This window comes from Acidovorax sp. FJL06 (assembly GCF_003852545.1).
GTDB lineage: Bacteria > Pseudomonadota > Gammaproteobacteria > Burkholderiales > Burkholderiaceae_C > Acidovorax.
Window position 1 is genome coordinate 1 of sequence record NZ_QAJR01000004.1, and the last position, 57671, is coordinate 57671.

Below are 57671 nucleotides of genomic sequence, written 5' to 3' on the forward strand. Positions count from 1 at the left end.
ATTGCATCGGCACCAACACTCCAAGGCCTTTAGGGCCAGCAGGTTGTCGCCCTGGATCAATAAGTTGTCGTCAAAGGGCGTGGGCGCAGACCCGGCGGTTGCTTGCTCGACCAAATCTGGCACGGCGCGCGACACTGCGTGGTGCGACAGTGTTTTGTCTTCCAGCAGGATGCGTGGTTCGAGTCGGGGGCGCTTTTGTTTGCCGGGCCAGGTGAGTTCGAGTTTGATTTTTGAGTTCATCGGGGATTTATTCTTCTTCGCTGAACTGTGCCAGCAGGCCGTTTTTCTCGCGACTGGCGGCGTAGATGGTGAGCTTGAGTTCGGTGTGGTCGATCTGTTCGTAGAGCGGGCGGCGTAGCGACAAGCGTTCGCTGGCGGTAAGAATGGTGGGGACGCCTTCGCCGCGTCGCTCGATTAAATTTTGCCGCTTGCTGATGGGGTCGGCCGGGTAGTAGCGGGACAGCAGGTTCACCAGGGTTTCGTTGCGGGTGATGCTGTTCGCCTCCATGCTGGCGATGGTCAGGCTGTTGGGAAGACCACCTGGGGTGGAGAGTTCCAAGCGGTCGGCAAACATGTGCAGGCGGATACGGGCGCCGTGCAAGGCATAGTCCCTATGGGCGACGGCGTTGACAACGGACTCGAAGACAGCGGCCAAGTCGTATTGGGGTATGTCGATGCGGCCGGGACGTTTGACGGCTTCGACCCGCATATTGCGTTTGACGAAATTGAAGGCCAGGCGAATCTGATCATCAACCGGGCCGTCGCAGTCTTGGGCGTCCACTTGGTATTCGGCATTGCGCTCGACACCGGAATAGGCGACGCACTGGATGTAGGCGGACGAGAGAAATTCTGCCGGGCGAGTGGTGAGCAGCAACACCCCACAGACGGTCAGGCGTTGTTCGCCGCCTTCGTCTTCGGCGGTTAGGTAGAGTTTTTGTAACTGGCTACGCTCGCTGACGTCGCCTGCGGAATCGCCGCGCAGAAAACGCGCCTTGAGCTCCGGGGCGATGGCGTCCAGTGTGGCCTGGGGCACCAGTTGTTCATCAAAGCGGATCAAGCGCACCATGCTGCGCTGTTGGAACATGCGTGCCAGGAGTTCTGGCGACATTTCCCGCTTGGTTGAGCCAACACGATGAAAATAACCGTGGGGGCTGCGGTGGACGAAAACGCTCTTGTCAACGCGCACCCAGACGATGGGTTTAGGTTCACCCTGGCGATTAGGGATTTCAACCAACCGGGTTTCGATGGGCAGCGGTGGATCGATGGCCTGGGTGGCGATATTTGTCAGCCATTGGTCCACGTTGTCGAGGTCGGCTAAGGCAATGCCTTCAACTTCCCGCGTCTTGTCGGCTACGCCCAGCACCAGAATGCCGCCGCGCGCATTGGCGAAGGCGGCGAGTTCGTCGGCAACGCTATCTCTGTGTGGGGTTTCGACCTTGTTGCCCTTGAGGCTGATGCTTTTGAATTCATAGGCGGAGTCTTCACCCAGACGAATCTGGTAGAGGAGTTCGCGCACGAGGTCGGTGGTGGCAATCATGGTCTTTCTTTCAGGCGCCAGCGGATGGCAAAGAGGCGTTGGCGCTGCGGTGTGATTTGCAGGGCTGCTTCGATGGCGGTGAGCAGGCGGTCTTCTTCGGCGTCAATTTGTTTCTTCTCTTCGTGGTAGTCAAGCATCAGGCGGTCTCGGGTTTGTTCTAACTGTTTGAGTGCCCGTTTTGCACTGAGCTTTTCTTGCAACGAAGGGAGTTGTCGGGCCGCCTTGCGGGCTTCTTTGATCTGCTGATCAAGTTGTCGAATGCGGATATCGAGCGCGATGCGCCTATCCTCGGCCCAGCTTTCGAGTTTCTCCGTTTCTTTTGCAAAGTAGCCTTCATTGAGATGCTCGGCAGCTTGCATCTGTTGGGCTTCTTGCTCTGTCAACTGCTGTGCCAGAGCAGATTCTGTTAGCGGTTCGCTTTCTTCGGATTGGACATGCGCGGGAAGTGTTAGCAGGCGTTCAGCGGACGCGGTGTCCAACACTTCTCCTGCGTCGCTACGGGCAGCGACTAAGAGATGTTCGATGCTGCGGTTTGCCGTGGCGAGGGAGAGCTTTTCCACGACCAGTTCACCCGTTTGCCCGGCAAAGTGCTGTAGCCACGAGTGCTGGCCGCTGTCAGCATGGCTCAAGTCAAATTCCAGCGTGGCCATCGGTAGGCCTATCAGGGATTGCTTGGCCTTAGCGATCAGGTCGGCCCCTAGCCCTTCGTTGGGGCGTAAGAAGCGGGCTTGGGTATCTTCTGCCTCTTGCCAGCGAACGTCATACCAGTGGGATTCGTGCTGAATGCGATGCGCCTCGAACGGCGCATCGGGGAGCATCATGCGGGCGAGCATGAGCAGTCGCTCCTGGTACTCGCTGAGGTGCTGTTCGGTTTTATCCCGTCTTACGTTGAGGCGCTTAACAACGTCTACATCGAAATTTTCCAACAGAGAGCGCCGGGTCTCTTGTGTCCGCGCCTCGATCTCGGTTTTGAAGGTTGCCTGTAGCTGGTTGAACTCTTCGTCGATTTGGGCGTCGTTGCGGCAGCGCTGGTAAATGTCGTGAATACGTCGCTCGATGTCCACACCGGATTCAATGGTGCCCAGAATCTCATCGGAGGCGCCGAAGACGCCCTCGAACAATTGGAACTTCTCGCTCAGTAATTCGAAAACTCGTTCATCGGCCCGGTTGCCCTTGTTGATGAAGTTGACGACCACCACATCGTGTTTTTGACCATAACGATGTACTCGACCGATGCGTTGCTCAACCCGTTGCGGATTCCAGGGCAGGTCGTAGTTGATGAGCAACGAGCAGAACTGGAGGTTGATACCTTCGGCACCTGCTTCGGTGCAGATAAGAATTTCCGCAGACTCCCGGAAATGGTCCACCAGCGCAGCCTTCATGTCTGCCGTTTTTGCACCGGAGATGCGCCCAGAGCCCTCGTGCCGCTTGAGCCAATCCTGGAGGATGCGCCGAGAGTCAGGGTCAGCATTGCTGCCATTGAGAATGGCTATTTTGTCGGTGTAGCCGTTGCCGGCGAGCAATTGCTTGAGCTTGGATTGCGTTCGGACGGACTCGGTGAAGATGACGGCCTTGCGTTTGCCACCGAGGCGTTCGGCAAAGTCGAAAGCTTTGCCAAGCACACTCAACAATGCGTCCGCTTTGGCGTCCTGGGCAATGTGCTCCGCCAAACTGAGGAAGTTCTTCAGTTGATCGATCTCGGCTGCAAGGCTGATGGGGTCCGCATCGTCCTCCTCTTCACTGCCTTCCTCGTCGGTCAGATCGGAGAGGGCATCGTAGTCTTCCAGTGCATCAGCAAAAGAAAGTTTCTTTTCCAGTCGCTCGATCATGGTGGAGAGCGTGCCCTGGATTGCGAAGGATGAGGACGCTAGTATTTTGCGGATGACCAGCGTTACCAAATGCCGGGCGCCAGGTTTTATCGACAGTAGATCGTCGCGCTGCAAGTAATCGGAGACCTCTTTGTAAAGGGTCAGCTCGGCGTCGGAGGGGCGAAAGTCCTCGGTCATCGAATAGCGGCGGGTAAATTTGATACCCCCGGTTTCCTGTACTTGCCGCCGCAAGGTGCGCTTGCAAACGGTTTTTAGCCGCTCCCGCAAATGCTCAAATTCGGCGGCCTCAAGCTTCGGGCGGCAGTAGCGCGCCTTGAACGCATCGAGACTGCCAAAGAAATGAGGGTCAATGATGGAAATCAGGCCATAGAGTTCTTGCAGATTGTTTTGCAGCGGCGTAGCGGAGAGTAGGAGCTTCGTTCGGCCTTTGAGTGCCGCATCCAGTCGGCTGGCGATCTTGGCACTTTCCCCACGGTAAAAGTTGCGTAGTTTGTGAGCCTCGTCGAACACCACGAGATCCCAAGGTACTGCCGCAAGTTCGGCTTGTTTGCGCGAGGCGAATTCGTAGGAACAAATGACTACGGCTGATTCGCCAAAGGCAACTTCGGTCAGAAAGGGGTTGGGTACACCACCGGCCTGGGCTTCCTTGAAGTTGCGAGCTTCGAGAATTTTCGAGGGCAGCGAAAATTTCTCAACTAATTCCTGACTCCACTGCTTGCGTAAAGTAGCGGGTACGACCAGCAGCAGATGCCGTTTATGTTCCGCCCATTTCTGGGCGAGCACCAAGCTTGCTTCGATGGTTTTACCGAGGCCGACCTCGTCCGCCAGTATCACGCCACTGGAAAGTGGCGAAGCCAGTGCGAATAGCGCCGCATCCACTTGATGCGGGTTCATATCCACCTTGGCTCCGGCAATGGTTTGGGTCAGCGCATCTTCCGCCACGCCATCGAGTGACAGCGAGTGGGCGAGGTAGCCACACTGGTAGCGTGTGTACATCAGCCTTTTGCCTTTTCGGTGGATGTAAGGGGGTGAAACTGCCCACGCTTTTCCGTGCGGTCAAGAAATTCGTTGACGGCTTGGCGAACGATCCACGCTAAGGAGAGGCCGTACTGGTCAGCCATTTCTTGTAACCGTTGAAGTTGTTCAGGTGGAAGAGATATGGTGGTGCGAATGGCCTTCATTTTTAATCTCTTTGAATCACTCTTCATCATTCTATTCGGTGTCTTTTGCCTCAAGCGCGCCATCATCGCCGCCGGCAGCCAGACCGTGCGCCTGCCCTTCATGCCCGACGAGCCACTACCGCGTGGCCAAGATACGCCAGCAGGATCTGGTGCTGAAAGAAAACAGTGCGGAGTACAAGCTGGTGCCCGGCGAAGGTCTGGGCACAGCCAAGCCGCAGGACAAGAAGGAAGAGTTTCTGTCGCAGATCATCCAACGCTTGAACGAGGTGTTTGTGACCGACCAACTCACCGACAAGGACATGGTGAACTACGCCTACACCATCCGCGACAAGGTGGGCGAGAACGCCAAGGTGATGAAGCAGATCGAGAACAACTTGCCAGAACAGGCCATGCCGGGCGACTTCTCCAGGGCGATTGACGACGCCATCATGGACAGCAGTGAAGCCCACCAGAACCAGATGATGCAGTTGCTGGCCGACCCAGGCAAAGCCGCCAACTTTGCGCGGATTGTGTTTGACCTGCTGGCGCAGGGGCAGGCCAAGAACTATTGATGCCAGAGATTGACGCCAGAGGGCTACGGCCCATCAGCATGGCGGCGGAGATTGCGCATGGCAGCTGCACGGACGTACCGCCGCGGAAGAGGTGAGTTTGAACTGACCCTCCTTCGATTTTGCTACTGATTCAGTAGCTGGCCGCGCAGATTCCGAAAGGGCTGCGCGGCTTTTCTTTGGCTATGCCGCGTTGTTTTGATGGGGTGCGTGGCGGTAATTCTAGTTGGCTTAAATGTTGGCCAAATTCTTGGCATAAATTGAGAAATATTTAATCAAATCAAATATTTGCAATTGTCGAAAAGTTGGCAAAATAAGGTCATGTATGCCTCGCCCCATCAGTTCGAGCCCTTGCTTCCATCCGATGCGCGGATGGAGCCTTTGCTGACCAAGGCGCACGACCTGTCCCGCTCCGCCACATTGCTCGCAGGCACCCGGGTGCCGCCCGAGTTGCGCACCTTGCTGCGCAGCATGAACTCCTACTACACCAACCGCATCGAGGGCCAGCACACCCGCCCGCACGAGATTGAGCAGGCGCTGCGCCAAGATTTTTCGCAAGATGCCGTGCTCGCTGCCAAGCAGCGGCTGGCCGTGGCGCACATTGAGGCAGAGCAGGCGCTGGAGCAGCGCTATGCCGGACTGGAGGGCGCGCGGGCCTTGTATTCAGTGGACGCGGTGCAGGTGCTGCATGGCGCGTTGTTTGGCCGCTTGCCGGGCGCGGATCTGGTGACGGCGGAGAACGAGCCCATTGTCCCCGGCGTCTTACGCCAGCGTGAAGTGCAGGTGGGTCAGCATGTGGCGCCTGCGTGGTCCAGCGTGCCGCAGTTTCTTGCGCGATGGGCATCTTGCTACAGCAGCGTGCGCCGCGGCGAAGCCGCGCTGGTGGCCATGGCGTGCGCGCACCAGCGCCTGGGCTGGGTGCACCCGTTTGTGGATGGCAATGGGCGTGTCATGCGGCTGCACACGCACACGCTGCTGAGTGCGCTGGGCTACACCGGGGGGCTGTGGTCGCCGCTGCGGGGCTTTGCACGCAGCACCGAGCAGTATTACGCGCTGCTGGCTGATGCCGACAGCGCGCGCCGGGGCGACCTGGATGGGCGCGGCAACCTGAGTGAGCAGGCTCTGGTCGCCTGGGCCGACTATGTGCTCGGTGTGTGCCAGGACCAGGTGGGCTTCATGGCCGACATGCTGGACTTCAAAACCTTGAAGGCCCGCATCGAAGCCTGCCTGGTGTTTGAAGCCACGGTAGAAAAATCGGGCGTGCGGCAAGAGTCGCTGCGCGGGTTGCACTACCTGTTTTTAAGCGGCGAAGAGATGGCGCGCGGCGACTTCAAGTCCATGCTGGGCATGAGCGACCGGGGCGCCACCGATGCGCTGGGTGCCCTGGTGCGGCGCGGACTGCTCATGTCCGATTCGCCGCAGGGCAAGGTGCGGTTTGGACTGCCGCAGCACGCGCTGCGCTTTTTGTTTCCCAGGTTGTGGCCGGAGGCCGAGGCAGACGTAATGGCCCGGTAAACCGCGTGGGCCTTCGAACCTGTTCATGCTGAGGCGCTGTCCTTCAGGCCCGCGTCAAAGTGCCCCGACAGAAGTAGTGGAAAATACCGGGTTTGCTGCCGCGCGCTCTGGGGCAGCACTTCCGCCCGGCTTATCCACTTGTTTGCTCCCCTGAGCCTGTCAGTCCATGCAAGACGTTCAAAACTCCAAGATCTCTGTCGAGAAGATCGGCGGCACTTCCATGACCGCCTTTGGCGATGTGCTGCGCCACATCATGCTGCACGATCCCAAGCGCATTTATGGCCGCATTTACGTGGTGTCGGCCTACTCGGGCGTGACGAACCAGCTGCTGGAGCACAAGAAGACGGGCGAGCGCGGCATCTATGCCCTGTTCGCGGAAGGCAAGGGGTACCAGGATGCCTTGACGGGCTTGGCCACCAGCCTGAAAAAGCTCAACGCAGGCTACGCCGACCTGGGCCTGCCGCTGGATGTGGCCGATGCCTTCATCGACCAGCGCATTGGCCAGGCGCGCGAGTACCTGGGCGCCATGCAGCATGTGCTCGCCAGCGGTTACCTGAGCCGCCACGATGTGTTGCTGGCCGCGCGTGAGGTGCTGGCCTCCATCGGCGAATCGCACAGCGCGTTCAACTCGGTGGAAATCCTCAAGGCCAATGGCGTGAAGGCCGTGCTGATGGATCTGGCCGGGTTTGATGACAACGAAGCCTGGACGATTGACGAGCGCATTGCACAGAGCTTCAAGGACCTGGACCTGGTCAACAGCGTGATCGTGGCCACGGGCTACACCAAGGGCACCGAAGGCATCATGCGCGAGTTTGACCGGGGCTATTCCGAAGTCACGTTCAGCAAGATCGCCGTGGAAGTGCGCCCCGCCGAGGCCGTGATCCACAAGGAATTCCACCTGTCGTCTGCCGACCCCAACCTGGTGGGCCTGGAAAACGCCATCGTGGTGGGCGCCACCAACTACGACGTGGCCGACCAGCTGGCCGACGTGGGCATGGAAGCCATCCACCCCAAGGCCGCCAAGCCGATGGAGCTGGCCGGCATCCCGATCCGCCTGAAGAACACGTTTGAGCCCGACCACCCTGGCACGCTCATCACCAAGGACTTCGTGGGCGAGCGCGCGCGCGTGGAGATCGTGACCGGCACCGACAAGGTCACGCTGATCGAGATCCACGACCCCAGCATGGTGGGAACCGTGGGGTTCGATGCGGGCCTGATGAATGTGTTCTGCAAGCACGATGTGAGCTACATCCTGAAGGCGACCAACGCCAACTCGATCGCGCACCTGGTGTGGGACAGCCAGGTCACGCCCGAGCTGGTGGCACAGCTGCAGGAGGACTACCAGGTCGTGACGATCAAGCCCAGCGCGATCGTGTGCACCATCGGCTCCAACATCGGCATTCCCGGCGTGCTGGCCAAGGCCGCGCAGGCACTGGCCGATGCCCAGGTCAACGTGAACTGCGTCTCGCAGACGCTGCGCCAGGTGAACATGCAGTTCGTGATCGAGCGCGAGGACTACAAGACCGCGATCAAGGCACTGAACATGGCGCTGTGCGTGAACTCCGGCGCACCCGTTCCGCGCGCCTGAGCAAAAGGGTCTCGCGTCCGGCCTGCAGAGCCCGCCCTGTGCGGGCTTTTTTGCGCCCCTGCTGCGTGCCAGAGGTGGGTTGAACGGGCGATGGGGATGATTGGGCAGGGGCCGGATGGAAGATTTGCTACTTTTTGTATAGCAATAAAGTCTTGTCCATCAGGCGCAAGAAGCCTGCCTGAATGCTGATTTTGCTGATCAGCAGGACCCCCGCGAGCACCAGGGCGGCACCCCCCAGTTGCCAGGCGGACAACGGCTCGCCCAGCAGCCAGGCACCAAAAAAGATGGTGAGGATGGGGCCGAGCGTGCCGATGAGTGCCGTCTTGGAGGCGCCGATGCGGCGGATGGCAGCCGACGTCATGAACACCGGCAGCACGGTCGAGAAGATGGCCATGCCCAGGGCATGCAGGTAGACCGGGGCGGGTTGCACCAGCGCCCCCACAGGCTGCGACACCGCAAAGTGCAGCAGCGTGGCGCCGGTCGAGACCAGCATCGCCAGTGCCGTGAAGCGGGCTGCGCCCATGCGCCGGATGGCGGGCTCGCTGCCCGCCTGGTAGAACGCATACGAGATGGCCGAGCCAAACACAAAGCCTGCGCCCATCAGCACCGCCCGCGTGTCGCCCGCCACATGCAGATCGTGCGCAAAGGCCAGGCCAATGCCGGCGTAGGACAGCAGCAGAGCGCCCAGCTCGCGCCGCGAGGCGCGTTTGCCCATGAACAGCACGCCAATCAGGATGGTGAGCGTGGGGTAGGTGAACAAGATCAGCCGCTCCAGGCTGGCGGTGATGTACTGCAGGCCGATGAAGTCGAGGATGCTCGCGCCGTAGTAGCCCAGGAGGCCCAGGGCTGTGATGGCCAGCCAGTCGCGGCCGGTCAGCGGGGCCAGATTGCGGCTGGCGCGCCAGCCCACCCAGGCGAATACGGGCACAGAAAACGCCATGCGCAGGCACAGCAGGGTGACGGAATCCACCGGCACAGCCTGGGGCACGGCATAGGCCAGCTTCACAAAGATGGCTTTGAAGGAGAAGCCCAGCGCCGCCAGGACGGCGAGGGCAAGACCAAGGCGTTCGGAGGACCAGTTTTTCCAGGGCATGTGTCAGGTCACAGCATCTCGTACGGCAGCACCGAACGATTTGCATGCTTTTTATCGGGATGGCTGGCATCCTGCCTTTGTATGTTGCAAGGCACAATTGCTGATCCAGCAACCATGCATTCGGTTTTGACGAACGCAAGGAACCCGCCTTGAACTACGACCTCACCGACCTGCGCCTTTTTGTCGCCATTGCCGAAGAGCGCAACCTCACACGCGGCGCTGCGCGTGCCTACCTGGCGCCGTCGTCGGCCAGCCACCGGCTGCGGCGGCTGGAGGAGGCACTGAACACCACGCTGTTCGAGCGCCAGACCCGGGGCCTGGCACTCACGCGCGCGGGCGAGGCCCTGCTGCGCAACGCCCGCCAGGTGCTGGCCAGCATCGAGCAGATGCACGCCAACCTCTCGCCGTTTGCCACCGGCATTCGCGGCCATGTGAGCCTGTGGGCCAATACGCATGCCACCCACACCTTTTTGCCCGACGACCTGGCGGGGTTTCTCAAGCAGCATCCCCAGGTCAGCGTGAGCCTGGAAGAGCGCACCAGCGCGGAGATCGTGGTGGCCGTGGCGAGTGGCGAGATCGAGGTCGGCGTGCTGGCAGACAGCGGCACCGGCGCGGGGGTGGAACTGGCGCCATACCGGCAGGACCGCCTGGTGCTCATCGTGCCCGCAGGCCATCGGCTCGCGGGACTTGGGCGTGTGGGCTTTGCCGAGGTGCTGGACCATGCCTTTGTGATGCTGCACGCCGGTTCGGCCATCCACACCTTCACGATGAATGCCGCCGCCGCATTGGGGCGGCACCTGGACGTGCGCATCCAGGTGCGCAGCTTTGAGGCCGTGTGCCGCATGGTGGGTGCGGGCGTGGGCATTGGCCTGGTGCCGCGCGGGGCGGCCCTGCAGGTGGCGGGGTTGAGCGAACCGCCCGAGGTGGTCGAGCTGGACGAGCCCTGGGCGCAGCGCGACCTGCAGATCTGTGTGCGCAAGGGGGCGGTGCTGTCGGGTTTTGCGGTGGCGCTGGTGGCGCATCTGCGCCAGGGCGCGGGGCCTGCAGGCTGATCAGAACTGGGCACCCCGGTGGCAGCAGGGTGATTCAGGCGGCGGCGATGCGCACCTGGACGCCGCCCGCCTGCAGCTTTTTGCGCATGGCGTTGGGTGTGGCAGCAGGCACCACCAGTGCAGACAACTCTCGCAGAGGGGCCACACTGAACGGCGAGACAGCGCCCAGCTTGTCGAGCGAGGCCAGCACCACCGTCTCGGCCGCGCGCTGGTGCAGGGCGCGCTTGACGGCGGCTTCCTCGAAATCCCCCGTGGTCAGGCCGGCCTCGGCATGCACGCCGGTCACGCCCATCAGGTACAGGTCGGCCCGCAACTGGGCGGCAGCCTCGACCACACCCGCGCCCACATTCACCATGGAATGGCGGAACAACCGGCCGCCCAGCACCAGCACCTCGATCTGCAGGTGCCCGGCCAGCGCCACGGCCACAGCCGGGCTGTGGGTGACCACGGTGGCGCGCAAGTCCAGCGGCAGGTGCTGCACCACCTGCAGCGACGTGGTGCCCCCGTCCAGGATCACCACCTGGCCGGGCAGCACCAGGGCGGCCCCGGCGCGGCCCAGGGCGCGCTTGTCTTCGGGGGCCAGCTGTTCGCGCGCCTGCAGGTTGCCCACAGCGGCCGAAGCGGGCAGGGCGCCGCCATGCACGCGCAGCAGCAGCCCCTCGGCAGCCAGCTCGCGCAGGTCGCGCCGCACGGTGTCTTCCGAGATGCCCAGTTCCTCACTGAAGGCCTTGGCCACGATCTGGCCGTCCTGCCGCAGGCGGTCGAGCAGGAGCTGTTTGCGTTGGGTGGTCAGCATGAGGGGCTATAAAGCGTGATTGCACGAATTTGCATGTTTGTGCATGATATTGCGTAAATTCTATTTATCAAAACCATGCACTTACCACCAGACCACACTGCCTTAGCGCTGGCGCCGGCCGTGCGTTGCCACCCAAGCCAGTCCGAAGGGGGCATTGCATGACCCGCACCGTGCCCGATGTCCCCATCGCCGAGCTGAATGCCCGCACCGAGCACGTGAAGCTGCTGGATGTGCAGGTGCTCTCCGACAACTGGTATGTGCTGCGCAAAGTCACCTGCTCGCTGCGCAGGCGCGACGGCCAATGGCAGACGCTGAGCCGCGAGGCCTATGACCGGGGCAACGGCGCCGCGCTGCTGCTGTTCGACCCGCGCCGCGGCACCGTGGTGCTCACCCGCCAGTTCCGGCTGCCCGCCTTCCTCAACGGCTGCACCGACGGTCTGCTGATCGAGACCTGCGCGGGCCTGCTCGACGGCGACGACCCCGAAACCTGCATCCGCCGCGAGGCCGAGGAAGAAACCGGCTACCGCGTGCGCCAGCCGCGCAAGGTATTCGAAGCCTACATGAGCCCGGGCTCGGTGACGGAGAAGCTGCACTTCTTCATCGCCGAATACGAGCCCAGCGACCGCATCCGCAGCGGCGGTGGCCTGGTGGGGGAGGGCGAGGACATCGAGGTGATCGAAATGCCACTGGCCGAGGCCCTGGCAGGCATTGCCAGCGGCATGATCCAGGACGGCAAGACCATCATGCTGCTGCAGCATGTGGCGCTGGGGTGGGGCTGGGCGCCGTAGCCAGTCACCCGGCTACCGCATCACTGCCCCTCAGCCTCTGCGCGAGGAGCTGCAAGATCCCGCAAGGCACCGGGCAGGTCCGGGTGCACAAACTGGTAGCCCAGGGCCAGTGCCGCCCGGGACACCACGTTCTGGCCGTCCAGCAGCAGGGTGGACATCTCGCCCAGCGCCCAGCGCAAAGGGGGCGGCGGGCATGGCCAGCCACACGCGCTGCCCAAACGATGCGGCCAGGGCCTGCACAAAGCCGCGCTGCGACACGGCATAGATGGGGCCTTGTACTTCGTTGAGTGTCACGGTCGGCCGGATCAGCCCCATCGTGCATCAGCCTGCGGACTCTGCCGCGGATTGCGCGCCAGCGCAGTCGCCCGCTGGCTATCTCGTGCAAACGACGAAGTCATCTTGAGATTGAGGTGCTGTCATAAGAATTTGAGGTCACCATATATCTGGGCTGGTGCGGCCTGTTGTTTTTGAGGGAAAGGAGATGATTTGTTACTTTTCCAAAATTTGGAAAAAGCTAAGCTGCGGAAGTTTTTTGAAAATTTTATATGAAATCCAAAAAATATATTGTATTTGGCATTGCAATTATTTTGCCATTCTCCGCAAGTGCTCTGACAAGTTGTGGAGTTTTGCTACCAGGGGGCATACTGAAAGTTTTGGAAGACTGGCGTTAATATTGGCTCATTATGTGAATGCAAGTTCCGCCGAGGATGTTCCCTTTGACTATTCTGAGGAGGGGTGTCCTAGCTATTTGAGCATAACAGGCAAGGTTGGTTCTTATAAATGGCAATCCCTAGCAGTGGATATATACGGAGCAGATTATAAAAAATATCGAAAAAATGACAGAGGAGTTTGCCAAAAAAAGGCCGACGATGCCAATCAGCCTCCTGTTGTTGATCCGGTGGCGGGCACTTTTACGGGGGATGTTATATATTGTGTATCGCCGCTCTCTGCAGGGGCGGGGCCCCTGGTTCTAAAAAATAAAACTCCCTCGCCACCTCAAAGCTGCCCAAGAAATGAGGCATCCACTCCCAATCCTGTTTTTCTGCCAACCGGCGAGAAATATTTGAAAAGAATAGATTGGGTCGATCATGCGCCGCACCCATTGACAGTTAAGCGTACTTACTTGAGCAGCAGGCGCCCAAGTGAAAGAACATGGGGATCATGGACGCATAATTTTGAGGAGAGACTCAATATCATTGGGCGGACCGCCGAGGGTCCAAATTACGTTAGAGTTTTCAATGAAAATGGAAAAGGACTTTTCTTTGAAAAATCAGGCGGTGTGTGGCATCACACAAATGGATACGACAAGCTATTGGAAACCGCCAACGGCTGGCAGCGCATTGACGAGAAAACACAAGAAACATCAAACTACAACAGTGTCGGGATCATTCGGGAGCGCGTACTGCCAAATGGATGGAAATATGTTTATACGCACAGTAGCGATGGATACCTTCAGAGTGTAACAAATGCCTTCGGAAAGACGCTCACATTCGATTATTTAAGCAGCCCAGGATCAGTTTCAATAAAGACTAATGGAGTAGAGGTTGTAAACTATCGAAGCAATGGCGAGCAAATTGACTTTGTGACCTATCCTGATGGGACTGGGGAAGGCTATTCGTACACCAATGTTAGCTTGATCTCGTCCGTTACTGATGCATCTGGAAATCTTCTGGATTCTTTCTTCTATGATTCTGAAGGCCGGGCCACAACTACAAGCAAACCATTGAACGTCGAGAAATACGTTATTTCTTACAATGGTGATGGCTCAGTCAAGGTTAGAAATCCGATTGGAAGTGAATCGATTTACTCTTTTCTTGCGAAAAATGGCGAGGCTACCCTTGTTAGTTCAAATCGTCCGAGAACTGATACGTATCAACGCGTTTCGACGCGCTCTATGAATGCGGAAGGACTGCTCAACGTAGAAACTGACTTTTTGGGTACTAGTACCGCCTATCAATGGGACACGACTCGTCGTCTCCCAGTTACGGTCACTGACGCAGTTGGTAAAGCCGAAGCCAGAACGGCTCAGGTAGATTGGCACCCTCAATGGCGTCTGCCAGTCAAGGTCACTGAACAGGGTCTGGTTGTCAGCTATACCTACGATACTCTGGGTAATCCCCTGACTCAGACCATTGTGGATACCACATCCGGTGGTAGCTCTCGCACCACCAGCTGGACCTACCACCCCTCGGGCCTGGTCGCTACCGAGAAAGCCCCCAACGGCGCAGTCACCAGCTACCAGTACGACAGCGCAGGCAACCTCACCACCGTCACCAATGCCCTGGGCCATGTAGACACCTACACCCACGACGCAGCCGGCCGCGTGCTCACCCACACCGCCCCCACCGGCCTCGTCACCACCTACACCTACGACGCCCGGGGCCGCATGCTCACCACCAACCGGGGAGGGCAGCTCACCACGCTCACCTACCGCCCCTCGGGCCAGGTGGCCACCGCCACCCTGTCGCACGGCCATGCCATCACCTACACCTACGACACCGCCCAGCGCCTGACCGGCTGGAGCGACAACCGGGGCCACACCGGCAGCTACACCCTGGACGCCATGGGCAACCGCACCCGCGAAGAGGTGCGCAACGCCCAGGGCCAACTGGCCTGGCTGCTGGCTCGAAGCATCAACGGACTGAATCTGGTAGAGAGCACTACGGTAGGCGGTCAGCAGACCACCACCTGGGGTTTCGACGCCAACGCTGACACCGTGCGTGGCACCAACGGCGCCAACGAATCCACCCAGCTGGGCCTGGACGCCCTGCGCCGCGTCAAGACCATCACCAACGCAGCCAACGCCACGGCCTCCCTGAGCTACAACGCCCTGGACGCCGTCACCCAGGCCAGCGACTTCAAAGGCGTGGCCACCACCTACGCCCGCGACGCCCTGGGCAACGTCACCAGCGAGACCAGCCCCGACACTGGTCTGCAAAGTGCTCAGTACGACGTCCTGGGCCTGCCCAGCACCGTGACCGATGCCCTGGGCCAGGCCACCCACATCGAACGCGACCTGCTGGGCCGCCCCACGCTCGTCACCCAGCCGGGCGGCACCAGTATCACCTTGCGTTACGACCTGCGTGGAGGGGCGTACAACGTCAGCGGCCAGCCCAACGCCAGCAAAGGCTCCTTGAGTGAAATTGTGGACGCCAGCGGCACCACGGCCTACAGGCGCGACCCCTGGGGCCGGGTCACCCTCAAAACCCAGACCCTGGCCAATGGTGATGTGCGCAGGGTGCGCTATAGCTACACCGCAAGCGGGCAACTGGACGTTCTGGGCTACCCCAGCGGCAATCTGGGGCACCACTATGACGCCAGCGGCCTACTGGTCAGCCTGAGCTGGAATGACAAACCCTTGGTGAGCAACCTCACTTGGACTCCTTTGGGTCAGCCGACGAACTGGAGCTGGAGCTTTGCCGATGACAACGACGCCACCACCGTCCCGGCCAGCCGCAGCTACGACAGTGCAGGCCAACTCATCACCACCGAGTTCAGCAGCTACCAATACAACAGTGCAGGGCGCATGAGCGGCCTGAGCCAGAAGCTCTGGGAGCCTGCCAACACCAATCCCGCAGGCACAGCCATCCGGGAAGGAACCCGCAACTGGACCGTGCAGTACGACCCCGTGGGCCGCGTCACCCAGATGGGCGACAGCGTGCGCACTGCCACCTATCAGTACGACAGCAATGGCAACCGCACTGCGAGTGTGCAGACGAGTACCCCTGGGGGGACGGTTCCCACAAGCACCGTAAGCCGCACCTACGATACCGCCGCAGGCCATAACCGCCTGCTGGGCTTTGAGCAAACCGCACAAAGTGGCGGCAACAGCGCCGCCACCAGCATCAACTACCAATACAACGCCGCTGGCGACCTTACCCACGACGGCCTGCGCAGCTATGCCTACGACAGCCAGGGCCGCATGGAGAGCGCCACCACGGGCGAAGGGGCCGATGCCCCCAAAACCAAGTACGCCCACAACGCCCTGGGCCAGCGCGTGTTCAAGACCGAGCCGCTGTACAGCGCCGCAGGCAAACCCGCCAGCACCAAGAACCTGAACAACCTGCTGGCTGACGACGACGAGCCCGCAGGCAGCCATGCCGAGCAGGGCTTCATGCAGCAACTGGTGAACTTCTTCAGCAAACTCTGGAGCCCATCCACCAGCGACGCCGAGAAACTGGGCTGGGCCTATGTATACGCCGAAGACGGCAGCCTGTTGGGTGAGTACGGCGAAGGCAGTGCAGCAACTTCAGGCTCGTCGCAATACATCTACCTGCCCACGGCCAGTGGGCCAATGCCGATCGCTGCGATAGTCAACGGGCGCCGGTATGCCGTGCACAGCGACCACCTGAACACACCCAGAAGGCTCACACAGTCCAATGGCCGGGTCGCCTGGCAGTGGGCCTACAGTGCGTTTGGGGATGAGCAGCCGACCACAGCGGCCAAGCGGTTCACGAGCGAGACGACCAACCCGACGACGGGCACGACCAGCATTCCGGATGTGATGTTCAACCTGCGCTACCCCGGCCAATACTTCGACAAGGAGACGAATCTCCACTACAACTACTTCAGGACGTATGCGCCGAGCACGGGGCGATATACGCAGGGGGATCCTATTGGGTTGGATGGGGGATTCAACAGATTTGCCTATGTGGGGGGGAATCCGCTGCGCTACATCGATCCTTGGGGTCTTACGCGGCAGGACGTCTTGAACGCTATCGATCTCATGCAGAAGGCCTTTCCCGATTTGAAATTTCCCTCTGACATTGGCTTTGACGAACTAATGCGCATCCCGCTGATTGCACCGAATCCTCGTGCTCACACCTCGAAATTCACCAGAAGGATCACAATGGATAACCAGTTCCTCAAGTGCCTCAGTCCCGGTGATGCGCAAGGGATGTTGATCACGCTGCTGCACGAAATTCTTCATTACAACCAGAGCACTGCGGACATTTGGACAACAGGACCCGATCACTCTCGATTCGATGATGCAGCGCTGTCGCGCTTGATGAATCATCCCACGCTCCTCAAAGCGTTCGAGAAGATGCGTGAGGAGTGCATGTGCCGACGATAAATATTTTCTTGGGCCGCAGGACGACGCTTGTTGCAACACTTGCCCTGCTTTTGGTGGGCGGCGCGGCTCTGTGGTTTCTCGTCTTCAAGCCGGATGGACCTCCGCCTGATCACATGATGGACCTCTTAGCAACTAGCGTAGACGTGAACGAGGCGAGACAGCTTGTGGAAAAGCACTTCAAGGGGACACGCCGCCTCGACGATGCCGACAAGCTTCCGTTGCCACCTCGATCAGCCAAGCCGGAAACACTGGAATCTCTTGAGATAAAGCCGGGCGGCAACGTGGTGGCCAAAGTATGGGTTCGAGCAACGAGATCAGACCCAAGTGCTGTCGGCGGACGTGTACCGGTCACGCTCACGTGGACACCCGTGGCGTCGTCTTCGGTTGACGAGGTGCAATGGAAGTGCGCTGGCACACCGACTAGCTACCTTCCGCAGATTTGCCGATAGGTTACCTCTTGATCCGAAGCCTCTTCTCGAAAGGCTCACACTCAGGGACCCTTCTGTAGAAGAGTCGTCTCAGGGGCGGATCACGCAATCCTGGCCGCCGCAGGCGGCAACCAGTCCGAAGCTGCCCGCCGCCTGGGCATCTCGCGCGTGGGCCTGGTCAAGAAGCTCACCCGGCTGGGACTGCGCTGACCCTGGCCCCACCCGCAGCGGGGCAGCGGGTGGATCATTTGCTCATTTATTGATAGCTATCAGGGCATGATGGACGGGCGGTAACGGCCTTAAAACCTTTAAATTTCCAGGCCGTGGAGTTGCTCAAGGCCGTACCAGCCGCAGCGGCTCGCCCACGCGGGCCTTCACCACGTCTTCGCGGTGGAAAGGCAGGGTGTGCCAGCGCTTGGCCGAGAACTCGCGCATCTGGTCGGTGGCGTGGGGCGATGCGGGATGGGTAGATTGACCGTAGGTCAGGATGGCCTGGGCCACCGGGCCTTGGGCGTCGAAGGTCACGGTCTGTACGTAGCTGGTGCCGTAGTCGATGCGCAGGCCCGCCTTGGTGATGGGCGCGGGCTCCTGGCGGCCCAGGTTGTTGAGGACGCCTTCGAACTCTTCGCCGCCGTGCAGCGCAATCGCCTCCTCGGTGATGGCGGGGCGCTGCACGCTGCCCAGGGTGGCGTCGAGTGCGAAGCCGCTGGTGCGGATGGCCTTGACGGCACCGTCCAGCGCCTCCCACACCTTGGCGGCGGTGGCCGCGTCGTCCATCTTCAGGCCCGCCGGGGTGGCCACGGGCTGCTGGGCGTCAAAGGGCACACGGTGCACACCGGGGATGTTGCGGGCGGTGCGCCAGAACTCGCGGAACACATGGGCGCCGCGTGCGTCGACGTTGTTGCGGCGGTCCCAGCCTTTCAGGGCCGCGCAGCCGTCACGGGATTCGGGCGTGGGCGCCTTGTCGCAGGCGGCCAGCAGGTCGGGCACCACCACCTGGGCCATGAAGTTGCGGTTCTGGAACAGCTGGTCTTGCATGGCCTGCAAGGTGACCTTGCCACGGCCCAGCATCTCGGGGATCTCGGCCAGGCCGGCGCGGGTGCGGGGGCGCGTCAGGCTGGCATCGCCCACCAGGGGCGAGATGCCTTCCCACTTCTGCGCGGGGTGGGTGTAGACAAAGCTGTCGTTGCTGTTGTGCACCCAGTCCGTGCGAAAGGCCACGGGCATGCGCGCAATGGGCGTCAGCCCCGGCACGGGCGATGCGCTGTCGCGGCGCCAGTCGCAGTCGGTGCGTGATCCGTTCAGCACCACCAGGCCGGCGGCGGCGCGCAGCGCGGCAGCAGGTTGGCTGGGGGCGCAGCGCGCGAGCTGGGCGGCGTCCACGTCGGGCACCACGCTCACGTCGGCATACATGGCCTGGCCGCTGCGGTCGGCCGCCAGGGTGTTCACCCAGGGCAGGCCCAGGTTGGCGTGCGCCTTGTGCAAATCCTGCACCGAGCGGGCGCGGGCAAAGGCCAGGGCGGCATCCATCATGCGGGTGTTGCCGGTATTGGCGTCGCGCAAGGCGTAGGCGGTCTTGGCGTTCCAGGTCAGGCCCGCACGGGGCACCACCACCAGCGGGCCCCAGCGGGTGCTCCACACGGTGTGCTCGCGGGTCTGGGGCTGGCCGTCGGCACCGGGGATCTGGGCGCGGACCTTGCGGGCGGTCATCTTCTCGGGTTTGCCATCCACCAGGTAGGCGATGGGGTCGGCCGGGTCCAGTGCCAGCTCGTACAGCGTGAAGCGCTTGCCGGTGGAGACGGTGTGCGACCAGGCCACGTCCTTGTTGAAGCCGATGGAGACCGTGGGGTAGGTGCCGATGCCCGCGCCCATCACGTCCATCTGGCCGGGGATGGTGAGGTGCATCTCGTAGAAGCGGTTGGGGCCGCTCCAGGGGAAATGCGGGTTGCCCAGCAGCATGCCGCTACCGTTGGCTGTCACGTCCTTGCCAAAGGCCCAGGCGTTGGAGCCCAGGGGCGAGTCGAGCAGGCCCAGCTCGCGCAGGGCTTGGGCGGCATCGACCAGGTCGATGGCATCGGCGGGGGCCTGCGCCGATGGGGCGGCCGGGGGCTGCGCACCCAGCATGCCATCGGCCAACGCGGCCATGCCGGCCTGCACGGCCAGTACTTCAGCCATGCGGCGGTACTCGGCCAGCGTCATGGGCTGGACCCAGGGCTTGCCCTGGCAGGCCTCGGGCAGGCGCGCGGCGTTGTCGGCCAGATAGCGGTTGTAGCCGGCCACGTAGCCGCGCGCCATGGCCTGCGCCTGCGCACTGGTGCGCGCCCAGCTGCGTTCGAGCAGGGCATCGTCCATGTGGGCGGCCATGAACAGGTCGATCTGCTCGTTGGGCAGATAGCGGCGGCCCAGCAGGCCGATGGTCTTGGCGCCGAAGGTGCTGCTGCGCTGGCCGCGCGCGGTCACGAGCTGGTCGGCCGTCATGCAGACGTTGTCCTGCGCATAGGCGTAGGCCACGCCATAGGCCAGGGTCTCCGGGTCTTGCGCGGTGATGTGCGGGATGCCGAAGGCGGTGCGCTCGATGGTCACGCTGCGGTCGCCCCCGGAGCCCGGGGGCGTGCCAGCGCAGCCCGCCAGGAAGAGAGCGGCGCTGGCGGCGGCCAGGGTGGAAAAGGCGGTGTTCGTGCCTGTGGGCAGGCCGGTTTTCTGTCGCATGAGGGGGTGTCTCCAGGTGTCGTGTCGTACCTGCGGGGGGTTTCCAGGCAGGGTGCTGTCATCGCGCTGACATGCTACTGTCCGGTAACATCTGGACACGATGGCGGTCTGGCCACAAACAGTGGCAATATCGCCACCATGCCCCCAGACATTCCCCCAGCCCCGGCCACCCCCTCGCCCTGCGTGAACGTGGGCATCCTCTGGGGGCGGGACAGCATTGCCAGCACGGCCGCCGCCGTGGTGGATACCCTGCGCGCCATGAACATGCTGGCCGCCATGCGTGCGGGGGGCGGCCTTGCCCCTCTGCGCTGGCACTGGCTGCCGGTGCCGGGCGAGGACGGCGCCGTACCACCACCCGCACCCGGCGCCGGGGCACTGCAGGGCCCCCTGCACGTGATCGTGGTCCCCGGCTGGCTGGTGCCCACCGGGCCGCAGCTGCGCGAGGTGAGCGGCCGCCACCGCCAGCACTTGGGCGCGATGCTGCGTGCCCATGTGGCGGGCGGCGGTGCGGTGGCGGCGCTGTTCAACGGATCGGGCCTGCTGGCCGACTGCGGCTTGCTGGCGGGGCGCAAGGCGGCGCTGCCCTGGGCGTTTGCGCCCTCCATCGTGCTCATGTCCAACGCCAGCGGCCAAGGTGCCAGCCCACCGGCCGAGGTGGTGTGGCAGCGCGACAAGCCCTGGCAGCGCGACGGGCCGCTCTGGACCACGGCTGCGCTGCAGGACACCCTGCCGGCGGTGCTGGACCTGCTGGCCCAGACGCCTGCCGCCGAACTGGCCCAGGCCGCGTCGCATGTGCTGCTGTTCGACGCCCCGCGCCAGCTCACGGCCACATCCACCATGGAGACCCCCACGGGCAACCCGCTGGCGGCAGGCGCCCTGGAGCGGGCCCGGCGCTGGCTGCAGGCCCACCGCAACGAGCCCTACAGCCTGCAGGCCACGGCCCGTGCTGCGGCCACCAGCCCGCGCACCCTGCTGCGCTGGTTTGCCCAGGTGTACGGGCACAGCCCGCAGGACTACCTGCACAGCCTGCGCATCGCCCAGGCGCAGGCGCTGTTGCAGACCACCTACCTCACCGTGGAGGACGTGGCCCAGCAATGCGGCTACAACGACACGGGCAGCTTTCGCAAGGTGTTCGCACGCGTGTGCGGCGTCACGCCCGGGGCCTATCGCCAGCGCTTCAAGCTGCGCACCACGCGCAAGCAGTGGCTGGGGCGCGAAGGCGCACCCTAGTACAGCGACCTGAAAGTATCGGAACATGAAAACGCGTCTTCACACGCAGGGCGGCGTTGCAAGACCTCCCGATCCTCAGTGCCCACTTTCCGCTCGATTCGTGCAGAGGATCTCTAGCGCCGGGCGATAATCCACATGCTATTGATTCGGTAGCTACCAGCGCTTGCCCATCAAGCGCCAGCAGCCATTTTCTTTCCATCACGTTTCCGACCCCGGTTTCTCCTTCATGCAAGCCCTGCTCGACGCCATTGCCACCATGCCCCTGCCCACCGAGGCGCAGCGCATCTTCCACGGCCGGGGCGGGCTGCATCCGGGCTCGGAGCAGTGGGTGCTGGATGCCTATCCGCCCGTGTTCGTGCTCACCAGCTTTGCGCCGGCCTCGGAGGACGCGCTGGCTGCCGTGGGCGCGGCCTTGCAGGCCCGCTGGGCGCAGATTGCGCCGGCGGGCGAGGCGCTGAACTGGGTGTTCCAGCACCGGGGCGAGGCCCTGCGCATCGAAGGCCGCAGCGAGACGCAGCTGATGGCCGGTGCCGTGCCCGACCCGCACGTCGTCACCGAGGCAGGGGCGCGCTACCGCGTGCATGTGCTGCGCGGGCAAAACCATGGCCTGTTTCTCGACATGGCCGCGGGCCGGCGCTGGGTGCGCGACTTTGCGGCCGCCCGCAGCGCCGACCGCTACGGCCTCAAGGTGCTCAACCTGTTCGCCTACACCTGCGCGTTTTCGGTGGTGGCGCTGCAGGCGGGGGCCCGGCAGGTGGTCAACGTGGACATGAGCCACGGCGCCATCGGCATCGGGCAGCAGAACCACCAGCTCAACGGCATCACCACGGGCGCGGCGTTCTTGCCGCACGACATCTTCAAGAGCTGGGGCAAGATCACGCGCAGCGGGCCCTATGGCCTGGTCATCGTGGACCCGCCCAGCTACCAAAAGGGTAGCTTTGTGGCCACCAAGGACTACGCCCGCCTCATGCGCCGCCTGCCCGACCTGCTGGCCCCCGGCGGCCAGGTGCTGCTGTGCCTGAACGCGCCCGAGCTGGGCGTGGACTTTTTGCAGGACCAGATGCGCGAGCTGGCGCCCGAGCTGCAATTTGTCGAACGCGTGGCCAACCCGGCCGTGTTTGCCGATGTGGAGCCCGGCCGGGCACTCAAGGTGCTGGTGTACCAGGCGCCCGAGCTGGCTCCGCAGGCCTAGAACACCCCCATCCCCAGCCCCACCGCCAGGGCCTCGCCCAGCGCCTGGCAGCGCGCCAGGTCGTCCGCGCCGATCTGCTTGGGCGCGAGGATGGCTTCGGGCGTCTGCGCGTGGGTGCACACGATCAGCGGCTCGGCGATGGCCTTGAGGCGCCAGCCCGTGGCGATGCGCGCCATCTGCCGGGCCGCGTTCTGCCCGTCGCTGCCCGCGCAGACCAGGAGGGCATAGGGGCGGCCATTGACCTGGTCGAGCACGCCGTAGTAGCTGCGGTCAAAAAAATCCTTGAGCTGTCCGCTGATGGCCGCCAGGTTCTCGGGCGTGGCGAACAGGTAGCCATCGGCCGCCAGCATATCGGCCGCCCCGGCCTCTGAGGCATGCAGCAGGCGCACCGCCACGGCCGGGTCGGCCGCCTGGGCCGCAGCGCAGGCGGCCTCGGCCATCTGGCGGGTGCCACCGGTCATGGAGTGGTAGACGATGAGCAGGGTTTTGGGCGTGCGCATGGCCACAGCATAGGGCCTGCGGCGCGGCATCTGGCGCGGCCCTGTGCCCCCGGCATCGGGGCGATCACCATGCTGAAAGCATTTTTTCGATGCCACAATGGCCTGGCCCCCAACTTGCCGCCTCGCCCTCCATGACCCTGGCCACCGTCGTCTCCCACTGGCTGCGGACTACGCGTTCCAGGCTGACCCTGCTGTTTGGCGGCACCGCCGTGCTCACCGGCCTGGCCATCGGGTTTGTGGCCGACGAGGTGCTGAGCCGGCATCTGACCGAACTCAGCGGCCAGTCGCTGATGAACGCCAGCCAGCCGATTGCCCTGGCGCTCGGCCAGGGCATGGAGGAGCGCGAACGCGAGATTGCGCTGCTCAGCCACCTGCCCATGCTGACGCGCGCGCAGGGCTATGCGCCCCAGCTGCAGGCGCACCTGGAGCAGATCCGGCAGTCCTACCCTTTTTATTCGTGGATCGGGGTGACCGATGAGCAGGGTGTGGTGCAGGTGGCCACCGGCAATCTGCTGCTGGGGCAGAACGTATCGCAGCGGCCCTGGTTTGGCGCGGGCCAAAACGGCCCCTACATCGGCGATGCCCACGACGCGGTGCTGCTGGACAAGCACCTGCGCGAGCCCGGCAGCACGGTGCCCCTGCGCTTCATGGACTACGCCTCGCCGGTGCGCGGGCAGGACTCCGTGCTCAAGGGCGTGATCTCCGCCCATGTGAACTGGGCCTGGGTGCAGGACATCATCCACCGCGCCAGCCCGGCCTCGGTGGCCCGCAGCGGGATGGAGGTCATGCTGGTCAACAAGGATGGCGTGCTCAACGCCGCCGGGGCCATCGAGCTGCCGCGCGCGTCGCTGCCCAGCCTGCCCGACCCGGGCAGTTTTCAGGTGATGTCCTGGGGCGAATCGCAGGGCGCCGGCTACCTCACGGGCGTGGTGCCGGTGCCCTCGCACACCGTTACCAACCTGGGCTGGCAGCTGGTGGCCCGCCAGCCGCTGGACATGGCGCTGCAGCCCATCAGCCGGCTGCACAGCGTTCTGGTGGTACTGCTCACGCTGATGACGGCGATGCTGGTGGGCGTGGCCTACTGGGCGGCGCGGCGCTTCAGCGAGCCGGTCGAAAAGCTGGCCGAGGCCGCCCGGCAGGTCGAGGCCACGGGGCAGGTGGCGGCGCTGGACTTCAACCTGGAGACGGTGGAGTTCCAGCACCTGCGGTCTGCGCTGCAGAACATGACCCAGGGCCTGATCGACGGGCGTGCCGCCCTCGAAAAAGCGAATGCAGAGCTGGAACGCCGCGTGCAGGAGCGCACGGAAGCCCTGTACCGCAGCGAGCAGCGCTACCTCTCGATCCTGGAGGACCAGACCGAGATCATCTGCCGCTTTGACGGCGGCAATCGCCTCACCTATGTCAATGATGCGTATTGCCGGCTGTTCAACCTGCGGCGGGATGATGTCCTGGGCGAGGTGTGGGCGCCCGTGGTGCACCCGGACGACTACCCGATGATTGCGCAGCAGCTCGCCGCCGTGACGCCCGCCAACCCGGTGGTGGTGGTCGAGAACCGGGTGTTTGCGGGCGATGGGGCCATCCGCTGGTGCCAGTTCAGCAACCGGGCGCTGTTTGACGATGCGGGGCACCTGGTGGAATGGCAGTCGGTGGGGCGGGACATCACCGAACGCCGCAATCTCGAGGCCGACCTGGCCCGGGCGTCTGAGCGGTTCCAGGACCTGTATGACAACGCGCCCTGCGGCTACTACGCGCTGGACCCGAACGGCAAGTACGTGCACCTCAACAACCTGACCCTGTCCTGGCTGGGCGTGGGCCGCGAGGAGGTGGTGGGCAAGCTGGGGGTGGCAGATTTCTTCGATGCCGAAGGCAAGGCGCAGTTTGCGAAGTACTTCCCCATCCTGCGGGCGAGCGGCAAGATCGGCCCCCTGGAGCTGACCTTGCTGGGCAAGGGGCGCGAACCGCGCCGCGTGAGCGTCTCGGCCACCGCGATCCGCGATGCGGCGGGCGAATTCGTGATGAGCCGCTCCATCATGTACGACGTGTCGGAGCTGCATGCGGCGCGGCAAAAGCTGCATGCCCTCAATCTGGAGCAGCAGGCCATGCTGCACAACGACCTGATCGGCATCGCCAAGATCAAGGACCGCGTCATCCTGTGGCGCAACCCGGCGCTGGAGCGCATCTTTGGCTATGCCCCGGGCCAGTTGCAGGGCCACACCACCGAAGAGATGTATGTGGACCGCGAGGATTTCCTTGCGTTTGGCCGGGACGCCTACCCCATCCTGGCCTCGGGCCGGCACTACCGCCAGCAGCGCCGGATGCGCAAGCTCACGGGCGAGGAGGTCTGGATCGATGTCAACGGCGTGGCCCTGAACGCCGACGGTGAATCCCTGTGGCTCATGCAGGACATCACCGCCATGAAGCAGTACCAGCAGCAGGTGGAGCACATCGCCTTTCACGACGGCCTGACCCACCTGCCCAACCGCCTGCTGCTGGCCGACCGCATCACGCAGGCGTTTGCACTGTGCGATCGCACACAGAGCCAGGCGGCGCTGTGCTACATGGACCTCAACGGTTTCAAGCCCATCAACGACCGCTATGGGCACGACATGGGCGACGAGGTGCTGCGCGTGATCGGTCGGCGGCTGCAGGAACAGGTGCGCGCCAACGACACGGCGGCGCGGATCGGTGGCGACGAGTTTGTGCTGCTGCTCACCGCCGTGACCGATCCGGCCGAGGTCAGCGTGGCGCTGGAGCGAATGCTCCAGGCCATCGAACAGCCCATCGACCTGGGCGGCGGGCGCGTGGTGGGTGTCTCGGCCGCCGTGGGCACGGCCATCTACCCCCGGGACGGCAGCCACGCCGAGGCCCTGCTGCGGTTGGCCGACCAGGCCATGTACGCAGACAAAGGGCATGTGTCGGCCGAGCGCAGCCGCTGAACGGGCGAGAGGCTGGGGGGCTGTGGCCGCAAAACCTTAGCGGCTGGCGAGGAGCCGCCCGGTGATGGCCTCCCACTCGCTCGCCTCCACCGGCGTGATCGACAGCCGGTTGCCCCGCTGCAGCACCCGCATCTGCGCCAGCTCAGGGTGCTCGCGCAGTTCGGCCAGGCCCAGCAGGCGGGTCTTTCGCAGGGCCTGCACGTCCAGCAACAGCCAGCGGGGCTGGTCGGGCGGGGATTTGGGGTCGTGGTAGGGCGAGGCGGGGTCGAACTGCGTGGGGTCGGCCCGCGTGCCGCTGGCCACGCGGGCGATGCCGGCAATGCCGGGCTCGGGGCAACTGGAGTGGTAGAACAGCACGCCGTCGCCCACCTGCATCCCGTCGCGCATGAAGTTGCGCGCCTGGTAGTTGCGCACCCCCGTCCAGGGCACGGTGGCGCCTGGGGCGGCCAGCGCGTCGTCGATGGAACATTCCTCGGGCTCGGACTTCATGAGCCAGTAGCGCGGCGGGCGCTGCAGGGTGGGGGCGGTGGTCATGGCGCCATTTTGGCAAAGCGTGTGGGGGGGCTGGCAAGCAGGCGCTCACGGCAGGGATTGTGAATGCTTTGTTTTTGATAGCTGCTTGCGCTTAACCAGTGCGCCGTAGAGGCCTTTTTATGGATTGATTTCCGGTGCGGCAGCGCCCGGCAATGCCCCGGGCCCCGCCAGGGGTTGGCGGGGCAGCACGCAGCGCAGGCCCACCCCGCACCCGTCCAGCCCGTCGGCAAAGCCCAGCGTGCCACCCATGCGCTGCACCACGCGCTGCACGATGGCCAGGCCCAGGCCCGTGCCGGCCTCGCTGGTGCCGGGGATGCGGTAGAAGCGCTCCCACACCCGCATGCGGTGTTCGGGGGCGATGCCCCGGCCGTTGTCCTGCACCTGCAGCACGAACGGGCCATCGGGTGCCGCGCCCACGCTGCCCAGGGTCACCTCCACGCTGCCACCCTCCACGCCATAGCGGATCGCGTTGTCCACCAGGTTGTCGATGACGGAGCACAGGCCCTCGCGGTCCAGCCGGGCGTGCAGGTGCTCGGGGGCGCTCAGGCCCAGCTCGATGCGCCGTGCCCGCGCCAGGGGCACGAGCAAGGCCACGCGGTTGCGCAACAGGTCGGCCAGGTCCAGCGTGGGGTACTCGGCAGGGGCGGCGGGTTGGGCGGCTGCGTCGGCGCGCGCCAGGGTCAGCAGCTGGGTGAGCAGGTGCGAGGCGCGGGTGATGCCCTGTTGCAGCGCGCGGGCGGCATCGGCCCGCGCGGCGGGGTTGGGCTCGGTGAGCAGTTGGTGCGCCTGGGCATTGATGGCGGCCAGGGGGGTGCGCAGCTCGTGCGCGGCGTCGGCCAGAAAGCGCCGTTCGGCCTCCAGCCGCTGGGCCTCGTGGGCCAGCAGGGCGTTGAGTTCGTGGACCACGGGCGCGGTTTCGGCATAGAGCCTGTCCACCTGCACGGGCGCCAGGTCGCCCGCCCGGCGGCGCGAGATGCGCTGGGCCAGCTGCTGCAGCGGCGCCAGGCCGCTGCGCACCGTGACCCACACCACCAGCCCGTGCCACAAAAACACGCCCAGCTGGCTTTTGAGCACCAGCCACAGCACCGGCAGCAGGGCGCCCAGCTGCAGCGCGCCGGGTTCGGCCACCTGCACCACCACGCCGCCGTCGCTTGCGGCCTCTGTGTGCAGGTGCCAGGGCGGGTGGCCTGGCGAGGTGGGGATGGATTCGGTGGCGCGATCCGGCCAGGGCAGGTCTTCGCTGCTGCGGTACAGCACCTGGCCCTGCGTGTTCAGCACGCGGACATGGGTCAGGCCGGCAACGCCCAGCAGGTCGCGGCCCGTGATGCGCACCAGGGCGCCTTGCGCAGCCTGCATGCGGGCGGGCAGGGTGGCCTCGGGGCCGCTGGCGGCCTCGGCCAGGATGCGGGCGGTCTCGCGCAGCCGGGTATCGATCTCTTCGGGGCTGCGCTCCAGCGCCACCCAGGTCATCACCGAGGCCAGGGCCAGCCAGGCCACGACCAGTGCCAGTGCCTGCCAGGCGATCAGGCGGCGGATCAGCGAGGGCGGGCTGCCGGGTGCGGCGTGCATCCCTGCGAGGCTCATGGCACGGAGTCCGTGGCCGGGGCCTCCAGCACATAGCCCACGCCACGCACGGTGCTGATGAGGTGGTTGCCCAGCTTGCGCCGCAGCTTGTAGACATGCACGTCGGTGGCGTTGCTGTCCAGCGTGTCGGCCGGGCTGGAGCTGGCCTCGATCTGCGCGCGGGTGAGCACGCGGCCCGGGTCTTCGGCCAGCGCGCGCAGGATGTCGTATTCGCGGGCCGAAAGGTGCACATCCTGCCCATGCAGCTGCACCCTGCGCCGCGCGGTGTGGATGCACAGCGGGCCGATCTGCCACACGCTGCGGGTCTGCCCGCTGTGGCGCCGCAGCAGGGCCCGCACGCGCGACAGCAGCTCTTCAATGGCAAACGGCTTGCCCAGGTAATCGTCGGCCCCGGCGTCCAGGCCCAGCACGCGCTCGCCCACGCTGTCGCGCGCGGTGAGCAGCATCACTGGCGTGGCCTGCCCCTGGGCGCGCAGCCAGGCCAGCAGGTCCAGACCTGTTTCGCCGGGCAGGCCGATGTCCAGCAGCACCAAGGCAAAGGGCTGGTCTTGTAGAAACCGGCGCGCGTCGGCGCTGGTGCGCAGCCACACCACAGGGTGGCCCGCCACGGTCAGCACGCGCTGCAGCGAGTTGCCCAAGGGGAGGTCGTCTTCCACAAGAAGGATGCTGGCCATGCGGTGGTTGGGAGGCAGGTGGGATGGAAGGGGCTGGCGGCGATTCTAGGAGCGGGCCGCGCCGCCCAGAGGGGGCATGCGCAGCGGGTGTTCATGAAAGCTTCATCTGGGGCGCCCCGGCACGGCGGCCGCTTCATGGGGGCTTCATGCAGGCCTTTGCAGACTGCGGGCTTCTTCACTCCTTCCGTCCCGACTGTCGGGCTTCCGTATGAATCTGCAAAACGCCATCACCCTGTTTTCGCCGCGCAACTTCGTGTGCGCCTTGTTCATGTCCATGCTGTCGGCCTGCGGCGGCACGTCGGACGAGGGGCATGTGGTCACCGTGGACGGCGTCAGCATGGACAAGACCATCGACAAGACCGGCCCCTACGACCTGGAGGTGACGGGCGCCCGCAACGACGTGACGGTGGCTGCGGGCAACACCGTGCTGCGCCTGAGCGTGGCGGGGCTGAATAACCGCATTTTTGTGCTCAAGACCACCACCGTGGAGCGCATCGAGCTGGACGGCAGCGGCAACACTGTCTATGTGCCTGTGGGCTTCAAGTCGCGCATCTCGCGCAACGGCAACAACAACGATGTGGTCGAGCGCTGAGACACGCGCTTTGCCTGCAAAATTGCGTTCACCAGCCGCCGCAGTGCGGCGTGAGAGAGACCCATGGCAAAAGCAGGCAAGCCACAGCGCAAGCCGCAAGCGGCCCCCCCGGCGAAACCAGCGGCGGGCCGTGGCGGCAAAAGACAAGGCCAGTGGCTGCTGGGCTTGTTGGCGCTGCCGTTTGCCGCTGTGGGGGTGGGGCTGCTGATTCTGAGCGTGCTGCCCACCCTGTACGACTGGTCGCGCATGCAGTTCTGGCAGCCGGTGGATGCCACGCTGGTGTCCGCGCACCTCGAAAGCAGTGGCAGCAGCAAATCCACCTCGTTCCACGTGACCGCGAGCTACCGCTACCAGGTGGCGGGGCGGGATTACGAAGGCGAGCGCGTGGCCATCAGCGGAGGGGCTGACAACGTGGGCGACTTTCAGGAAGCGCTGGGCGAGCGGCTGGAGCAGGCGCTGCGCAGCGGGCAAGCGGTGCGCGCCTGGGTGAACCCCGCAAACCCCGCCGAGGCCGTGATCGACCGCAGCTTGCGGCCCGGGCTGCTGGCGCTCAAGCTGGTGTTTGTGGTGGTGTTTGGCGGTGCCGGGGTGGGCATGCTGGTGTTTCTGGTGCGGGGCCCCGCACCGGCAGGGCGCAAGCCGGCGCGGCCCTTGGCCACGGGCGCGCCCGGCCAACTGGCCAAGATCCCAGGTGGGGTGCAGATGTACTTTCCGGCGGGGCGGTGGTGGGGACTCAAGCTGGGGCTGGGCCTGGTGGGGGGCTTGTTCCTGCTGGTGGGCGCCGTGGTGCCCTGGGATGCGGAGACCCAGGCGGACATCGCGCCCTGGCTTTTCCGCCTGGGGTTTGGGGGCGTGGGGGGCGCACTGCTGGTGGGCGCGTTTTATGCGCTGGCCAACAGCCTGCGCGTGCAGCTGGACCAGGATGGCCTGCGCACCGAACGGCGCCTGCTGGGCCTGATGCTGCAGTGGCATCAGGTGCCCGCACAAGACATTGCCCGGCTGCGCGTGGCGGAGAGCTACTCCACCGAGATCAACAACCGCCACGAGGTCTACTACCGCATCGAGGCCGTGCTGCGCAGCGGCAAGAAGATCACCGTGGCCCAGGACCTGCAAGGGCGAAAGGACGCGGACCGGATGCTGGCGTCCATCGGCAACGCCACGGGCTACCCTGTTCGCTGACCGCCATCCGCAGGCCGGGCGAGCCCCGGCCTTGCTGCCTGCGCTGCGGGCGTGTCACAGCTTGGGCTTGTTGTCCTTCATGGCGTCCAGTGCCTTTTTCCGCGCGGCTTCTTCTTCGTTGCTTTTCTTCTCCAGCACGTCGTAACGGACCTTGTGGTCAACGATTTGAATGGCCGATCCGACGATCATGTCGGAGGCGTAGTGGCGATTCAATTTTGCATTCAGCTGAATCCCACAGTTGGGCTCAAAACCTGCTGGCACGGCCAGGTTAATGCTGTCGCCTTTTAATCTGGATAAATCGGTGCGCGGTGTGGTCACGTTGCCGCCCGCTCCATGGGGGCACATGCCAATCGAAGCCTTGTGCGCTGTCAAAGCGTAATTTCTGTCATAGGCCCACAGCATGGATTGTTCATCGGGCGTAATGTCGGAGGGGGTTCCGTACTTCTGTTTCAAGGCGGAGATGAAGGTTGCCTTGGGGATATATCCCCCTTCCGGGTATTTTTGTGCACGCCCCAGAAACCATATTTTCCCGGAATCATCCTGCAGCGCGATCATATGGTCATTGACGCTGTTATTCTTATTTTCGGCAATGCCTTGAATTCCAACCACCTTGCCTTCGCGGGTCTTGATTTCGCTGAATTTATAGTCTGCATTGACCTTCTCCATCAGCGGTTTCTGCGTGGCAAGCAGTGCCCCGATTTTGACACCCCCAATATCTGGAAGTGCTTGTGCAAAAATGGAGGATGAGGCGATGGCAAGGCTTGAAATAAGGGCGGTTTTGAAAAAATTCATGGCAAATAAGACGTTGATTTGTATTTTGTGCAAGCCATGTCGGTAAAAAACCGGCCCGCACATATTGCGTCACCCCACACAAAGCTCTCTTGTCTATATAGGGCGAACGGATCTTATCGGCGTCTTGTTGCCGGGGATCAGCAGCAAATTTTTAATTTGTTTCAAATCATTGCTTTGGTGTATTTGTGTATTAACTGACCGTGCGTGCGATTTTCTGCCGAACCCATTGGGTGGGGCGCGCTTTTCTTCACAAGAAAAAATCAACTTTTGCGATAGAGCCGGCAGGCGCATGGGGCAGAACGGACGGCGCGCCTGTGCTTCAGCCTGCCTTGCGAAAGGTCAGGTTGATGCGCAGCGCGCCCGTCATGGCATGGCAGGCCTCGGTCAGCGGCAGCACGCCATGGAAGCGCAGCCGTGCCGGCCCGCCCCACACCACCACGTCGCCATGCCACAGGCCCACGCGCCGGGCCTTGTCGGCACGTTGTGCGCCGCCCCACAGGAAGATGGCCGGGACGCCGAGGGACACGGAAACGATGGGATGGTCGTAGTGGCCCTCGTCGCGGTCCTGGTGCAGTGACAGCCGCGTGCCGGGCGTGTAGCGGTTGATGAGGCAGGCGTCGGGCGCAAAACCGGGGTAGCCTGCCGCCTCGGCGGCTTCACGGGCGAGCAGGAGAAACAGCGCAGGCATGGGCGGCCAGGGCAGCCCGGTGGTCGGGTCGGTGGGGCCGTAGCGGTAGCCGCTGCGGTCGCTGATCCAGCCCAGGGCGCCGCTGTTGCTCATGGCCACCGACATGCGCTGCCCGCCGGGCGTGATGAGGTGCCGGAAGGGCGCCTGGGCCGCGATGGCGTCCACGGCCTGCAGCAGCCCGGCTGCCGTCTCCAGGGCAAAACCGCGCAGCACCACGGCGCCCGGCTCCAGCCACTCGGGGGCCTGGGGCGTGGGGGGCAGGTCGTCAAAAAGACCAAGGTTCATGGCTTTGTCGTTCTGGTGTTGTGGCCCCATACCGATGCAACTGGCGTGATACCCGCGAGTGCACCCGTGGAACTGGCTTTGCCAGGCCACCGGGTGCGTCCCCCTCCCGCGCAGCGAGAGAGGGGTGAAGGCGCCGAAGGCGACTCAGGGGGAGCATACCTACCAGCTATTCAGCATCGTGAAAGATGATGCCCACCGTGTGCCGCTGGCCCGATCGCACGCGGCTCACCCCATGGCGCATGTTCACGCGATAGGTGCCACGCGTGCCTTGCACCGGGCGGTGGTGCACGGCAAACACCACAGCATCGCCCTGGTGCAAGGGCACGACCTCGGCGCGCGACTGCATGCGGGGGCGCTGCTCGGTCAGCACAAACTCGCCGCCGCTGAAGTCGCGGCCGGGCTCGGACAGCAACATGGCCACTTGCAGCGGGAACACATGTTCGCCATACAGGTCCTGGTGCAGGCAGTTGTAGTCGCCCGGCGCGTACTGCAGCAGCAGCGGCGTGGGCCGCAGCTGGCCGGCCGCATGGCAGCGCGCGATGAAGTCGGCGTGCCGCGCAGGGTAGCGCACGTCGATGCCCATGGCGGTATTCCAGTGGTTGGCGATGGGGCACAAGTGGGGGTACAGCGCGTCACGCAGCCCGGCCACCACATCTGGCAGCGGGTAGCTGAAATACTGGTACTCACCCAGGCCAAAACCATGGCGCTGCATCACCACGCGGCTGCGGAACAGGGGCGGGCCGGGGTGGCGGTACAGGCCGGCGAGCGCCACACATTCGCCGGGGCTGAGCAATTGCGGCAGCACCACATGGCCCTGGGTGTGCAGTTCGTCGGTGGCCTGCGCCCAGTCGATGGCGGCCACGCGGTGGGGCCAGAGCGGGGAGGGCTGTGGGGCGGCGTGTGGCTGGGCGCTCATGCCACCTTCTCCTCGGTGACGGCCGGCGGGGTGGTGGCATCGGACTCGCGCGCCAGCAGCGCCCGCTTGCGCTCCACGCCCCAGCGGTAGCCCGAGAGCGCGCCGTCGCTCCTCACCACCCGGTGGCAGGGGATGGCCACGGCCAGGGCATTGGCGCCACAGGCCTGGGCCACGGCGCGTGTGGCCGTGGGCGCGCCAATGCGCTGCGCGATGTCGGCGTAGCTCGCGGTCTGCCCCACCGGGATGGCGCGCAGCGCCTGCCACACACGCTGCTGGAAAGCGGTGCCCTGCACGTCCAGCGGCAGGTTGAGGCCCAGGCCAGGCGCTTCGACAAAGGCCACCACCTGGGCCACGAGCAATTCGAATTGCGCATCGCCGCCCACCAGCTGGGCCTGGGCAAACCGGTCCTGCAGGTCGCGCACCAGGGCATCCGGGTCGTCGCCCAGCAGGATGGCGCACAAACCTTGGCCGCTGTGCGCCACCAGGATGGCGCCCAGCGAGCATTGCCCCACTGCAAAACGGATCTGCTGCGCCACGCCGCCCGCGCGATAGCGGGTGGGTGTCATGCCCAGCACCTGGGCGGACTTTTCGTAGAAGCGGCTGCTGGACGGGTAGCCCGCGCCGTAGATCGCGTCGGTGACCGAGGCGGTGGGCTGCTCCAGCGCGCTGCGCAGGCGCTGTTCGCGCTGCGCTGCCGCGTAGGCCTTGGGTGTGAGGCCCGTGGCCTGCTTGAAGATGCGGTGCAGGTGCGAGCCGCTCAGCCCTACACGGGCCGCAAGCGCCTCGAGCGTGAGGTTTTCCACGTCTTCGGCTTCGATGAGGCGGCAGGCCTGCGTGACCCATTCGGCATGGTGCGATTGCGCAGAGGGCTGCTCTGGCTTGCAGCGCTGGCAGGGGCGAAAGCCGGCGTTTTCGGCCTCTGCACAGCTGGCGTGAAACCGCACGTTCTCAGGCCGGGGCGTGCGCGCTGCGCAGCTGGGCCGGCAGTACACCCCCGTGGATCGCACCGAATACCAGAAGCTGCCGTCTGCCGCCGTGCTGCGCGCGAGCACCGCCGCCCAGCGCGGGTCGGCCTGGGTGACGGCGGCTTGCTGCGCGGCCTGGGTGGAACGTGTTGCCGGGCGGGTGGGCATGGAAATGGGGGGCGGTGAAGAAGCGGCAGTGGCACTGGCTTGCATGGTGAGGGCTCCGAAAAGAACCTGTTTGCAGACAGGTTGCGTTGCGATGCCCTCACTGTAGAAACGGTGCGCGCCGGGCGCACTCCGAAGCTTGCTTTTGAATTCTGCGCTTTGGCGCGGAATTGCAGGCCGTTTGCCCCCGTTTGCCCCCGTTTACCCCTCAAATACTATTGTTTTGATAGCTGAAAGGGCATGTGCACAATGCGGTATCTGCCATTTTTATTCATATTCTGGCGGCTGTAGCGGGCGCGGGCGACGTTGGCCGGTGCCACCCCAGCGCCGCGCGTCCTCGCCGGGGATCGCCAGCGGGTTGTTGGCGGGCTCGGCCAGCGGTGCCAGCAGCGCTTTAAGGTCGGCCTCGCTGAACTTCACGGCACCCGCTTCATCATGTCCCAGCACACCGCTGGCCAATGCCGCCTTGCGCGCCTGCAGCTCCAGCATGCGCTCTTCGATGCTGCCTTCGACCACCAGCTTGTAGACGAACACGGGCTGGTCCTGGCCGATGCGGTGGGCGCGGGCCGTGGCCTGTTCCTCCACGGCGGGGTTCCACCAGGGGTCGAGGTGGATCACGGTGTCGGCGGCCGTCAGGTTCAGGCCCGTGCCACCGGCCTTGAGGCTGACCAGCAGAACGGGGGCGCTTGTTGCATCCTGGGCCTGAAAGCGCTTGACGACTGCGCCGCGCTGGCCCGGCGGCGTCTGGCCCGTGAGGGTGAGGTAGGGCAGGGCCAGCGTATCCAGCCGCTCGGCCGCGAGCATCAGCATTTCGGTGAACTGCGAGAACACGAGCACGCGGCGGCCTTCATCGACCAGGGCGGGCAGCAGGTCGGCCAGCAGCTCGAGCTTGGCGCGTTCGGTGCCGGGGTGGATCTTGGCTCCTTTGACCAGGCGCGGGTCGCAGCACACCTGGCGCAGCTTGAGCAGCGCGTCCAGGATGGTGATCTGCGCGCCGTCAAAACTCTGGCGCTCCAGCACGCGGCGCACCTGCTTGTCGGCCGTGGTGCGCACGGCTTCGTACAGCTCGCGCTGCCTGCCCTGCAGCTGCACGCGCTGCACGACCTCGGTGCGCGGCGGCAGCTCGGTGGCCACGTCCTGTTTGCGCCGGCGCAGGATGAAGGGGCGCACGCGCTGGGCCAGCAGCTGGGCGCGCAGGGTTTCGCCGCTTTCCTCGATGGGCTTGCGCCAGCGGGCATTGAAGCTGCGTGCATCGCCCAGGAAGCCGGGCATGAGGAAGTCGAACTGCGCCCACAGCTCGCCCAGGTGGTTCTCCAGCGGCGTGCCGGTCAGGCACAGCAGGTGGGGCGCCTGCAGCCGGCGCAGCGCGCGGGCGCTGCGGCTGCCGGCGTTCTTCACCATCTGCGCCTCGTCCAGGATGAGCAGGTGAAAGGGCTCGGCCGCCAGCGCGTCCACGTCGCGCCAGAGCAGCGGGTAGGTGGTCAGCACCAGGTCATGGTCGGCAATCTGCAGGTAGCGCTGGCCCCGGCTGGCGCCATGCAGGGCCAGCACCCGCAGGCCCGGCGCCATGCGCGCGGCCTCGGCCTGCCAGTTGAAGAGCAGCGAGGTGGGCAGCACCACCAGGGCCGGGCGCGTGAGCCGGCCAGCCTCTTTTTCGGCCAGCACGTGGGCCAGCGCCTGCGCGGTCTTGCCCAGGCCCATGTCGTCGGCCAGGATGCCGCCCAGACCTTGGGCGCGCAGGTATTGCAGCCAGGCCAGGCCTTCCAGCTGATACGGGCGCAGCTGCACCTGCAGGCCCTGGGGGGCCGCCACGGGCTGGGGTTCGCCCATGCGGCGCAGCCGCTGGGCCAGCTGGGCCAGGCCCATGTCGCCCTGCAGCTGCCAGCTGTTGTCCCAGCCACTGACGGTGCCCACGCGGTGCGCCTGCACCAGCCCCGCACGCAGGGCCTCGATGCGGCGCGCCTCCCAGGCGCCCAGGCGCAGCGGGTCGCCGTCCTTCAACTGTTTGCGGGTGGGGGCGGTGAGCAAGTCCACCATGGCGCCCACGATGGCCTTGAGCGGCCCGGCGGGGGCGTCGATGCGCCGCCCGCCCGGTGCGCGCAGCGAGATGATGGCGATGTCGTCGATGGCCGCCATCTGCCGCGCGTTGAGCCAGCGCACGTCGCGGCGCAGCAGGTCGGCCAGCATGGGGGCGAGGTCCAGCACGGCGCCGTCGATCTCTAGCCCCAAGCTCAGCAGCCAGGCGCCTTCGCGCTCGGGCAGGTGCAGCTTTTGCACAGGGCGCTGGCGTGTGCCCAGGGGCCCGTCCACTTCTTTGGCCAGCAGTTCGCCGGTGTCGGGGGCGATGACGAGTTTCCAGCGCTGCACGGGCACGCTTTCGTGCGCGAAGCCGGGGTGCACCACCACGCTCCAGCCCTCGGCGCGCAGCTGCGGAATCTGGTCGGCCCAGAAGTCGCCGAAGTGTCCCTCCTGCGCCAGGGTCCACGCCGGGCCCAGCGTGGCGGCCGCCGCGCGGTGGCGCCACTGCAGGCTTTTGGGGTCTACCGGGGTCAGGCCCAGGTCCCACACGCGGTCCATGGCGTCGGCCTCGGCGGCCAGGTTGCGCGACATGCGCTGCACGGGGCCGCCCGTGTCGTACAGGTCCTGCACGGGCGCGGGCCGGGCGTTGAGCACCGAGGTGGGGGCGGCGGTCTCCCACTGGGCCCCGCTGTCGGTGCGGTAGGTCCAGTCGATCTGCGCCAGGGTCACGCTGTCGCCGCGCGGCCCCAGCTTGCCTTGGGGCGCCATGCCCAGCAGGCCTTCGCCCCGGCCCAGCGTCATGAGGGTGATGCGGGGGCGGAAATGGCCCGCCACCAGGCCGGGAGCAAGGGGCGGGGGCACCGGCGATGGCGTGGCGTCCACCACACCTTCGCGCAGCAGGGCCATCACGCGGGCGGCTTCAACATCGGTCAGCGGCGCCAGCGCCTGCAGCGTGGTGGCGTCGCCCCGGTTGCGCAGTGCGCGTGCCCAGGCGGCGATCAGGGCGTCGCGCTGGGAGCGGGGTGGCTCCAGGTGAACAGGATGGGCGGGGGGATGGCCTGCGGCGGGCATAGGCCGCCGATTGTGCCGTGGTGCGTGGCCCCGTCAGCCGCCCAGCACCCGCGCGAACAGCTCGTTGCGAAAGTGGATGCCCAGGCGTGCAAACGCGCGGTTGCGGTAGGTCTTGACGGTGGGCACGCTCAGGCCCAGGTCGCTGGCGATGCCTTCATGTGTCAGGCCCTGCAGCAGGCGCGCGCACACGTCCAGCTCGCGGTCGGTCAGCCCGGCCTGCAGGCGCACCAGGCGCATGCGCAGCACGGGCAGGCCGTCTGCCGCCAGCGGGACCAGGGCCGCCTCGGCGGGCAGCACCGGCCCCGGGCGGGCGGGCTCGGCGGCCTCCGGCCAGGGGGCTGCCGTGGGCAGGTGGGGCTGCGGGTGCGACAGGTCGATGTGCTTGCGTGTGAGCGCGAGCAGCACAGGCGCCACCGATTCAAAGTCGCCGATCTGCCGGTCGTTGAATGCGCGCTGGTGCAGGTGGCGGTAGAAGTTGACGGCGAACACGGAGCCATCGCTTTCGTACTCGACCACCGACACCCGTTCGGCCACGCCGTGCGCCTCGTACACCCGCGCACGGTGCTCGCCCTGCACCTCGGCCGCCGTCACGTGGCAAAGGCGGGTTTCGGGCTGGGCCACGGGCAGTTCGTCAAAGGCCCGGCCCCAGGTGCGGTCGCTGCGGTAGGGGCCGGACAGGTAGGCCCACCAGCAGTCCTGCGTGGTGTCGGGCACCCCCCGGCTGGCCGACATGAACAGGGTGGGTTTGCAGCGGTGGCCGGTGCGGTACACCGACCAGGACGCGGCGGGCAGCACGGGCTCCAGGTCCTGCAGCAGGCCGGGCGCAAAGCCGGTTTCACCCAGCCGGTGGACCATGCTGGCCAGGGTCTGGCTGGCGGGGCTGTGCAGCACCTGTCTGCCAGGCGCTGTCTGTAGGGAAGGAGGGAGCCACTGCCGCATGGAGTCAGTCAGAAATGGGGGGGTCGTGGCGGAAAGTGTGAAGTGTGCTCTGGAAAAGGCCCCAAAGCCGCCTGCCGGACGGTCGGGTTATCCCGTCATCCTCTGGGATGACAGGCGGCCCGCGCTACGGGATTTACGCTAACGCATCGACTCTTGCTGCCCCCCATGCCTGACCTGATCTCCCTGCCCGATCCGCAATTTCGATTTTTTGCCGACCTCCGTGTGGAGGTGGGCAGCCCCCAGGAGGTGGGTCAGACCGCGCACGGCCTGCGGCGGCTGATTCCCATTCTGGGCGGCACCGCCACGGGCGACGGCTGGAATGCCCGGGTTCTGCCGGGGGGCGCGGATTTCCAGCTCATCGTGAACGACCGGCTGTCGGAGCTGGACGCCCGCTATGTGCTGGAGACAGACGGCGGCGATTTCATCTATGTGCAAAACCGCGCCGTGCGCTCTGGCCCGGCCGAACTGATTGCCCGGCTGGTGCGCGGCGAGCCTGTGGACCCGGCGCAGATCTATTTCCGCTGCAGCCCGAGCTTCGAGACGGCATCGCCCGCGCTGTCCTGGATCGCGGAGCGCATGTTCGTGGGCACCGGGGCGCGCTACCCGGATGCCGTGGTGATGCGCTTCTTTGAGCTGCGATAGCGCACCGCCTTCTGTCGCACTTGATTGCACTTGATCGCGTTGTCGCTTTTTGACTTTTCCCACACAAAAATCCTGGAGACACACATGAACCACACCACCAAGCCCCTGACCCTTGCCACCCGGCCCCGCCGTGCCCTGGTTGCGGCAGCCCTGCTCGCCGGGCTCATGCCCTGGTCTGGCGCACAGGCCCAGGGGGCGGCCGCTTACCCCAACAAGCCGGTGCGCATCATCGTGGGCTTTCCGGCGGGCACCGGGCCGGACATCGTGGCCCGCCTGCTGGCGCAAAAGCTCTCCGAGGGCTGGGGCAACCTGGGGGTGATCGTGGACAACAAGCCCGGCGCGGGCGGCCTCATTGCGGCCAGCGAAGCGGCGCGTGCTGCGCCTGACGGCTACACGCTGATGCTGGGCGAAACCGGCCAGCTCAGCATTGCCCCCAGCAGCTACAACAAGCTGCCCTACGACCCGGCCAAGGACTTTGCCGCCGTGAGCCAGGTGGTTACCTCCGACTTCGTGCTGCTGGTCAACCCGCAGAAGGTGCCCGCGCGCAGCGTGAAGGAGTTCGTGGACTGGACCAAGCAGCAAAAGGGCCTGTTCCTGGCCACCTTCGGCGCGGGCACGCCGGGGCACTTTGGCGCCTACATGTTTGGCGATGCGGTCAAGCTCAAGCCCGAGCCGGTGCACTACAAGAACACGGCAGACGCGCTGGGCGGCCTGTTCAGCGGTGACGTGCAGGGCGTGTTCGCCAGCGTGGGCCTGGCCGCTCCCAACGTGAAGGCCGGCAAGCTGGCCGCGCTGGGCACCACGGGCGCCACACGCACCAACACGCTGCCGGACGTGCCCACCATCAAGGAACAGGGCTACGCCAACCTGGAGTTCTCGTCGTGGTTCGGCATCGTGGCGCCAGCCAAGACGCCGCCCGAGATCATCGCCAAGCTCAATGCCGACATCGTCAAGGCGGTGCAGTCGGCCGAAGGCAAGGCCAAGATGGAAGAGGCCGGCTTTCGCGTGACGGGCACCAGCCAGCAGGACTTCGCCCGCACCATCGCGGCCGACACGGTGACCTGGGGCAAGGCGGTGGTGGCCACCGGCTTCAAGGCCGACTGAGCGCCCCGGGCAAGCACTCCCACTTCCTCACTTCCTCCCCTGACAGCTGACAGACCCGCGCACCTGCACCCGCAGGCGGCACGGGCCGGGGCGCAGCCATGCCTGCCGCTGGGCCCCCTTCACTGCGTTCATTCCAACCACAACACGACCGGAGACACACCATGCCCTTTGCTCACGCTCTGCCGCCCGCCAGTCCGCCTGCTGCGGGATTGCGCCGCAAGCTTGTACCCGCCGCACTCGCCATGCCTTTGCTGATGGCCGCCTGCGGCGGTGGCAATGGCGATGCGTCGGCCCAGCAGCTCACGCCTGCTGCGGCCTGTTCCGAGCTATCGACCAAGGCCGGCCTGGCCGCCACCACGCTCACCACCAGCTATGTGGCGGCAGACACCAAGCGCCCGGGCGGCGCCGCCACCGGCGCCTTCCTGCCGGGCCACTGCGTGGTCACGGGCGCCATCAACCCCCGTGTGGGCGTGGATGGCAAGAACTACGCCATCGGTTTCCAACTGAGCCTGCCGGACAACTGGAACGGGCGTTTCCTGTTCATTGGCGGGGGCGGCAACGACGGCATCCTGCGCGACACCTCGCTGAGCTCCAGCATCTCGGGCGGCACACCGTCGCCGCTGGGGCAGGGGTTTGCGGTGGTGTCCACCGATGCGGGGCATTCCGGCACCACGGCCAGCTTTGGCGCCGACCCGCTGGCGCGCATTGACCATGCCTACAACTCGTATGACAAGACCGCCGTGGCCGCCAAGTCGCTGATTGCCACGCGCTATGGCCGCAAGCCCGACCATTCGTACTTCTCGGGCTGCTCGGGCGGCGGGCGCCAGGGCATGGTGTTCTCGCAGCGGTTCCCGGACTACTTCGATGCCATCACGGCGGGTGCGCCCGCCATGCGGGTGTCGAGCGGCGCCACGGTGGCGGCGATGTGGAACACCATCCAGTTCAACGCCATCGCCCCGCAGGATGCGGCGGGCAAGCGCATCCTGTCGCAGGCGTTCAGCAATGCCGACCTGAACCTGGTGGCCAGTGCCGTCAAGTCGTCCTGCGACGCGGCCGACGGCGTGGCGGATGGGCTGGTGAACAACGTGAAGGCCTGCAAATTTGACCCGGCGGTGCTGCAGTGCAGCGGCACCAAGGGCGCGGACTGCCTGAGCGGTGCCCAGGTCGGCGCGCTCAAGAGCGTGTTTGCGGGGCCGCGTAATTCCGCCGGGAAGGCGCTGTACGCAGGCCAGCCCTGGGACCCGGGCCTGGCCGCCCCCGGCTGGCGCAGCTGGACGCTGGGCAACTCCACCACCGCCACACCCGATGCCCGCTACGTCACGCTGATGGTGGATGCGCTGGTCAACGAGTTCTTCACGCCGCCGGACCTTGCGTTCAACCCGCTGACCTTCAACTTCGACACCGACCCAGCACGCATGGAGGCGTATTCGGCCATCTATGACACCTATCGGGATGACAAGCTCGCGGCCTTCAGGCAGCGCGGGGGCAAGATGCTGTTCATCCACGGCATGTCCGACCCGATCTTTTCGGCCTTTGACACCCTGGACTACTACGAGCGCCTGGCGGCGAACAACGGCGGCATGGCGGCCACGCAGGGTTTTGCGCGCACCTTCCTGGTGCCGGGCATGAACCACTGCTCGGGTGGGCCTGCCACCGACAACTTCGACTCGATCCAGGCCATGGTGGACTGGGTGGAAAAGGGCGTGGCGCCGGAGACCCTTGCCGCCAAGGCACTGCCCACCAACACCGACATGCCCAACCGCACCCGGCCCCTGTGTGCCTACCCCCAATTCGCCAAGTACAAGGGATCGGGCAGTGTGGAAGACGCCAGCAGTTTCGTCTGCGCGACGGAGTAGGCGGGGCCCGGGCTGTCCGGGCTACTTGCGGGAGGTAGGGGCAGGGGCGGGCAGTTGCAGCCCGGCTTCCTGTACCACCCGCACGCAGTCGCGCAGGTGCTGCTCGCCCAGGTAGCGCAGCGTGGCATAGCCCAACGTGGCGGCCACAGCCTGGCCCGCCAGGGGGACGTACTTGGCGACCTGCTTGGTGGTGAGGCGCAGGCCCACCGTCTGCGTGGCGCGCAGCACCAGTTCGCGCGTGATGAGCTTGCCGATCAGCACCGACCCCACCAGGCCCACGGCCTTTTGCACCTGTTCGCGCTTGCTCGGGTCCAGTTGGTCGATCTGCCCAGCCGACAGGCCAAACTCGGCGCTGATCTGAGGAATGAGCCGGGACAGCAGGGCCGCATCCACGGCCCAGTCGAGGCCGGGCACGGGCACCATGCTGGCGGCAGCGGCCACCAAGGCCCGCCGGTGCAGCAGCTTGCGTGCGCGATGCACGGCGGCGGCCAGGTCCGGGTCGCCGGCGGCCATCTGCGAAGAGGTGGGCATGGGCAGGCCTGGCGCTGGCTTACGACGATTTGCCCTTGACCAGGCCGTACACCACCAGCAGGACCACGGCACCCACCACCGAGGCGATCCAGCCGGCCGAGTCGCCCTGCGCATACCAGCCCATGGCCATGCCCACATAGCTGGCCAGGAACGAGCCCGCCACACCGAGCAGCGCGGTCATGATCCAGCCCAGCTTGTCGTCCCCGGGCTTGACGGCGCGGGCAATCAGCCCCACGACCAGACCGACCAGCAACGTTCCCAGTATTGACAGCATGTTTTCCCCTTTGTGACCTTGAGTGTGGATGTAATGACAGCGAGACAGGGCGACTGTATAGAAGGGGCTGGCCACCCCCTGTCGGACAACGCCCCCTGTCCGTGTCACCCGGGGCAAGTGGCGCCAGGAGGCCGGGAGTTCCAGGGCCGCTCACACAGGCAACACCCGAAGCGGTGCGCGTGCTGGGCCTTGGCTCGGCGACCCCAGGTGGCGGCACGGCGGGACGAGGGGCATGCATGGGCCGGGCGCCAAGGCCACGCAGCAGAACCCAGGAGCCCGTTTGCCAGGCCGGTGAAGGGGTGAGAGGCCGATCCGTGGCACCGAAACGGTCTACGAACCCAGCGTTGATCCGCCGCGCGGGCGGGCAAGGGCACTGGCGCAGTGCCCTCCACAGTCCACAGAGGGTTTACTGCGGCTGGGCGGCCTGGGCGCTGTCCATGCCCTCGGACGGCGTGACGCGGCGGGCGCCGTTGAAGCGGCGTGCCCAGTAGGCGAGGCCCATGTCCTCCACGCGGACTTCCGAGCCGCTGCGCGGCGAATGGATGAACTTGTTGTCGCCCACATAGATGCCCACGTGGCTGAAATTGCGGCGCATGGTGTTGAAGAACACCAGGTCGCCCGGCTGCAACTCTTTTTTGTCGATGATCTGGGTGGCGGCGGCCTGCTGGTCAGCACGGCGGGGCAGCAGCAGGCCCACGGTCTGCTCGTACATGGCGCGCACAAAGCCGCTGCAGTCAAAGCCCGTCTCGACGCTGTTGCCGCCGCGCTTATAGGGCACGCCCAGGAAACCCATGGCATTGACCACCAGATCGGACGCCCGGCCGGCCACCGTCTGGGCCTTGTCGGCCACCTTGTGGCTCACGTTTTCCAGCCGCGTGAGCAGGCCTTTGTCGGCGAGCAAACGGTCCATATCGTCAGAATTTGCGGTTTGGGGGGCAGCCTGCGCGGCGGTGGCGCAGGCCAGGAGAAGGATGCAAAACCATCTGGACATGGGGGCGAAGGGTAACACGGTATGGTTACTTACCAAAAATAATCAATTTTGCAAGCCTTTGATTTGATTCAAATAAATCGGTTTTGCTGTCAAAAGGCCCTGCAGGCTAGGGCCATGCGCGCGCCCCAAGGCACCTGGGCCTGCGCCCCTGCGGCGGTTTTGGGTGTAGGCTGGAGCGATGCCTGCCGAGCCGTTTTCTGCCACTGCCACCCCTGGCCCCGCCACCGCGGATACGGCCACGCCGGTGGCGCCGCATCCGTCCCCGCTGGCCCTGCGCCGGGTGGCCATCGACACCTGGCGTGAAAACGTGGCCTACCTGAACCGGGATTGCGCCCTGTACCGGGCCGAGGGTTTTCAGGCGCTGTCCAAGATCGAGGTGCGCGCCAACGGCCGCCGCATCCTGGCCACGGTGAACGTGGTGGACGACCCTGCCATCGTGGCCTGCCACGAGCTGGGCCTGTCGGAGGATGCCTTTGTGCAGCTGGGCGTGGACAACGGCCACACCGTGTCCGTGGCCCAGGCGGAGCCGCCCGAGTCCATGGGCGCGCTGTTCCGCAAGATTGCCAGCGAGCGCCTCACACGCGAGGATTTCGGCGCCATCGTGCGCGACATTGCCGACCACCGCTATTCCAAGATCGAACTCACGGCCTTTGTGGTCGCCTGCCACTGCAATGCGCTGGACCGGGAGGAGGTGTTCTTCCTCACCGACGCCATGGTGGCCAGCGGCCGGCGCCTGGACTGGCATGAACCGCTGGTGGTGGACAAGCACTGCATCGGCGGCATCCCCGGCAACCGCACCACCATGCTGGTCGTGCCCATCGTGGCGGCGCACGGCATGCTGTGCCCCAAGACCTCGTCGCGCGCCATCACCTCGCCCGCCGGCACGGCCGACACCATGGAGGTGCTGGCCAAGGTCGAGCTGCCGCTTGCGCAACTGGCCGACATCGTGCGCGCGCACCGGGGCTGCCTGGCCTGGGGCGGCACGGCCCACCTGTCGCCCGCCGACGATGTGCTGATTTCGGTGGAGCGGCCGCTGTCCATTGACTCGGCCGGGCAGATGGTGGCGTCCATCCTGTCCAAAAAGGTGGCGGCCGGTGCCACGCACCTGGTGCTCGACATTCCCATTGGCCCCACGGCCAAGGTGCGCTCCATGCCCGAGGCACAGCGCCTGCGGCGCCTGTTTGAATATGTGGCGCGGCGCATGGGCCTGTCGCTCGACGTGGTCATCACCGATGGCCGCCAGCCCGTGGGCAATGGCGTGGGCCCAGTGCTGGAGGCACGCGACGTGATGCGCGTGCTGCAGAACGACCCGCGCGCACCCGACGACCTGCGGCAAAAGGCGCTGCGCCTGGCCGGGCGCCTGATCGAGTGCGACCCCGATGTGCGCGGCGGCGACGGCTACGCCATTGCCCGCGACATCCTTGACTCCGGCCGGGCGCTGACCCGCATGAACGCCATCATCGCCGCCCAGGGCAGCACGGGGTTTGACCACAACCATCCGGCGCTGGGGGCCCTCACGCTCGATGTGGTGGCACCCGCCAGCGGCGTGGTGGCGGGCATCGACAACTACCAGATCGCCCGTGTGGCCCGCCTGGCCGGTGCCCCCAAGGTGCCGGGCGCCGGGGTGGACCTGATGTGCAAGCTGGGCGACACCGTGGCGGCGGGCGAGGTGCTGTACCGCGTGCACGCCAGCTACCCAGCCGACCTGGAGTTTGCGCGCCACGCCTGCGGGCAGGACAGCGGCTACCGCCTGGGCACGGCCGATGAGGTGCCCCAGGTGTTTGTGGAGTTCTGACCGTGGCCGCGCCTGAAGCCGCCTGCGTGCTGTATTTCGACGACGAAGCGGCGCCCGCACAGCGCCTGGCACAGGCTGCGGGCCTGGCCGCCCGGGCCATCGAGCGCCACCGTTTCCCCGACGGCGAACTCAAGCTGCGCCTGCCGGTGGACGCTGCAGGCCGCCTGCCGCCCCGCGCCGTGCTGCTGCGCAGCCTGCACCAGCCCAACGAAAAGCTGGTGGAGCTGCTGCTGGCCGCCCGCACCGCCCGCAGCCTGGGGGCGCAACACCTTACATTGGTGGCGCCTTACCTGGCCTACATGCGGCAGGACATGGCCTTCCACCCCGGCGAGGCCGTGAGCCAGCAGGTGGTGGGCGGGTTTCTGGCGGGGTTGTTCGATGCCGTCATCACCGTGGACCCGCACCTGCACCGCATCGACCGGCTGGAGCAGGCCATTGCGGTGCCCCAGGCCGTGGCGCTCAGCGGCGCCGAGCCGCTGGCTGACCTGATTGCAAAGCGGCGCCCCGGCGCGCTGCTGGTGGGGCCGGACGGCGAATCCGCCCAATGGATCGCCCAGGCCGCCGCCCGCCATGGCTTTGACCACGCCGTCTGCACCAAGGTGCGCCATGGCGACCGCGATGTGGCCATCGAACTGCCCGCCCTCAATGCCCGGGGCCGGGCCGTGGTGGTGCTGGACGACATGGCCAGCACCGGCCGCACGCTGGCGCTGGCGGCGCGCTTGCTGCGGCAGGCAGGCGCCGCATCGGTGGATGTGGCCGTGACCCATGCGCTGTTTGCGGGCGATGCGCTGCAGGTGCTGCATGAAGCCGGGGTGGGGGAGGTGTGGAGTACGGACTGCATCCCGCACCCCAGCAACGCGGTGGCCATGGCGGGGCCGTTAGCGCAGGCGCTGCAATCGGTGCTTGGCGCCTGAAAACCCGGGGCACAGGGCTGCGACAATGCGCCATTGCTCCTGACGCTGCTCCCGTACAGCGTTTCAACGAATACAGAAACGATCACACCATGCTGCTTGACGCTACCGAATCCCAACTCGTCCTGGTCGATTACCAGGAACGCCTGATGCCCGCCATCTTTGAAGGCCCTGCCGTGCTGGCCAATGCCCGCCGCCTGGCCGAGATCGCCCGCATGCTGGATGTGCCCGTGTGGGGGACCGAGCAAAACCCCTCGCGCCTGGGCGCCAACGACGCCGCACTGCGCGCCCTGTGCCAGAAAACCTTGGCCAAGATGCATTTCAGCGCCGCCGAGGAAGGCCTGGGCGAATGGCTGCGCCCACCGGCCAAGCCCCAGGGCGGCAATGCGCGCAGCCTGCCCAAGCACCTGCAAAAGCCCGCACCGCTGGCAGCAGAGCGCGGCACCATCGTGATTGCCGGCTGCGAAGCCCATGTCTGCCTGCTGCAAACCGCGCTCGACCTGATCGACGACGAGTTTGAAGTGTGGGTGGTGACCGATGCCTGCGGCTCGCGCACCGAACGCAACCGCGACGCCGCCTTTGACCGCCTGGCCGGCGCAGGCGCCGAGCTGGTGACCACCGAGATGGTGGCGTTTGAATGGCTGGGCAGCTGCGAGCACCCGGCATTCAAGGATGTGCTCGGGCTGATCAAGTAACCGGGGGGTAAAAATGGCTGCTACCGCTTTTCCAGCAAGCGCTAGCAGCTATGAAAAGCATAGTAATTCAGATCAAGCGAGGTAGGGTGTTGCCAGCTTGACCGCCAAGCCCACCAGGGCGCAGGCGCCCAGCAGGGGCAACACGCCCAGCGTGAAGCGGAACAGCGCCACACCGGCCCCGAGAGCGATCAAGGCCGACACCGCATCGAACGGCCCGCCCCAGCCCTGCGGCCACAGCAAGTGCCAGGCAAAAAACAGCGCCAGGTTCAGGATCACGCCCACCACGGCGGCGGTGATGGCCGAGAGCGGTGCGGTGAAGCCGAGCTTGCCGTGGGTGGCCTCCACCAGCGGGCCACCCGCCAGGATGAAGATGAACGAGGGCAAAAAGGTCACGAAGGTCACCACCGCGGCCGCCGCTGCGGCGCCTGCAAACAGCGCGTCCGGCCCCCACACCTGCTGCAGCCAGCCGCCCACGAAGCCCACAAACGCCACCACCATGATGAGCGGCCCAGGCGTGGTCTCGCCCAGCGCCAGGCCGTCGATCATCTGGGGGCCGCTGAGCCACTGGTAGTGGTCCACCGCGCCCTGGTACACATAGGGCAGCACGGCATAGGCGCCGCCAAAGGTCAGCAGCGCCGCCTTGGTGAAGAACCAGCCCATCTGCGTGAGCGTGCCCTGCCAGCCCTGCGTGGCCACCAGCACGGCCATGGCCGCGAGCCACAACGCCAGCCCAGCCGCGAGCACCTTGGCCAGGTGGCTGCGCGAGAAGCGGGCGTGGGCCGGCGTGGGGGTGTGGTCATCGATCAGCGCCGGGCCAAAGCCCTTGTGCGCGGCCGCGTGGCCGCCGCCCAGCGCAAACACCGCCGGCCAGCGCTGCGCACCGAAGTAGCCGATGAGCCCGGCCGCCAGCACGATGGCCGGGAAGGGCGTGTTGAACGCAAAAATCGCCACGAACGACGCAGCGGCAATGCCCCACATCCAGCCGTTTTTGAGCGCGCGCGTACCGATGCGGTGCGCCGCGTGCAGCACCAGCGCCGTCACCGCAGGCTTGATCCCGTAGAAGATGCCGGCCACCACCGGCACATCGCCAAACCGCAGATACACCCACGACAACGCGATCAGGATGAACAGCGAGGGCAGCACAAACAGCGCCCCGGCCACGATGCCGCCCCAGGTGCGGTGCATGAGCCAGCCAATGTAGGTGGCCAGCTGCTGCGCCTCGGGGCCGGGCAGCAGCATGCAGTAGTTGAGGGCGTGTAGAAAACGGTTCTCGCTGATCCAGCGTCGGCGCTCCACCAGCTCGGCATGCATGATGGCAATCTGCCCGGCGGGCCCGCCAAAACTGATGAAGCCGAGCTTGAGCCAGAAAAGAAAGGCTTCGCCAAAGCTAACCGGGGCGGGGGAGGGGGGCGGTGCTGAGTGCATGGCCCCGGAGTGTGCCAGCCGAGCGTGGCGTTCGCGGGAATATCGGTATTCAATAAGCGATGCTGGCTTAGCCAGGGCTGCAAGCCTGGGTGCTGCGTCAGTTTGCCGCAAGCCCGTCATGAATAATTATGAATTCAAAACCTGCTGTCCTGGCAGGGCGAGAGAGATGCCGAGGAGACCCCCGCAATGACCGCACACAGCACCTACGCCGACTTCTACCGCCAGTCCATCGACCACCGCGACGCCTTCTGGAGCGAACAGGCGAAGCTGATCGACTGGCAAACCCCGCCCCAGCAGGTGTGCGACTACAGCAACCCGCCATTTGCCCAATGGTTTGTGGGCGGCACCACCAACCTGTGCCACAACGCGGTCGACCGGCACCTGGCCACGCGCGCCAGCCAGGCGGCGCTGGTGGCCATCTCCACCGAAACCAACACCGAGCGCAGCTACAGCTTTGCCGAGCTGCATGCCGAGGTGCAGCGCATGGCGGCCGTGCTGTTGTCGCTGGGCGTGAAGAAGGGCGACCGCGTGCTCATCTATATGCCCATGATTGCCGAGGCCGCCTTTGCCATGCTGGCCTGTGTGCGCATCGGCGCGCTGCATTCGGTGGTGTTTGGCGGCTTTGCATCGGGCTCGCTGGCCTCGCGCATCGAAGACGCGGAGCCCGTGGCCGTGGTCAGCGCCGATGCAGGCTCGCGCGGTGGCAAGGTGGTGCCCTACAAGCCGCTGCTGGACGAGGCCATTGCGTTGTCCAAGCACAAACCCGCCGCCGTGCTGATGATTAACCGGGGCCTGGCCCCCATGCACCTGCAGCCCGGGCGCGACCACGACTGGGCGCCGCTGCGCGAGCAGCACCTGAACACCGTGGTGCCCTGCGAATGGGTCGAATCCACCCACCCCAGCTACACGCTGTACACCAGCGGCACCACAGGCAAACCCAAGGGCGTGCAGCGCGACACCGGCGGCTATGCCGTGGCGCTGGCCGCCAGCATGAAGCACATCTTCGACGCCAAGCCCGGGGAGGTGTACTTCGCCACCAGCGACATCGGCTGGGTGGTGGGGCACAGCTACATCATCTACGGGCCGCTGCTGGCCGGCATGACCACCATCCTGTACGAGGGCCTGCCGATCCGGCCCGATGCAGGGGTGTGGTGGAGCATCGTGGAGAAGTACCAGGTCACGCACATGTTCTCGGCCCCCACGGCGGTGCGGGTGCTGAAAAAGCAGGACCCTGCCTACCTCACCCAATACAACGTGAAGAGCCTCAAGGCCCTGTGGCTGGCTGGCGAACCGGTGGACGAGCCCACCGCGCGCTGGATTGGCGCGGCGCTGAACATCCCCATCATCGACAACTACTGGCAGACCGAAACCGGCTGGCCCATCCTGGCGGTGGCCAACGGCATCGAGGACAACGCCGCGCGCTGGGGCAGCCCGGGCAAGGCGGTCTATGGTTACCACGTCAAGCTGCTCGACGAGGCCACGGGCGAAGAGCTGACCGGCGCCAACCAGAAGGGCGTGGTCGCCATCGAAGGCCCGCTGCCCCCCGGCTGCATGCAGACCGTGTGGCGCGACGATGCGCGCTTTGTGAACACCTACTGGAAGAGCATCCCCGGCCGCCTGGTCTACAGCACCTTCGACTGGGGCATCCGCGACGCCGACGGCTACCACTTCATCCTGGGCCGCACCGACGACGTGATCAACGTGGCCGGCCACCGCCTGGGCACACGCGAGATCGAGGAAAGCATTGCCTCCCACCCCAACATCGCCGAAGTGGCCGTGGTGGGCGTGGCCGACAGCTTGAAGGGCCAGGTGGCGATGGCGTTTGCCGTGGCGCGCGATGCTTCAGGCCTCACCGATGACGCCGCCCGCCTCCAACTCGAAGGCGAGGTGATGAAGCAGGTGGACAACCAACTCGGCGCCGTGGCCCGGCCATCGCGTGTGCACTTTGTGACCGTGCTGCCCAAGACCCGCAGCGGCAAGCTGCTGCGCCGCGCCCTGCAGGCCGTGGCCGAGCGGCGCGATCCGGGGGATCTGACGACGATGGAAGACCCGGCTGCGCTGCAGCAGGTGAAGGAACTGGTGGGGTGACTTTGATGGAGGTTGAGAGGGCAAAACCTTGTCAGCCCCCAGCACCAAAGGTATAAAAATAATAGCTACCAGGGCTATGTAGGCGGTCGCCAGGCGCTTCTCTTCATGGCAATGTAAGTGCTTCAGACTAGGTGCATCAGACGCTCCGTCCACCAATCCGTTCGGGCTGAACTTGTCGAAGCCGGGGTGCTTCTTGCTCGCAGCCTTTTGGCAGGCTTGGGACGAAAGGGGCGATCTGAGGCAAGTCCCTCGTCAGGCTGCTTTTCAAGACTCACACTGGCCGGTTGCGCTGCCACCCCGCCGGCGGCTGCCACCCCGGCGTCCAGCCAATGAAGTCGTCCAGCGGCATGGGCCGGGCGATGCAGTAGCCCTGGGCCTGGGTGCAACCTAGTTGCAGCAGCATCTGCCCTTGCTCGACGGTTTCCACGCCCTCGGCGATCACGCGGTAGCCGAAGGAGCGGGCCAGGCCGATCACGCCCTGCACGATGGCCAGGTCGCCGGGGTCGCCCATCATGCCGTGCACAAAGCTCTGGTCGATCTTGAGCGTGTCCATGGGCAGGCGGCGCAGGTAGGTGAGGGACGAGTAGCCGGTGCCAAAGTCGTCCAGCGACACAGCAACGCCCATGGCGCGCAGTTCGGTGAGCGTGGTGGCTGCGGCCGCCAGATCGTAGAGCGCGGCGCTTTCGGTGATCTCGATCTCCACCAGGTGCGTGGGCACCTTGGGGTGGCGCGCCAGGCATTGGGCCATCCAGCTGGCAAAACCGGGTTGCTGCAGGTGCTGCGCGGCGATGTTGATGCTCAGCGGCATGGGCAGGCCCCGGTCCTGCAATTGCTCCAGCACCGTGAGCGCGGCGTCGGCCACCCATTCGCCAAAACTGATCTCCAGCTCGGTGCCCTGCAGCAGCGGCAGGAATTCGCCGGGGGGCACCAGGCCGCGTTCGGGGTGCTGCCAGCGCGAAAGCACTTCGGCACCCACCACGGTGCCACTGCGCATGTCCACCTTGGGCTGCAGGTACAGCGTGAACTGGGCGTCGGCCAGGGCGTCGCGCAGGTGGCGGCCTTGGGCGCGTCGCAGTTGCACGGCGCGCTCCTGGGCGGCGTCGAACTGGTGAAAGCGGTTGCGCCCGGCCTGTTTGGCGGCGTACATGGCCTGGTCGGCGTGGCGCAGCAGGGTGTCGGCATCGGCGTCGTCCTGCGGGAACACGGTGTAGCCGATGCTGGCCGTGACCACCACGCGCTCGGCGTCCAGCGTGTAGGGGGCCGAGACGCTTTCCATCACGCGTTCGAGCAGGTGTTCGCAGTCGCTGGCGGACTCCAGCCCGGGCATGAGGATCACGAACTCATCGCCCCCCAGGCGGGCCACGCAGTCGCTGGGCCGCAGTGCGCGGGTAAGGCGGCCCGCCACCACCACCAGCAGGCGGTCGCCCGCACCATGGCCCAGGCGGTCGTTCACGGGCTTGAAACCGTCGAGGTCGAGGTAGGCCACCCCCAGCTGCGTGCCGTTCTCGCGTGCATGGCCCATGCTTTCCTGCAGCTTGCGGGCCAGCAGCACGCGGTTGGGCAGGCCGGTGAGGGCGTCGTACAAGGCCAGCCGCTGCAGCATGACCTCTTGCTCGCGCTGGGGCGTTACATCAATGGCCACGCCCAGCATGCGGGCGGGGCGCCCTTGGCTGTCAAAGCCCACGATCTTGCCCAGGTTGCGCACCCAGCGTGTGGCGTCGCCGGGCCGATTCACACGCCAGGTGGCGTCGAAGGGGGTGCCGGGGTGGGCCGTGTGGCGCGCCAGTTCGGCGTTGATGCGGTCGATGTCGTCGGGCGCGATGGCGGCGGTCCACTGCACCGCCGGCCGTGGCTCGCTGCCCAGGGCGCTCAGGGTGTCCAGGCCCCGCATGGTGCGCCAGCGGCTGTCGCCCGTGACGACGCCGGTCTGCAGGTTCCAGTCCCACCGCCCCAACGAAGCCGCCGAGATGGTGAGCGAGAGCAGCTCTTCCCGTTCACGCACCTGCTCTTCTTCGTGCTTGCGGTCGGTGATGTCGTGCACCGAAAACAGCCAGCAGGACTCTCCGCCGAACTCCGTGGCCCGCATGGACTGCAGCACCGTGCGCGCAGGGGCGTTGCGCACCTGAATCCGCAGTTCATGGCTATTGACATGGTTGTTCTGGGCCACGGCCTCCATCAGGTGCTGGCGGTCTTCCTGGGTGAACAGGCCCAATTCGATGGCGGTGCGGCCAATGGCTTCCTCGCGCGGGATGCCCATCATCTCCACCCAGGCGGGGTTGACCTCGACATAACGGCCATCGTGGCGCAGCGACAGGCCCATGGGGTAGGGGGCGAGGTGGAAGATGCCTGAGAAGCGCTCTTCCGACTGGTGCAGGCGCTGTTCGGCGCGCTTGGCTTCGTCAATGTCCTGCATCACGCCGCGCACCTTGACGACGCGGTCGTTCTCGATCAGGGGTTCGCCGCGTGCCCGCACCCACAGCAGGTGGCCGTCGGTGTGGATCACTTCCATCTCCATGCTCCACGCGGTGCGCGAACGCAGGCTCTGGCGGAACTTCTCGCGCAGCGCCTCGCGGTAGGCGGGGGCGACATGGCGGTCGATGTAGTCGCTGGGCGGCGGCTGGCTCGGGTCCAGGCCATGGATGTCGAAGCACATCTCCGACCAGTAGGTCAGGCCCTTTCCGTGCTCGTCCTCCCAGGCGCCCAGGCGGGCCAGCCGGCCGGCCTGCTGCAGCTGGTTGTAGAGCGCCCGGAGTTCGTCGCTGGTGCGTTGGGCTTCGGTCATGTCGTGGAAGACGAAGACAAAGCAGTTTTCGCCATCCACAAGCACGGAGCGTGCCGACATCAGGCCCGGAATGCGCACCCCGTTGCTCTGGGCCACCAGGGGCAGGCGGTCCACCTTGCCTTCACGGCGGAAGGTGTCGACCAGGCGTGTGCGTTCCTGCTCGCTGGCCCAGATGCTGAGTTCGGTGGACGTGCGGCCGATGACCTCCTCGCGCGAACGGCCCAGCACCTCGCAAAAGGCTGGGTTCACGTCCACATAGCGGCCGTCCGAGATGCGCGAGATGCCCGCCGGGTCGGGCAGCGTCTGGTAGAAGGTGGTGTACTTGGCCTCGGAGCTGCGCAGCGCGTCCTCGACCTCGCGGTGCGCCGTGATGTCCACGTCCATGCCGATCATGCTCACGGGGCGGCCCAGGGCGTCGCGCCGTGCCACCGTACCGCGCGACATGACCCAGCGCCAGCGGCCCGTCAGGTCCATCACCCGGAACTCGGCCTCGTAGCTTTCCTCTTGCCCGTCCATGGCCCGCGCCAGCCGTGCGGCGTTGCGTTCGGCATCCACCGGGTGGCGCCGGGCATACCAGCGCGCCCACAGGTCCGGGGCGCTCGCATCGGCGCGGGTAACGCCATAGGCCTCGTAGAAGCTGCCGTCACAGCGGAACTGGCGCGTCTGCACGTCCCATTCCCAGCGCCCACCACCCAATGAATCCAGTGCCAGGCGCAACTGTTGTTCGCGCTCTTCTAACGTGCGGTGGGCCCGCTCGAGCGCCATCACCGACTGCGCCTTGCCCACCAGCAACTGCCGCCCCGTGCCCAGGATCAGGATGCCGGCACCGTGGTACCAGGGCAGCTGCGCAAGCCACTCCAGGGCCGACGCCGGAACGGGGAGTGCGCCGCCTGCCATGAGGCACAGCGTCACGGCGGGCGGCAGCGTCAGCGCCAAGCCCGCCATGGCCAGCCACGGGCTGCGGCCCTGGCGGGCATCGGCCTTGCGCCACAGCGCGCCCAATGCGCCCGCCCCCAACAGAACGGCCAGCGCGGCCAGCCACGCGCCGTCATCGCACACCACAAGGGCCAGGAAGGCCATGGCTGCCGTGATCAGGGCGGCCAGTGGCCCGAAGTACATGGCCATGAACGCCGTGGCTGTGGGGTAGGCCACGACCCCCAGCTCGGGCGCATTCCAGCGCAGCACCACCAGCACCAGGGCCGACACCACGCCCCCGGTCACGCCGGTCAGCACCTGGGTGCGGCGCGAGGGGTGCAGGATTTCAGTCGGCTGCAGGTGCGCCAGCACCAGCACCAGCAGAAGCAGCAGTCCGCCCGCAAGCAGCGCGTTATGTGCCATGGTGAAAGGCCCGCGCCCCGCAGGGCAGAAGCGATAGGTTTGGCCGGCCCGGCAGGCAAGGGCTCAGCCCCCCGGGCCGGGGTGGCAGACGCGCCCCCAACCCGGTGTCTTGCCACGGTGGACTCGTGGCGTGTGAGCAAGAACCCGGCACAGAAACCATGCACCGAGTTTAGGCCTGTTCTGCAGCGGCGAAAGCCGTGCGGCCCGTCCTGATAAGCCCGGTTGACAACAATGTGCACGCACGATGGCGGGGCCGCAGCCCCCTCCTGGGCCGGACGCGCCCGCCACCCTGGCGCACCAGGTCCAGGGCCGAATTTGGGCGCCCTTGCGGATCGCAAAGAACGAAGCGCCCGGAGCAGGCCGGCGCAATGAATTCAACGATGCCGGTGCATGGAGGCCAGGGCGGGCGGGGCTGGTTTCAGCGCCTGCTCCAGCGCCAGCAGCGCGGCCTTGCGCGGGAGGCCGCCCGCGTAGCCGGTCAGGCTGCCATCGGCGCCCAGCACACGGTGGCAGGGCACGATCACGCTCAGCGGGTTACGCCCCACGGCCGCCCCCACGGCCCGCACGGCGCGGGGCCGGCCCAGTTGCTGGCTGAGGTGGCCATAGGTGCTGGTGCCGCCCCGCCCAATGGCCAGCAAGGCCTGCCAGACCTCTTGCTGGAACGGTGTGCCGCCCGAGAGGTCCAGCGGCAGGTCAAAGCCGGCGCGTTCGCCGCGCAGGTATCGCTGCAACTGGCCGGTGGCCTCTTGCAAAAGCGCGTGGTCGCTGGCCTCGGCCCAGGCGCTGTCGCCATGCAGTTGGTGGCTGGGTTCGTGGCGCTGGCCTTCGAACCAGACGCCGCACAGGCCGGCGGGCGAGGCGGCCAGGCGCACCGGCCCAAGGGCCGTGTCCGCGCGGGCCTGCACGGTGTGGGGGTGGTATTGCATGGTGGGCTCGTTTTTAGAGGGTGTAAGTTAAAACAGGCTGTAGCGCCCTATAGGAAAGCGCTAGCAGCTATTGTTTTGATAGTGATTGCGCCAGCACAGCCCAGGCGCGCAGCACCGCATAGCTGCGCCAGGGGCGCCAGGCCTCGGATGCAGCGGCGGCCGCGCGCGCCGGGTTCTTCTGGCCCTGCACACCCAGCGCCTTGTGCAGCGCCACATCGCCGGCCGGGAAGGCATCGGGCCAGCGCAGCACCCGCATGGCGATGTACTGGGCCGTCCAGTCGCCGATGCCGGGCAGCGCGCACAGCGCGGCCGTGGTGGTGGGCACGTCGGCCCCGGCATGCAGGGCCAGGTTGCCGCTGTCCACCGCACGCGCCAGTGCCACGATGGCCGCCTGGCGCTGGCGCACGATGCCCAGCTGGCCCAGCGTGTCGCCATCGGCCACGGCCAGCGTGGCGGCGGTGGGGAACAGGCGGCCCAGCTCGGGCCAGGGCGTTTCGATGGGCTCGCCCAGGCGCTCCACCAGCCGCTGGCCCAGCGTGCGCGCAGCCGCCACGGTGATTTGCTGGCCCAGCACGGCGCGCACCGCCAGCTCAAAGCCGTCGAAGGCGCCGGGCACGCGAAGGCCGTCGCCTTCGGGGAAGGATGGGTGCAGCACGGCGTTGATGGCGGCCGGGTCGGCGTCCAGGTCCAGCATGGCACGCACGCGGCGGATGACCAGCGGCAGTACGGGGTACAGGCTGTCGCTGGTCTGTAGCAGCACCTGGTGGCGCGCCACGTCAAAGCGCGCACTGAACCAGCCGGTCGTTTCCTGGCCGAGGCCCGTGCTGGCGGCGGGCAAACGCACGGTGCGCCGCAGCGTGGCCTCTTGGGGAAGCACCCATTCGACGCCATGGAACTGCCGCCGCTCGAAGAACGCCAGCAGCGCCGCCACATCAAACGGCGGCCGCCAGGCCAGGCGCAGCGCGGTGCCATGGCCCTCGGCAGCCCCCGGCGTGGCCGGGGTCGCGCGGCTGCGCCGCAACTGCGTGGGGTTGAGCCCGTAGTGCCCCGCAAACGCCGCATTGAACCGCCGCACGCTCGCAAAGCCGCTGGCCAGCGCCACCTGCGTGACGGGCATGCGCGTGTCGGTGAGCAGCTGTTTGGCCGTGAGCAGGCGGCGGGTCTGCAGGTATTGCAGGGGCGAGACGCCCAGGGCCGCCTCGAAGATGCGGCGCAGGTGGCGGTCGCTCACGCCCAGGCGCTCGGCCAGGCGGGCCACGGTGGCGCTGCCTTCACCCGGTGCGGGCGGTGTGGGCCAGAGGTCGGGCGCATCCAGCAGGCGCACGGCCTGCTGCACCAGGATGCTGCTCGCGTCCTGCACCGACCACACCAGCGCCTGGGGCGCCAACTCGGGCCGGCAGCGCAGGCAGGGGCGAAAGCCCGCATGTTCGGCCTGCGCGGCCAGCGCAAAGAAGCGGCAGTTCTCGCGCCGGGGCGTGCGCACGGCACACACGGGGCGGCAGTAGATGCCGGTGGAGGTCACGCCGGTGAAGAAATGCCCGTCGAAACGCGCATCCCGCGCCAGCAGGGCCAGGTAGCGGCCTTCGTCCGAGGCGGGGTCGGCGCTGGCGGCGGGCGGTGGGGTGGTCGAGGTCATGGGCCGGATCATAGGGATCGGCATCGCTTGCACTGGCCGTTTTCGGACATGTGCCTGCGGGCGCTCCGGGCATCGGGCCGGGCAGGGGCCCCGCCTACAATGCAGCCGGCTCTTCAACACCCTTCGCTAAAGGTCTTTCGACGTGCAACCGACGCCCGCCATTTTCAAAGCCTACGACATCCGTGGCATCGTGCCTTCCACCCTGAATGAAGAAGTCGCCCTGGGCCTGGGCCGGGCCTTTGGCACCGCCGCCCGCGCCGAGGGGCAGACCACGGTGG

44 protein-coding genes and 2 pseudogenes (1 of these 46 running past the window's edge) are annotated in these 57671 nt (G+C 66.0%); 21 read left to right on the forward strand and 25 right to left on the reverse strand.

Annotated features, from left to right (window positions below; all coding sequences use genetic code 11):
* The 4 genes and pseudogenes from DBV10_RS02985 to DBV10_RS22750 form a co-directional block, all read right to left on the reverse strand.
* Positions 1 to 240 (reverse strand): annotated as a pseudogene (locus DBV10_RS02985) (hypothetical protein); the annotation flags it as partial.
* Positions 241 to 247: 7 nt separating this feature from the next.
* The gene (locus tag DBV10_RS02990; protein WP_124510503.1) at positions 248 to 1537 is read right to left on the reverse strand and encodes an ATP-binding protein; all 1290 of its coding nucleotides are present in this window, start codon (positions 1535 to 1537) and stop codon (positions 248 to 250) included.
* Positions 1534 to 4362: an SNF2-related protein gene (locus DBV10_RS02995; protein WP_124510505.1), complete on the reverse strand. Its 2829-nt coding sequence runs from the start codon at positions 4360 to 4362 to the stop codon at positions 1534 to 1536. Before DBV10_RS02995 ends, DBV10_RS02990 begins: the two co-directional genes overlap by 4 nt.
* Positions 4362 to 4547, reverse strand: coding sequence for a CopG family ribbon-helix-helix protein (locus DBV10_RS22750; RefSeq protein ID WP_158616796.1), 186 nt, complete (start codon positions 4545 to 4547; stop codon positions 4362 to 4364). Before DBV10_RS22750 ends, DBV10_RS02995 begins: the two co-directional genes overlap by 1 nt.
* A 122-nt stretch (positions 4548 to 4669) precedes the next feature.
* On the opposite strand from DBV10_RS22750, the gene DBV10_RS03005 reads away from it, so the two are divergent.
* The 3 genes from DBV10_RS03005 (at position 4670) to DBV10_RS03015 (ending at position 8198) form a co-directional block, all read left to right on the forward strand.
* Positions 4670 to 5098, forward strand: coding sequence for a hypothetical protein (locus DBV10_RS03005; RefSeq protein ID WP_233589786.1), 429 nt, complete (start codon positions 4670 to 4672; stop codon positions 5096 to 5098).
* Between the two features lie 318 nt (positions 5099 to 5416).
* Positions 5417 to 6610 (forward strand): Fic family protein, encoded by a 1194-nt coding sequence (locus tag DBV10_RS03010; RefSeq protein ID WP_124510509.1) that lies wholly within the window; start codon positions 5417 to 5419, stop codon positions 6608 to 6610.
* 166 nt (positions 6611 to 6776) lie between these two features.
* Positions 6777 to 8198 carry an aspartate kinase gene (locus DBV10_RS03015; protein WP_124510511.1) on the forward strand — a complete coding sequence of 474 codons (1422 nt, stop codon included), beginning with the start codon at positions 6777 to 6779 and terminating at the stop codon, positions 8196 to 8198.
* Between the two features lie 127 nt (positions 8199 to 8325).
* On the opposite strand, the gene DBV10_RS03020 is transcribed toward DBV10_RS03015, so the two are convergent.
* A complete protein-coding gene (locus DBV10_RS03020; RefSeq protein WP_233589787.1) occupies positions 8326 to 9291 on the reverse strand; it encodes a DMT family transporter in 966 nt (321 codons plus the stop codon).
* Between the two features lie 149 nt (positions 9292 to 9440).
* Here DBV10_RS03020 and DBV10_RS03025 point away from each other — a divergent pair, with 149 nt between their 5' ends.
* Entirely contained in the window at positions 9441 to 10343 is a 903-nt protein-coding gene (locus tag DBV10_RS03025; protein WP_124510513.1) for a LysR family transcriptional regulator, read from the forward strand.
* 34 nt (positions 10344 to 10377) lie between these two features.
* On the opposite strand, the gene DBV10_RS03030 is transcribed toward DBV10_RS03025, so the two are convergent.
* Complete coding sequence (locus DBV10_RS03030; RefSeq protein ID WP_124510515.1) at positions 10378 to 11139, reverse strand: DeoR/GlpR family DNA-binding transcription regulator; 762 nt, start codon at positions 11137 to 11139, stop codon at positions 10378 to 10380.
* Positions 11140 to 11297: 158 nt separating this feature from the next.
* On the opposite strand from DBV10_RS03030, the gene DBV10_RS03035 reads away from it, so the two are divergent.
* A complete protein-coding gene (locus DBV10_RS03035; RefSeq protein WP_124510517.1) occupies positions 11298 to 11927 on the forward strand; it encodes an NUDIX domain-containing protein in 630 nt (209 codons plus the stop codon).
* Positions 11928 to 11947: 20 nt separating this feature from the next.
* On the opposite strand, the gene DBV10_RS22830 is transcribed toward DBV10_RS03035, so the two are convergent.
* Positions 11948 to 12085 (reverse strand): DUF1731 domain-containing protein, encoded by a 138-nt coding sequence (locus DBV10_RS22830; RefSeq protein ID WP_199740025.1) that lies wholly within the window; start codon positions 12083 to 12085, stop codon positions 11948 to 11950.
* Positions 12086 to 12408: 323 nt separating this feature from the next.
* Between DBV10_RS22830 and DBV10_RS23360 the strand changes: the two are divergent.
* From DBV10_RS23360 to DBV10_RS03050, 3 genes and pseudogenes are all read left to right on the forward strand, one after another.
* A pseudogene (locus DBV10_RS23360) lies at positions 12409 to 13167 on the forward strand (DUF6531 domain-containing protein); the annotation flags it as partial.
* 894 nt (positions 13168 to 14061) lie between these two features.
* A complete protein-coding gene (locus DBV10_RS22755) occupies positions 14062 to 17001 on the forward strand; it encodes an RHS repeat-associated core domain-containing protein (protein ID WP_158616797.1) in 2940 nt (979 codons plus the stop codon).
* Between the two features lie 539 nt (positions 17002 to 17540).
* Entirely contained in the window at positions 17541 to 17639 is a 99-nt protein-coding gene (locus tag DBV10_RS03050) for a helix-turn-helix domain-containing protein (protein WP_233589789.1), read from the forward strand.
* 123 nt (positions 17640 to 17762) lie between these two features.
* Here the strand turns inward: DBV10_RS03050 and DBV10_RS03055 are convergent, their stop codons facing one another.
* Positions 17763 to 20138, reverse strand: a complete 2376-nt coding sequence (locus DBV10_RS03055; RefSeq protein ID WP_124510523.1) for a penicillin acylase family protein — start codon at positions 20136 to 20138, stop codon at positions 17763 to 17765.
* Between the two features lie 138 nt (positions 20139 to 20276).
* On the opposite strand from DBV10_RS03055, the gene DBV10_RS03060 reads away from it, so the two are divergent.
* Both DBV10_RS03060 and DBV10_RS03065 read left to right on the forward strand, forming a co-directional pair.
* Complete coding sequence (locus DBV10_RS03060; protein ID WP_124510525.1) at positions 20277 to 21368, forward strand: GlxA family transcriptional regulator; 1092 nt, start codon at positions 20277 to 20279, stop codon at positions 21366 to 21368.
* A 226-nt stretch (positions 21369 to 21594) separates the two neighbouring features.
* On the forward strand, positions 21595 to 22560 hold the full coding sequence (locus DBV10_RS03065; RefSeq protein ID WP_124510527.1) for a class I SAM-dependent methyltransferase: 966 nt from the start codon (positions 21595 to 21597) through the stop codon (positions 22558 to 22560).
* Here the strand turns inward: DBV10_RS03065 and DBV10_RS03070 are convergent.
* Positions 22557 to 23060 carry a flavodoxin family protein gene (locus DBV10_RS03070; protein WP_124510529.1) on the reverse strand — a complete coding sequence of 168 codons (504 nt, stop codon included), beginning with the start codon at positions 23058 to 23060 and terminating at the stop codon, positions 22557 to 22559. The two genes, DBV10_RS03065 and DBV10_RS03070, sit on opposite strands and share 4 nt — an antisense overlap.
* 131 nt (positions 23061 to 23191) lie before the next feature.
* Here DBV10_RS03070 and DBV10_RS03075 point away from each other — a divergent pair, with 131 nt between their 5' ends.
* Positions 23192 to 25996 (forward strand): diguanylate cyclase domain-containing protein, encoded by a 2805-nt coding sequence (locus DBV10_RS03075; protein ID WP_158616798.1) that lies wholly within the window; start codon positions 23192 to 23194, stop codon positions 25994 to 25996.
* A 36-nt stretch (positions 25997 to 26032) separates the two neighbouring features.
* Here DBV10_RS03075 and DBV10_RS03080 read toward each other — a convergent pair whose 3' ends face one another.
* The 3 genes from DBV10_RS03080 to DBV10_RS03090 all read right to left on the reverse strand — a co-directional run bounded on the left by DBV10_RS03080 (position 26033) and on the right by DBV10_RS03090 (position 28788).
* Entirely contained in the window at positions 26033 to 26530 is a 498-nt protein-coding gene (locus DBV10_RS03080; RefSeq protein ID WP_124510533.1) for an EVE domain-containing protein, read from the reverse strand.
* A 117-nt stretch (positions 26531 to 26647) separates the two neighbouring features.
* Positions 26648 to 28114, reverse strand: a complete 1467-nt coding sequence (locus DBV10_RS23315; RefSeq protein ID WP_124510535.1) for an ATP-binding protein — start codon at positions 28112 to 28114, stop codon at positions 26648 to 26650.
* Positions 28111 to 28788, reverse strand: coding sequence for a response regulator transcription factor (locus DBV10_RS03090; protein WP_124510537.1), 678 nt, complete (start codon positions 28786 to 28788; stop codon positions 28111 to 28113). The genes DBV10_RS23315 and DBV10_RS03090 overlap by 4 nt, the downstream gene beginning before the upstream one ends.
* 208 nt (positions 28789 to 28996) lie before the next feature.
* Here DBV10_RS03090 and DBV10_RS03095 point away from each other — a divergent pair, with 208 nt between their 5' ends.
* Together DBV10_RS03095 and DBV10_RS03100 are read left to right on the forward strand one after the other, a co-directional pair.
* Positions 28997 to 29380: a DUF3060 domain-containing protein gene (locus DBV10_RS03095; protein ID WP_124510539.1), complete on the forward strand. Its 384-nt coding sequence runs from the start codon at positions 28997 to 28999 to the stop codon at positions 29378 to 29380.
* 63 nt (positions 29381 to 29443) lie between these two features.
* Positions 29444 to 30559 (forward strand): DUF3592 domain-containing protein, encoded by a 1116-nt coding sequence (locus DBV10_RS03100; RefSeq protein WP_124510541.1) that lies wholly within the window; start codon positions 29444 to 29446, stop codon positions 30557 to 30559.
* Positions 30560 to 30613: 54 nt separating this feature from the next.
* Here the strand turns inward: DBV10_RS03100 and DBV10_RS03105 are convergent, their stop codons facing one another.
* The 6 genes from DBV10_RS03105 to DBV10_RS03130 form a co-directional block, all read right to left on the reverse strand.
* Positions 30614 to 31351 carry a hypothetical protein gene (locus tag DBV10_RS03105; RefSeq protein ID WP_124510543.1) on the reverse strand — a complete coding sequence of 246 codons (738 nt, stop codon included), beginning with the start codon at positions 31349 to 31351 and terminating at the stop codon, positions 30614 to 30616.
* Between the two features lie 319 nt (positions 31352 to 31670).
* Positions 31671 to 32324 (reverse strand): DNA oxidative demethylase AlkB, encoded by a 654-nt coding sequence (gene alkB / locus DBV10_RS03110; RefSeq protein WP_124510545.1) that lies wholly within the window; start codon positions 32322 to 32324, stop codon positions 31671 to 31673.
* Between the two features lie 166 nt (positions 32325 to 32490).
* Positions 32491 to 33240 carry a 2OG-Fe(II) oxygenase gene (locus tag DBV10_RS03115; protein ID WP_124510547.1) on the reverse strand — a complete coding sequence of 250 codons (750 nt, stop codon included), beginning with the start codon at positions 33238 to 33240 and terminating at the stop codon, positions 32491 to 32493.
* On the reverse strand, positions 33237 to 34373 hold the full coding sequence (gene ada, locus DBV10_RS03120; protein ID WP_124510549.1) for a bifunctional DNA-binding transcriptional regulator/O6-methylguanine-DNA methyltransferase Ada: 1137 nt from the start codon (positions 34371 to 34373) through the stop codon (positions 33237 to 33239). The genes DBV10_RS03115 and ada overlap by 4 nt, the downstream gene beginning before the upstream one ends.
* A gap of 264 nt (positions 34374 to 34637) precedes the next feature.
* On the reverse strand, positions 34638 to 37460 hold the full coding sequence (locus tag DBV10_RS03125) for a DEAD/DEAH box helicase (RefSeq protein ID WP_124510551.1): 2823 nt from the start codon (positions 37458 to 37460) through the stop codon (positions 34638 to 34640).
* Between the two features lie 33 nt (positions 37461 to 37493).
* Complete coding sequence (locus DBV10_RS03130; protein WP_199740026.1) at positions 37494 to 38399, reverse strand: LuxR C-terminal-related transcriptional regulator; 906 nt, start codon at positions 38397 to 38399, stop codon at positions 37494 to 37496.
* 165 nt (positions 38400 to 38564) lie between these two features.
* Between DBV10_RS03130 and DBV10_RS03135 the strand changes: the two genes are divergently transcribed.
* The 3 genes from DBV10_RS03135 (at position 38565) to DBV10_RS03145 (ending at position 42001) form a co-directional block, all read left to right on the forward strand.
* Positions 38565 to 39041, forward strand: a complete 477-nt coding sequence (locus DBV10_RS03135) for a DUF3237 domain-containing protein (RefSeq protein ID WP_199740027.1) — start codon at positions 38565 to 38567, stop codon at positions 39039 to 39041.
* Between the two features lie 84 nt (positions 39042 to 39125).
* Positions 39126 to 40145: a tripartite tricarboxylate transporter substrate binding protein gene (locus tag DBV10_RS03140; RefSeq protein ID WP_124510555.1), complete on the forward strand. Its 1020-nt coding sequence runs from the start codon at positions 39126 to 39128 to the stop codon at positions 40143 to 40145.
* A 161-nt stretch (positions 40146 to 40306) separates the two neighbouring features.
* Positions 40307 to 42001 (forward strand): tannase/feruloyl esterase family alpha/beta hydrolase, encoded by a 1695-nt coding sequence (locus DBV10_RS03145; RefSeq protein ID WP_124510557.1) that lies wholly within the window; start codon positions 40307 to 40309, stop codon positions 41999 to 42001.
* A gap of 21 nt (positions 42002 to 42022) precedes the next feature.
* Here DBV10_RS03145 and DBV10_RS03150 read toward each other — a convergent pair whose 3' ends face one another.
* The 3 genes from DBV10_RS03150 to DBV10_RS03160 form a co-directional block, all read right to left on the reverse strand.
* The gene (locus DBV10_RS03150) at positions 42023 to 42532 is read right to left on the reverse strand and encodes a hypothetical protein (RefSeq protein WP_124510559.1); all 510 of its coding nucleotides are present in this window, start codon (positions 42530 to 42532) and stop codon (positions 42023 to 42025) included.
* Positions 42533 to 42551: 19 nt separating this feature from the next.
* Positions 42552 to 42806: a GlsB/YeaQ/YmgE family stress response membrane protein gene (locus tag DBV10_RS03155; protein WP_124510561.1), complete on the reverse strand. Its 255-nt coding sequence runs from the start codon at positions 42804 to 42806 to the stop codon at positions 42552 to 42554.
* 406 nt (positions 42807 to 43212) lie between these two features.
* Positions 43213 to 43797 (reverse strand): C40 family peptidase, encoded by a 585-nt coding sequence (locus DBV10_RS03160; RefSeq protein WP_124510563.1) that lies wholly within the window; start codon positions 43795 to 43797, stop codon positions 43213 to 43215.
* A gap of 265 nt (positions 43798 to 44062) precedes the next feature.
* On the opposite strand from DBV10_RS03160, the gene DBV10_RS03165 reads away from it, so the two are divergent.
* From DBV10_RS03165 to DBV10_RS03175, 3 genes are all read left to right on the forward strand, one after another.
* Complete coding sequence (locus tag DBV10_RS03165; RefSeq protein WP_124510603.1) at positions 44063 to 45592, forward strand: thymidine phosphorylase family protein; 1530 nt, start codon at positions 44063 to 44065, stop codon at positions 45590 to 45592.
* A gap of 2 nt (positions 45593 to 45594) precedes the next feature.
* Entirely contained in the window at positions 45595 to 46506 is a 912-nt protein-coding gene (locus tag DBV10_RS03170; protein ID WP_124510565.1) for a ribose-phosphate diphosphokinase, read from the forward strand.
* A gap of 89 nt (positions 46507 to 46595) precedes the next feature.
* The gene (locus DBV10_RS03175) at positions 46596 to 47198 is read left to right on the forward strand and encodes an isochorismatase family protein (protein WP_063460222.1); all 603 of its coding nucleotides are present in this window, start codon (positions 46596 to 46598) and stop codon (positions 47196 to 47198) included.
* Between the two features lie 72 nt (positions 47199 to 47270).
* Here DBV10_RS03175 and chrA read toward each other — a convergent pair whose 3' ends face one another.
* The gene (chrA, locus tag DBV10_RS03180; protein WP_124510567.1) at positions 47271 to 48623 is read right to left on the reverse strand and encodes a chromate efflux transporter; all 1353 of its coding nucleotides are present in this window, start codon (positions 48621 to 48623) and stop codon (positions 47271 to 47273) included.
* 186 nt (positions 48624 to 48809) lie between these two features.
* Between chrA and DBV10_RS03185 the strand changes: the two genes are divergently transcribed.
* Entirely contained in the window at positions 48810 to 50711 is a 1902-nt protein-coding gene (locus DBV10_RS03185; RefSeq protein WP_124510569.1) for a propionate--CoA ligase, read from the forward strand.
* Between the two features lie 271 nt (positions 50712 to 50982).
* Here the strand turns inward: DBV10_RS03185 and DBV10_RS03190 are convergent, their stop codons facing one another.
* The 3 genes from DBV10_RS03190 to DBV10_RS03200 all read right to left on the reverse strand — a co-directional run bounded on the left by DBV10_RS03190 (position 50983) and on the right by DBV10_RS03200 (position 57405).
* A complete protein-coding gene (locus tag DBV10_RS03190) occupies positions 50983 to 54831 on the reverse strand; it encodes an EAL domain-containing protein (protein WP_124510571.1) in 3849 nt (1282 codons plus the stop codon).
* A gap of 374 nt (positions 54832 to 55205) precedes the next feature.
* A complete protein-coding gene (locus DBV10_RS03195; protein ID WP_124510573.1) occupies positions 55206 to 55757 on the reverse strand; it encodes a methylated-DNA--[protein]-cysteine S-methyltransferase in 552 nt (183 codons plus the stop codon).
* Between the two features lie 67 nt (positions 55758 to 55824).
* Positions 55825 to 57405 (reverse strand): DNA-3-methyladenine glycosylase 2 family protein, encoded by a 1581-nt coding sequence (locus DBV10_RS03200; protein WP_370451089.1) that lies wholly within the window; start codon positions 57403 to 57405, stop codon positions 55825 to 55827.
* A 130-nt stretch (positions 57406 to 57535) separates the two neighbouring features.
* Between DBV10_RS03200 and DBV10_RS03205 the strand changes: the two genes are divergently transcribed.
* Positions 57536 to 57671, forward strand: partial view of a phosphomannomutase/phosphoglucomutase gene (locus DBV10_RS03205; protein ID WP_124510577.1) — the beginning only. Its footprint extends 1253 nt past the window's final position; only the first 136 of its 1389 coding nucleotides appear in the window; it begins with the start codon at positions 57536 to 57538; the stop codon falls past the right edge of the window.

Excerpts from the sequence above, each read along its gene's own strand:
- alkB (WP_124510545.1), bottom strand. The coding sequence starts at position 32,324 with ATGAACCTTGGTCTTTTTGACGACCTGCCCCCCACGCCCCAGGCCCCC.
- chrA (WP_124510567.1), bottom strand. The coding sequence starts at position 48,623 with ATGCACTCAGCACCGCCCCCCTCCCCCGCCCCGGTTAGCTTTGGCGAA.
- DBV10_RS22750 (WP_158616796.1), bottom strand. The coding sequence starts at position 4,547 with ATGAAGGCCATTCGCACCACCATATCTCTTCCACCTGAACAACTTCAA.
- DBV10_RS03080 (WP_124510533.1), bottom strand. The coding sequence starts at position 26,530 with ATGACCACCGCCCCCACCCTGCAGCGCCCGCCGCGCTACTGGCTCATG.
- DBV10_RS03060 (WP_124510525.1), top strand. The coding sequence starts at position 20,277 with ATGCCCCCAGACATTCCCCCAGCCCCGGCCACCCCCTCGCCCTGCGTG.
- DBV10_RS02995 (WP_124510505.1), bottom strand. The coding sequence starts at position 4,362 with ATGTACACACGCTACCAGTGTGGCTACCTCGCCCACTCGCTGTCACTC.
- DBV10_RS03105 (WP_124510543.1), bottom strand. The coding sequence starts at position 31,351 with ATGAATTTTTTCAAAACCGCCCTTATTTCAAGCCTTGCCATCGCCTCA.
- DBV10_RS03145 (WP_124510557.1), top strand. The coding sequence starts at position 40,307 with ATGCCCTTTGCTCACGCTCTGCCGCCCGCCAGTCCGCCTGCTGCGGGA.
- DBV10_RS03020 (WP_233589787.1), bottom strand. The coding sequence starts at position 9,291 with ATGCCCTGGAAAAACTGGTCCTCCGAACGCCTTGGTCTTGCCCTCGCC.
- DBV10_RS03035 (WP_124510517.1), top strand. The coding sequence starts at position 11,298 with ATGACCCGCACCGTGCCCGATGTCCCCATCGCCGAGCTGAATGCCCGC.
- DBV10_RS03070 (WP_124510529.1), bottom strand. The coding sequence starts at position 23,060 with ATGCGCACGCCCAAAACCCTGCTCATCGTCTACCACTCCATGACCGGT.
- DBV10_RS03175 (WP_063460222.1), top strand. The coding sequence starts at position 46,596 with ATGCTGCTTGACGCTACCGAATCCCAACTCGTCCTGGTCGATTACCAG.
- DBV10_RS22830 (WP_199740025.1), bottom strand. The coding sequence starts at position 12,085 with ATGTCCACCCTGCTGCTGGACGGCCAGAACGTGGTGTCCCGGGCGGCA.
- DBV10_RS03195 (WP_124510573.1), bottom strand. The coding sequence starts at position 55,757 with ATGCAATACCACCCCCACACCGTGCAGGCCCGCGCGGACACGGCCCTT.
- DBV10_RS03100 (WP_124510541.1), top strand. The coding sequence starts at position 29,444 with ATGGCAAAAGCAGGCAAGCCACAGCGCAAGCCGCAAGCGGCCCCCCCG.
- DBV10_RS03115 (WP_124510547.1), bottom strand. The coding sequence starts at position 33,240 with ATGAGCGCCCAGCCACACGCCGCCCCACAGCCCTCCCCGCTCTGGCCC.
- DBV10_RS02990 (WP_124510503.1), bottom strand. The coding sequence starts at position 1,537 with ATGATTGCCACCACCGACCTCGTGCGCGAACTCCTCTACCAGATTCGT.
- DBV10_RS03125 (WP_124510551.1), bottom strand. The coding sequence starts at position 37,460 with ATGCCCGCCGCAGGCCATCCCCCCGCCCATCCTGTTCACCTGGAGCCA.
- DBV10_RS03130 (WP_199740026.1), bottom strand. The coding sequence starts at position 38,399 with ATGCGGCAGTGGCTCCCTCCTTCCCTACAGACAGCGCCTGGCAGACAG.
- DBV10_RS03015 (WP_124510511.1), top strand. The coding sequence starts at position 6,777 with ATGCAAGACGTTCAAAACTCCAAGATCTCTGTCGAGAAGATCGGCGGC.
- DBV10_RS03185 (WP_124510569.1), top strand. The coding sequence starts at position 48,810 with ATGACCGCACACAGCACCTACGCCGACTTCTACCGCCAGTCCATCGAC.
- DBV10_RS03010 (WP_124510509.1), top strand. The coding sequence starts at position 5,417 with ATGTATGCCTCGCCCCATCAGTTCGAGCCCTTGCTTCCATCCGATGCG.
- DBV10_RS03155 (WP_124510561.1), bottom strand. The coding sequence starts at position 42,806 with ATGCTGTCAATACTGGGAACGTTGCTGGTCGGTCTGGTCGTGGGGCTG.
- DBV10_RS03140 (WP_124510555.1), top strand. The coding sequence starts at position 39,126 with ATGAACCACACCACCAAGCCCCTGACCCTTGCCACCCGGCCCCGCCGT.
- ada (WP_124510549.1), bottom strand. The coding sequence starts at position 34,373 with ATGCCCACCCGCCCGGCAACACGTTCCACCCAGGCCGCGCAGCAAGCC.
- DBV10_RS03160 (WP_124510563.1), bottom strand. The coding sequence starts at position 43,797 with ATGTCCAGATGGTTTTGCATCCTTCTCCTGGCCTGCGCCACCGCCGCG.
- DBV10_RS03095 (WP_124510539.1), top strand. The coding sequence starts at position 28,997 with ATGAATCTGCAAAACGCCATCACCCTGTTTTCGCCGCGCAACTTCGTG.
- DBV10_RS03150 (WP_124510559.1), bottom strand. The coding sequence starts at position 42,532 with ATGCCCACCTCTTCGCAGATGGCCGCCGGCGACCCGGACCTGGCCGCC.
- DBV10_RS03075 (WP_158616798.1), top strand. The coding sequence starts at position 23,192 with ATGACCCTGGCCACCGTCGTCTCCCACTGGCTGCGGACTACGCGTTCC.
- DBV10_RS03065 (WP_124510527.1), top strand. The coding sequence starts at position 21,595 with ATGCAAGCCCTGCTCGACGCCATTGCCACCATGCCCCTGCCCACCGAG.
- DBV10_RS03030 (WP_124510515.1), bottom strand. The coding sequence starts at position 11,139 with ATGCTGACCACCCAACGCAAACAGCTCCTGCTCGACCGCCTGCGGCAG.
- DBV10_RS03200 (WP_370451089.1), bottom strand. The coding sequence starts at position 57,405 with ATGATCCGGCCCATGACCTCGACCACCCCACCGCCCGCCGCCAGCGCC.
- DBV10_RS03190 (WP_124510571.1), bottom strand. The coding sequence starts at position 54,831 with ATGGCACATAACGCGCTGCTTGCGGGCGGACTGCTGCTTCTGCTGGTG.
- DBV10_RS03090 (WP_124510537.1), bottom strand. The coding sequence starts at position 28,788 with ATGGCCAGCATCCTTCTTGTGGAAGACGACCTCCCCTTGGGCAACTCG.
- DBV10_RS23315 (WP_124510535.1), bottom strand. The coding sequence starts at position 28,114 with ATGAGCCTCGCAGGGATGCACGCCGCACCCGGCAGCCCGCCCTCGCTG.
- DBV10_RS03135 (WP_199740027.1), top strand. The coding sequence starts at position 38,565 with ATGCCTGACCTGATCTCCCTGCCCGATCCGCAATTTCGATTTTTTGCC.
- DBV10_RS03055 (WP_124510523.1), bottom strand. The coding sequence starts at position 20,138 with ATGCGACAGAAAACCGGCCTGCCCACAGGCACGAACACCGCCTTTTCC.